This window comes from Mucilaginibacter sp., assembly GCF_028288185.1.
Taxonomy (GTDB): domain Bacteria; phylum Bacteroidota; class Bacteroidia; order Sphingobacteriales; family Sphingobacteriaceae; genus Mucilaginibacter.
On sequence record NZ_JAQBOF010000029.1, the window covers coordinates 1 to 57,671 of the forward strand.

A 57,671-nucleotide genomic window follows, 5' to 3' on the forward strand; every position below is an offset into this window, starting at 1 on the left:
CGGTTATAACCAGCCCGGTGGGTGCTTATCAAATCTCTGTCAATGGGGCGGCTTCTGCTAATTATATCATTGCCTATACTAACGGTACGTTGACAATTAGCAAAGCGGCACTGGTGGTGACGGCCAACAATCAATTGCGGACTTATGGCGCGGCGAGTCCCACACTGACTTTCACACTTTCAGGGTTTGTGAATGACGAATCAATCGCTAACCTGATATCTCCGCCATTGATCAGCAGTTTAGTGAACGAAAGTACCCCAGTTGGTACTTACCCAATCGTTGTAAATGGCGCTTCTTCAACTAATTATAATGTTAGCTATATAAACGGGACAATGACCATTACTCCTGCTACATTAAATGTAAAAGCTGAAGATAAGAGTCGTAATTATGGTTCATCAAATCCTGATTTGACTTTAAAATACACCAACTTTATGAATGGTGATACTCCTGCCAAACTAACCAGTCAGGGAGTTGCAAAAACTGTAGCCACTACCACAAGCTTACCAGGAACATATCCTATCACTGTTAGCAGCGTGGCATCCCCCAATTACAACATCAACTATACTGATGGTACGTTAACGGTGCTTGGGCTGACCAATGCATCACTTAATAATCTGACGATCAGCACAGGTCCATTGAATCCGGTTTTTGTATCATCAACAACAAATTACACTGTGAATGTGGGCTACTCCATTACGACTGAAAAGGTAACACCAGCGGCCGGCGATCCAAATGCAGCAATTACCGTTAATGGACAATCAGTAGTAAGTGGCAATACTTCACAAAATATCCCATTGATAGTTGGCTCGAACGTTATCACAGTGGTTGTCATCGCACAGGATGGTATTACTAAAATGACTTATATAGTTACAGTGATCAGAGCGCCGGAACCAGTTATAACCGCACTGGGAATTCTGCCTCCATTCAGCGCTTTATATGGTACAGCATCAACTTCAGCTGTATTTACTGTATCTGGTATAAACATGAGTACCGAAATAATAATAAGCGCACCAACAGGATTTGAGATAAGCACTAACAATAGCACATTTGGTAAAGCGCTCACTATCCCCGGAACAGGTACAATAGCTGCAACTAAAATATATGTACGATTGGCAAAGGGTTCACTGGTGTGCAGCTATACTGGCGATATCAAATTAAGCAGCCGGGATGCAATAACGGTGAACATGACCGCTAACGGTACAGTAACACCTGCCCCATTGATTATAATTGCCGATGATAAAACCAAAGGTATGAACTTGCCAAATCCAACGTTAACTATTACTTACACCGGTTTTGTAAACAGCGATAGCGACAATAATCTAACAGCACGGCCCCAGGTATCGACCACAGCTACTATTAACTCTGCACCGGGAGAATATCCGATAACTGTAACCAGTGCCGCATCAACAAATTATAGTATTACCTATCAGTCGGGCACCTTGAATGTAAACAGTGTCGCTATAGTTAATACGTTTACCCCTAATGGCGATGGAGTTAACGATACTTGGCAGATCAAAAACATTCATGATTATCCAAACAGTACTGTTGAAATTTTCAATCGCACTGGCTCACGTGTGTTCTATTCCATCAACTATCCAATTGCCTGGGATGGCAAATACAACAGCAGTGAGTTACCGGCAGGAACTTATTACTATGTGATAAGGCTAGACAAAACCAGTAAACCATTATCAGGTTGGGTATCGATTTTACGATAAATGCCTTTATCTAATGGGCTGAGTGTATTTAATTCAGACTGTATGAGTTCCTCAAGTTTTGAAATAATTCAGTTTCGCCACTAATATAGGGGGTAGGTTGGTGTTGCTTTTCGATGGCTATTTTTTTTCGACTTCATTGACAGGGCACAGAGTCCAGACTTCGCCAGGTTTGAACCAGTGTATTATATCGGACATACTTCAAACTACTAACCGGGACATGTCCCAATTTAAATCGGGATTCCAGTTAAAGGAGTGCGAGTTCGATTCTCGTTTTGAGTACTATTAAAGAATCGGCACAAAGCCTTGATATGAAAGCATCAAGGCTTTGTTGTTTAAATAACGGTTCGCAGGGATCGTACGTATCGATAAGTATTCATGAGCACACCCGTTGGCGTGGTCTTCGTGCTGACGAGAGCGAGTTCGCGCGCATCAACGCTGTCCGAAAAGAAGCGTTTGCCCCGGCCCAGTAATATAGGGTACACGAACAACACAACCTCATCCACCAGTCCCTCCCCAAGCAACACAGATGTAAGCGTTGAACTTCCCCAGAGTATCAAGTCAGGACCGTCCGTTGACTTGAGGCCGCGAATACCCTCTATTACATCCGTACCCAGATCTCCGACCGGTCCCCATTTAAGGCTGTCAGGCCTGTGAGTCGCAACGTATTTCGTTGCTAAGTTCAGACTATCCGCCATCGGACTGTTCCCGGCCTTCGGCCAGTAGTCGGCCCAGATATCGTAGGTGCGGCGGCCAAGCAGCAGATCAAAGCCCGTGCCCTGTGACTCAATGACGGCCTCCAGGCCAGCCGGGCTTCGATAAGGTGCCGTCCATGCGCCATAGGCATAGTCTTGATCGTGGTCGATCACGCCGTCCAGCGAGATATGTTCGAAGATCCTGATTTCTCTCATTTTGTTTTTTTATTAGTTTAATGGTTGTATAAAGTTAAAACGACCGAGGTATCCGCACAAGGGGTAATCGTGACAATATGAGGGCATTTTGTGACCATTTGCGTTCGTCAAAAATGAAAGTAATAATTAAAAAATCAGGCTGTCATAAATTTTTATTCATCGGGTCCGCTTAAAATATCATTTGCTCGCGCCAACGCTCGTTCAAACGTATCTTTGATATTACCTTTTCCGATCTGAAAGAGCAAACGCGCCTTTTTTAATTCAACGGTAACCTGCGAACTATTTATCTCGGCAAGGATCAATTTTGTTCCTTGTTTCTTTGTTGCGGTATACACCTCGCGCAGTACCTGGATACCGGTAGCATCAATCACAGGCATATTTCGCATCCGTACGATGAGTACCCGGGCAGGGCTTTCGATGACTTTCATCGCATCTTTAAATTTATAGGCTGCGCCAAAAAACAGGGGGCCGTTGATCTCAAAAACATCCACCCCTTCGGGAAGTTCTGCAAGGTTAAACATTTCGTCTGTCTGGTTTATCTGTGAAACGCCATGTACCGAACTCGCCTGCATCATTTTCCGCATAAACAAAAAAGCGGCCAGGATCATTCCAATCTCAATAGCTACCGTTAGGTCGACTAATACGGTGAGTCCAAAAGTGGTAAGCAAAACCGCCGCGTCGCTTTTTGAACCTTTAAACACGGAAATAAAATTATCCATTTCGCTCATATTCCAGGCAACTACAATCAGGATGCCACCAAGTGTTGCCATTGGGATTAGCGCGGCCCATTTGCCCACAAAAAGCATAATAAGTAGCAAGGTTAGCGCGTGAACTATGCCCGCAATCGGTGTCCGTCCCCCGTTTTTGATATTGGTGGCCGTCCGGGCAATGGCTCCGGTTGCGGGAATGCCGCCGAAGATCGATGAACAAATATTGGCCAGTCCCTGGGCAATAAGTTCGGTATTGGAACGGTGATTGCCACCGATCATCCCATCAGCCACTACGGCGGATAGTAAGGATTCGATACTGCCCAGCAGGGCAATGGTAATGGCCGGCCGGATGAGTTGTTGTAAAGTAGTAAAGCTCACCGCGGGAATAACGGGCATTGGCAATGATGAAGGGATGGCCCCAAAACGGCTGCCAATGGTTTCCACGGGCAAATGGAAAAAGCTAACGGCAAAAGTGGTAACGATAATAGCTATCAATGATCCGGGAACTTTATGGGTTATTTTAGGCCATACGAAAACGACCAGTAAAGTGAATACCCCGATGCCTGCCGCATAAAGATTGACTGAAGGCAGGTGCTGGCCATATACCAGCCATTTGCTTATAAAGTCGGCCGGTATATTACCTATTTTCAACCCTAAGAAATCCTTGACTTCTGATGAGAAGATTATGAGCGCGATCCCGGTGGTAAAACCAATAATTAATGGGTATGGAATATACTTAATAGCGCTGCCTAATTTGGTCAGGCCCATAATGACCAACAGTACTCCCGCGATAAACGTAGCGATGATCAAACCATTGATCCCGAATTGCTGAACTATGCCATAGACGATCACGATAAAGGCACCGGTCGGGCCGCCGATCTGTACCCGGCTACCGCCTAAAGCGGAAATGACCAAGCCAGCGATGATGGCGGTAAAAATCCCTTTTTCGGGAGATACGCCCGAAGCAATGGCAAAAGCAATGGCCAATGGCAGGGCCACGATGCCTACAATTATGCCGGCAACCAAGTCTTTAAAAAACTGCTCCTTTTTGTAATTCTTTAACGTATCAATGAGTTTTGGTTTAAACATGGTCTTATTGCTTTATCCACATTTTCAATACCCGGTTATAGGAATTATTAACCAATTGGTATCCCGGCGGAATTTGAGCGTCCGGGGCATGAAAAGTTACCAGCCTCGTTTCTGGGGGCTTCTCTTCCAACATTTGGTAAACAAACCGACTATACCGGTCATATAGTTCAAAAGAAGTCCTTATACTATAGTCTATCCGGCTATCGGGCTCAATATTCTCGTAGAACGAATTATAGAAATAAAAATGATCATAATCTTTAAATTCCAATTCTGTCAGGTTGCCGTGAATAAAACGCACATTGGGTAATTCCATTTCCGCTTTGGTTATTTCGGCGAAAGTATATAACTCTTCTCGCTGTTCAATTCCGCAGAATGTTGTTTCAGGGTGAAAAAATCCCGCTGTAATACAGAATTTCCCTACACCGCTGCCGATATCCAAAACCCTGGCATGAGGAATGGCCAGAAAATCACCTGCCTTTTTGGCAATGCCCACCGGTGTCCAGTGCATTTGCGACATTTCCTGGATATGTTCGGGATATAAGTCGTCAAAAGTAGTATCATGCCTGAACAGCGCGGGGTTGAGTAACTCGTTAAGCATTTTTTTGCTTTTTCTTAAAGTTTTAAAATTCCTAATGCGGGAACGTAAAAATTCCAGGGTTTCCATTTGGTCAGGCTTTGATCCACATTTTCATCAGGCCATTACAGGCCATATCGGCCAGTTTAAAACTCGGCGGTATTTCCTGCTCGAAACTATGAAAGGTAACCAGCCGGGTCCCGGCTGGTTTTTCATCCAGGGCTTTAAATAAATATAGCGTATAATAAGCGTAGAGGCTTTCCGATAACTCTATCGTATCATCGATTTGATTATCCGGGTCGATATTCTCGTAAAAGGAATTATAAAAATAGAAATGATCAAACTCCTTGAAATTGATCTGAGTAATATTTGCATAAATGAAATTGACATTAAACAGCGCGGTATAGCATTTTGCTTCCTCGGCCTGGCAAATCAACTCGTGCCTTTGCTCGGCCCCGAAGAAATGTGTTTCGGGAAAATGATAGCCTCCGGCCAAACAAAATTTACCTACACCGCTACCGATGTCCAATACCCTGGCATCCGGCTCTGCAAGGAACTCGGCCGCTTTCCGGGCAATGGCCAAGGGTGTCCAGTGTTTGAGCGATAACAGCTGAAAATGTTCTGGGTACAGCCAATCAAACGCCACATCATTATTGAATAGGCTCGCATTCAAATGAACTTTTTTTAATTTTAGGGCCATAACCTGATTGAGGTCATCCGGGAGCGGTGGAAAATGGAAAAAGGGGTAAGCTTTCATAGCCTGCAATTTAATCCCAACGGGTAGTCTATTTACCGTAACAAATCAATGCAGAAGCTGATATTTATCAGTTTTTTAAATTCGTATCTTTACCGTATGAGCCTCTCCGGAATTTTCCCGATCGATCGCTGGAATTTCACCACGCAATCAACGCTGAATGTCCTTTCCGAGGCAGATCTGGCGGGTTTGCTAGCGCATCAGACCGAACTGAAATACAGGAAAGGCGATATGATCTTCAGGGAGGGTACGATACCCTCCGGTATTTTTCTGATCCGCAGCGGCAAGGTCAAAAAATACAAAGTAGATAATAGCGCCAAAGAGCAGATATTTTATGTGGCCAATCAGGGCGAACTAATCGGCTATCATGCGGTGCTGTCAGAAGAACGCTATCCGGATTCGGCCGCAGTCATCGAGGATAGCCTGATTAGCTTCATACCCAAAGAGGATTTTATAAGTATTTTACACCGTTCGCCCGCCTTTACAGGTCGGTTGCTAAAAGCGTTGAGTCATGAATTTACGGTGTTGACCAACAGCATTTCCGTGATTGCGCAACGTACTGCTCCGGAACGGCTCGCCATCGCGCTAATCGTGCTCCGGGAAAAATACAAGGAAGAGGGATCAGCCGAACATGAAATTGTTTTAAACATTTCCCGGATGGACCTGGCGAATATGGCCGGAATCGCACAGGAAAACGTGATCCGGTTATTAAAAGAGTTAAAAGCGGAAGGTATAGTGGAAACGGATGGCCGGAAGATATGGATCAAAGACATCAAGCAGCTGGTCAAAAAATCGAATTATCATTAAGCGCGGATGCTTAATTGATTTTCTTAAACGGTGTTCACCTCCCCACGGAATGTTTGTAAGACGTTGCCACCCTCTATAAAAAATCAACTGATTAGTTCATTAAGGCCGATTAAACTTGTAAGTCTCTATAAAATGTTCTGATACTGTGTATCATCGCATACATCTAAAGAATCGAACAAAAAGCCTGATACGAAAAGTGTCAGGCTTTTTTGTTGCATGATCAGCGTCAGGGTTTCTACCGAGACCTTAGACCGAAAAAATTATAAAGGCTTCTTTTAAGCTTAAACCGTTATAGCTTTTGACCGTTATTTATTTTATAATATAAGTGTCATTCCAATTGCCGCTGACACCGGAATAAGTGTATATCAAAGCTTTTTTCGCATCAAAAATATCGGCCTTAATTATTTTAACACTCCCCGGACAAACAGCTATATGAATTAACAGGTCGGATGCCGGTGTATATTTAAGCTGTCCTACTCCTTGCTCGTTAAATAAAAATGGCGTGGTAACATTGCCTATGGTCGCTATTGCGTTGCAGTCGTTACAGATAACCTGTATCAATGCAGTGCCTTTTGTTCCATTATACCAATCGTAAGTATTTAATGTATCTGCTTTGGTAAGGTTGGTATTGTTATTTTTGATATTGCTATTTAATGTATCAGCCTTGATAGTGCTGATATTGCTTTTTGAGGATATAGGTGCTATGTTAGTCTTTAAACAGCCCGTTAATAACAAGAGTGATAAAATTAAATATATCGGTTTCAAAATTCGGTCCGTTGGTTGGTTGATCATAGCTTATCGGCGTCAGTAAATAATACCAAGCGCCACTTCCACTAAACAAAAAGCAATCCAACCCAAATCCCAGTAAGTAAGCCAATAAAGAGAGGTAGTAGCCGAGCGACTTTTCCGCATAATGTGAAAAAAAATCCCCACTTATTTTAAAGACAGAATTTTATATTATATCCATATAAAATCCTAAAAGAATAGAACTGATGTTATGAATTTATAGATTAGACATGGCAAGACTTATGGTGGCTACATTAGTCTCATAATTGCATAGCAAATGATAAGCCCGGTACACCGTCCTGGTAGGTGGGTATAACCATCGTGCTTCTACCATGTTTATCCTTGTGTGTTAGCGCGTTGCGGATGATGGGATAAACCAGGTATGCTACCTTGGTAGAAAGTATTCCAAAACCTGCTCCGGCAACACAATCGCTAAACCAATGGGCCCTTCCGTATACCCGCATAATGCCTGTAGTGGTTGCAAGTGTATAACCGAGCACACCATATAAAGGCGATTTGTCGGAATATTCCTGTGCCAGGAATTCGGCGCAGAGGAATGCGGCTCCGGTATGTCCGGACGGAAAAGAAAGCGGGTCGGTTCCATAGGGACGCGTGCGGTGTGCTAGATATTTTAATCCGTCCGTAACGGTTAAAATTCCGGCCGAAAGGGTAATTAATGCAGTGCGGTCGACAAATCTATTTTTACCTTCATATCCCGCCAGGTTCAGGCCGTATACCAAAACCGCGGGCGCAATCTGCAAATAATCATCTATTTTTGAGCTATAGTTTGGATCGCTCCGTTCTACACGCATCTTCAAGTAATAATCGATGTTGCGTACTGGAGCCACAAATGACAAGGCACCGTAGCCCACTAAAATCGCCGGTACAATGAATGTCCCCGGCTTACTATATAAACGTTTTGCCGTATCCGGCGTAGCCGCAACATTATCCTCAGGCTTACGCTTAACTGTATCTGTAACCTGGGCATTTGCCTCAAGCGCCAACGCATACAACAATGCAAATATGATCTTTTTCAAGAGCTTAATTTATCATATTTAACAATGTATGGTCATGTTTGTTTAAGTCTATATGAAATAATCAATTATTTCCTGGTATTGTACAAAGCCTCTCTACACGACATAGGGAGGCTTTGCTATTATAGGTATAGTGTTCGATACCAGTTATTTAGCAGCCGGATACCACTCTCTCAACCTAACATCAATACTTTTATCCCCTGCATTAACCAGGATTTTAAACTGATTAATATCCTGCCCACGGTAATGATAAGGGTAAACTACCTTCGGTTTAAATGCTAAAACACCACTAGCCGCGGTTTTAACATCCATCGTATAGGGCAGGTTCATGCATACAAAAGCAATATCAATATTTTTAAGCGAGCGCATTTCGGGGATATCAGCTGTATCGCCGGATATGTAAACGTTTTTACCGCCAATAGTTAAAACATAGCCGTTACCTCTACCCTTTGTATGGAACGCGGTTGGCGACTCGGGCAGGTTATACATTGGTATAGCTTTAATAGAGATATTAAGTTGACTGGTTGTTTCGCCATTTTTAAGTATCACCAATTTTGTTTTATCTGTAGTTGATGGTAGCTTATCCGCTACTGCTTGCGGAACCAAAAGCACGGCATGAGTTGTGTTAATGGCATCAATGGTTTTTGGGTCAAAATGATCTCCATGAATATCAGTTATTACGATCATGTCCGGGGCTGCAATACCTTTAAATGCATCTATCCCGCCTGTTGGGTCAACATAAATATTTTTATGCTGATAACTAAGCACCAATGTGGCGTGGTTAATTGGCTGTATGGTTAATTCGCCGCCTTTGGTGTTTACATGATCGGGTTCTGGGCGCTGCGCATAGCTTGATAAAACACCAAGTGTTATTAAAAGCGTAAGGATGATTTTAATTTTCATAATTTGTATTTTGATGTAGTTACTAAACTATAGATTATCTTTTAATATTTGAAGACGATTTTGTTTTATCTGATTTTTTAAACACTTGCTTAAAATACGCAACAACCTATTTTCAAGTTGCCTTTAGTTTGTAACAAACAAGGTTATTATTCCCAAATTTAGATTATAATATCTATTTTTCGATCATAGACCGGCGTTACTTATGCCTTATTCCAATTTAACCAAAAAAACAGCCCCAAAATGGCAAACAATCTAAAAAATACAAAAGCGGGTAACGGGCTTTCAAGGAAAAATTTTATACAAAACTGTGCTATAGGCACCATAGCACTAAGCTCGGGTTCATTATTGGGCTGTTTAGTTACTCATAAAGCATTAGGCCAAAGTGGCGCGGCCGCGGTAAAAGTATCTTTAGATCAGGACTGGCTTTTTGGCGGGAAGTTTATTACCGGCAGCGGACTACCCGGTTTTGATGATAATGCTTTTAAACAAATTACCCTACCCCATGCAGTCAACACTCTTTCATGGCAAGATTGGGATGTTAAAAACTGGCAGGACGTTTGGATCTATCGCCGTCATTTTACTATTCCTGAAAAACTAAAAGGTATGCGTATATTTTTAAAGTTTGATGGGGTAATGACTAATGCTTCGCCTTACATTAATGGTCATGAGTTACCGCAACACTTGGGCGGGTACCTGCCATTTCAATATGAAATTACTGATTTTATAAAAGATGGGGATAATGTATTGGCATTGTCTGTAGATTCCCGTTGGAGCAATGTTCCGCCGGATGGCTCACCAAAGGGTGCGCCAAGTGTTGATTATTTGGAAGTTGGCGGCATACATCGATCTGTTAGTTTACAGGCTGTTCCTAAGATCTTCATTAATGACGTTTTTGCCAAGCCCGTAGATGTTTTAACTATTAACCGCCGAATTGAAGTTAGCTACACCGTAGATGCAGCCTTGTTACCCAATAAATCGGTTCGAATACGGGTTGAAATGAAAGATGGTAATCATACAATTGCCAAAGCAGAAAAAGCTATTACAATTAACAAGATAGGCGAATCAACTACATCAGTAACCCTATCTGCACTCAATAACATAACCTTATGGGACATAGACAACCCTAAGTTATATGATATTGTTACTACAATATTGGTAGATGGGCAACCACTGCATAACTATACTAAACGCATTGGCGTAAGGGATGCTAAATTTAAATTAGAGGGCTTTTTTTTGAACGGACGCCGGTTACAGCTCTTCGGGTTAAACCGGCATGAGGTGTACCCTTATGTAGGTTTTGCAATGCCTGCAAGAGTTATGCGCAAAGATGCCGAGATACTTAAAAATGATTTCCATTGTAACATCGTACGTTGTTCGCATTACCCGCAAAATGATGCTTTTTTAGATGCTTGCGATGAGTTAGGCCTGATGGTATGGGAAGAAGTACCCGGATGGCAGTATATAGGGAATGATGCCTGGAAAGAGGTCTTGCTTCAAAACGTAAAGGACATGGTTATTCGTGATCGTAACCGGCCCTCAATTATTATTTGGGGTACAAGGGTAAATGAGTCGGCCAGTAATGAAGCTCTCTATCATAAAACACGAGAAATTGCTAAATCACTGGATGATTCGCGCCCTACATCGGGTTCGCTGACACCTGATACAAGAAAAAACTGGGAAAAAGATTGGCACGAAGAAGTTTTTGCTTACGATGATTACCACGCAGACTCTGATGCTAGTGTTGGTATACTTGATCCCATTGAGGACTACCCTTACATGCTTGCCGAAGCCGTGGGTCAATTTAATTACCCTAACCGCAAATACTTCAATAGCTTTTATCGCCGTACGGCAGAAGTCAATATACAGGCTAACCAGGCACTTGCACATGCGCAGGCTCATAGCAAATCCGGCAGCAATCCACGCAATAGCGGGGTGATAGCCTGGTGCGCTTTTGAGTATTCGAGTTTGCTTAATCAATATCGTAATGTAAAATATCCTGGAGTATCTGATGTTTTCAGGATACCAAAATTGGGAGCCTCGTTTTATCTATCGCAAGGTGATCCAAAATCAGGTGCGGTAATTCATCCTAACTTTTACTGGGACTTTGGCCCTAAATCACCCAATGGCCCGGGGAAACATGTAGCTATTTTCTCCAACTGCGAGCGGTTAGAGTTGTTTATTGATAACCAAAGCCATACCAGTATTAAGCCGGATGTTAAAAACTATCCTAATTTAAAACACGCGCCATTTTTTACTGATCTTGAATTTACCACCAAACCTATTGAACTACGAATACATGGTTATGTAGGCGATGTTAAAGTTTGCTCCCGTTCGTACTCTGCTAATACAAGCCAGGATCAGTTTTCGTTGCTTGCTGATGATAAAGAAATACTTGGCGATGGTACAGACGCAACACGAGTTGTATTTAGAGTTCTTGATAAATTTGGAGCTCCAAGGCCTTTCGCGGGGGGTAATGTTACGTTCAATATAGATGGCCCAGGTATTATTGTAGGCGATAACCCGTTCGATCTTAATGATAGTGGCGGCGCGGCAGCAATATGGGTAAAAGCAAGACCAAAAAGTTCAGGCATTATCAGTTTACACGCTAACCATGCTACATTAGGAGCAAGTATAGTAAGCATTAAAGTTGTATAAAAAGAGAGCTGTATATAATACTTATTTCCTCCAGATACATCTGTAATTAAACCTGCGGTTAGGGGCGCTGTCGCCACTGGTACTTAATGAGATAGGATCAATTAAGTTATCGGGGTTATCACTCCAGTGGTAGTCGAAGGTCAAGCTATTCCCTTTAAATTTAAGCAAGCTACGGGGAATAGCAACTTCCAATTTATTGCCTTTATAGCGGTAATTAACTTTGGCTACTTCAACCCAATGATCGCCGGGTGCTTTTGCATCGTAGCGCAGTAGCGTGGTTGTTTTACTGTCGATCACTTTTTTGTTGACCATAAAATCATAACCATACCAACCCGTGTTCGAGTTTTGATCTGCATCAATCAATAGCAACATCCAGTTGTTACCTGTTGATGGCGATAGCTTTTGATCTGTTTCGGCGTAGAAGTACACATTGCTATTATCCACTCCTACTTTACAAGTTACAATATCATTACGCCCCGATGTGTCTTTATAATGCAAACCACCGTAGCCGTTATGATCCCGATGGGCTACATCTCCCCTGGTATCACGATATTCTGTTGCTATGGCTTTCCAATCGGCAAAATTGCCGTCTATTTTAATGAGTGTAATTCCTTTTAATTGTGGTATCGCGCGTACGCCTTTATACTTCCGTATATTTTCTGCCATCTGCATATAATAGTTATCAGTATAGCCCCCTTTCATGGGTTGTATGGCTCTGTTAAATTCAGCGTTGTATTGATCCACAAAAAAGTAGGAATTTTTACGGCGCATAAAATCAAACGTTTTACCGGCATCGGGTTGGTATTTCCCGGCTGTCCATTCGTTCCAGTCGTTTATATATAAAAAGGACGGCTCGGCTTTTAAGGCTTCATCCCAACGTTGCTGGAAATATATACCATACCCCTCCGGGTGCGCCACTTTCTTTTTTAACCAGGGCACATAGGTTTCCAAAGGCATATCATGCGCATCCAGTTTCGGTTCACCATCAGCTCGCGACCATGATTTACCCACCAAACTTGATGGATGCTGCGCTGGCGTTACCGCCATCTCTTCGTGCTCGCCCTTATGTGTTGCCATCAGGCTATCGGGGTTTAGCGCACGTACTTTTTTATCGCCCAAATCATAGCCAAAACTCCAGTTGTCTTCGGTACCAACATAGCGTTTACCTGCCCATTTATAATAGCCCCACCACATACTGCGTGAAGTAAATGTGTTTTTTACTTCCTGAGTGTAATCTGTATAGAATTTATCGGTATAGTCTTTATTGCCATAGTGGGGATTATTTTTATCCGTCAGCGCCGCTTCATCGTAATGCGGATTAGGATTTTCCTGAACATTCCCCGTAGCATCTTTAGCTTGTGGTGTGCCGTTATAAAGCAAAAGCGGTTTGCCATTCCAATAAAACCATAGATCCTGGTATTTATTTATCTTGTAGATCTTATCATAAAGATCCTGCACTACGGTGATAACCGGGCCATTGTAGGCCCAAAAGCAGAATTGTGGAACCTTGTTGCCTTCGGCTTTCATTTTCTCCATTACGCTGAAGATGGTTTCCCATTCACTCCAATACCTAACCGCGTTGGTCACATCAAATATCAATACATCTACCCCAGCATCAGCAAGCATTGACATATCCTTGCGGATAACATACTCATCCCTGCTTAAAAAATAGCCCATTTCAGGTTCGCCCCAATGGTAAGAGCCTTCTTTCCATTGCGGATTTTTTGCGTCAAGGCGCGCGTTCGAGTCGGCAGCCAAAACCTTGCTTACATCCGCCGAATACGGGCTTTTCATGTTAGCCAGGTTATCGCTATGCCAGGTAATATAAAATATACCTACTACTCTTTTATGATCTGTCTTAACCGGTCCAACCGCATTCATGTCGGGCATTGTTCTGCCAAGCGCGTCTGTGGCAACCCATGTGTCTGAATATAAGTCGCGGTATTTATTTTGCTTGATAGCGTCTTGTGCTTTTGCAAATATCACACACAATAGAAAACACACCAGGAGTAGACTCTTTTTCATAGTTGCAGGTTATTAACAATCAAACATAAAAGAATAGCCTTGTATATACAAGGCTATATTAAATCAACAGAAACAAAAAAGCCTTCCTGATATGGGGAAGGCTCAGTCATATTATAACTTAACCGTTTCCGGCAAATATTTAGCTATCAAATCTTCATAATAAGGTTTCAGTTCAGAAACAACAGGCACCTTAGGGCTTTTTGAATAGAGATCATACGGGTTAAACTTATCCACCCATTTAAACATGTCTTTATCATGCGGGGTTAATAAATGCTTATAAGCGTTCTCGCGATGTTGTGAATAGAACGAGTGATAACGGATCATATACAAAGCAGGCTCAGGCAAATAATCTTTGGTGAGGTGATACAAATACTCATCATGGCCCCATGACATGTGTACGTTGTCTAAGCCGCACTCGTGCGAATAAACACCGTATTTGGTATTAAACCTTTCGTCATGGATATCCGGATTCGCAGCAAAGAACTCCGGGTAAACAATTTTATCTGAGAACGCGCAGCCAACCGGAAAGGTATCTCCTACTACGTTCCACTGCGGCTCGCCAAATAAGCAAAGCACTTTACCAAGGTCATGTATAAAACCGGTTAACACAAACCAATCCGGGTAGCCGTCTGCACGGATAGCTTCAGCTGTTTGTAGTAAGTGTTGTAACTGATCTAATGATATATCCGGATCAGAATCATCAACCAACGTATTCAAGTATTCCATGGCTTTCCACCAGGGCATTTCCATTTTATCAAACTTCAGGAAGTTGGCTTTTTTTGCCAGCACATTATCATAGGTTTGATATTTGTGGTTAAGGCGATAAAACTCCCTAACCCCATCAATTTCCGGAGCATCATAATTTCTAAACTCCTCTTTAGTTTTGGTGGGTCCGGTTTCCGGATATCTTTTTAAAACATCATCCTCCCAAACGTCTAAACTAGCTAAAGGAGATAATTCACTTTCATTTAGATTTTCCATATCTGTTTTAATTTAATTAAAGTTACCAAAAAACTGTATAAAGTGCAGTCAATATGCCACAAATTAATACCGAAGCAACAATAAAAGAAGGCGTTACCTTAAACATACTACTATCAACCTCAAGGCCTTTTTTATTGTCTTTGCTTTCAGGATCTGTTAAAGTTACCAATACCATTAATATAATAATAATGACAAAAACCCAACTCATTCGGTTTAAAAATGGTATGGCCTCTATAGCGCCACCAGATATTTGTGGCAGGTATTTAAACAATAATGATAACGGGATAACTATTACCGCTGATACCAGGGCCGCTCTTGATGTGGTTTTTTTCCAGAAAAAGCCTAATAAAAATATAGCGAATATACCCGGCGAAATAAATCCTACCCATTCTTGTATAAACTGGTAAACCTGGTCGAACGTACGCAGCGTTGGCGCAACACACATGGCAATTACCGATGCTACTACAACCGTAATACGCCCTATATTAACCAATAGCTTTTCTGAGGCTTTTTTGTTGATATATTTCTTATAAATATCTAACGTAAAAATGGTAGCAATACTATTGCTTTTACCAGCTAAAGAAGCTACAATTGCCGCTGTAAGGGCTGCAAATGCCAAACCCTTCAACCCGGTAGGCAAAAGGTTCATTAATGTTGGGTAAGCATGATCTGGTTTAACTACGCCGCCATCCATCATTTCTGTATGAAAATAACCATGCTGATATAATACAAATGCGGCAATACCCGGAATTACCACAATAACCGGTATTAACAATTTTAAAAACGCGGCAAATATTAACCCGCTGCGGCCGGTTTTTAAATCGGCGCCTAAGGCACGTTGCACAATGTATTGGTTACAGCCCCAGTAGTTTAAATTGTTTATCCAAAGGCCGCCCGCCAGTACAGCAATGCCCGGCAGGTCATTGTAATATTTATCTCCTTTATGAAATATCATGTGGAAGTGATCTGAAGCCTGATCTCTTAATAACGGCAATGCATCAAAAACTGTTTTGGCACCCAACTTATCAGATACTAAATGCAGTGCCATATAACAGGTTATTAAACCTCCCATCACCAAAACAAATACCTGTATAACATCCGTATAGCCAATAACTTTCATGCCACCCAGTGTAATTATAGCCGAAAATATAGCTAATGCGATGATACAGACCTTAAAATCTATACCGGTAATGGTTTCGATAGCTAATGCGCCTAAAAAGAAAATCGAGGTTAAATTAACAAATACATAAATTAACAACCACAACACGGCCATAACACCACTCACGGTATCATTGTAACGCATGGCCAGAAACTGAGGCATGGTATATATTTTATTTTTGAGATAGATGGGCAAAATAAATATAGCCACAATAATTAGCGTAGCCGCGGCCATCCACTCATAGCTGGCAATGGCCAGGCCCATGGCGAAACCGGAGCCAGACATGGCGATAAAATGCTCGGATGATATATTAGATGCAATAATAGATGCACCGATTGCCCACCAGGTTAATGAGCCTTGCGCCAGGAAATAATCTTTGGTATCGGCATTAAGGTTCTTTTTGCTTTTATAAATCCAATAGCCATAGCTTGATACTACAATAAAATAAATAAGAAATACAATATAATCACAAGTAGACAAATGGTTCATTTATATCAGGATATTAGAGTTATGAATTGGTACTATCGAAGTACTGCAAAATAATTGTTATAAACAAATTACAGCAACTATTAAAGTATAACCTAAATCCCTATATATTTATTAAGCGAGCATGTGAATTATTCTGCGCTAAAGATAGAACAAGAGCGAGAAAGGGATAATATTTATCAGATATTACAGGACTACCAACGTAAATGTTTTAATGTAACTGATTCACAGTTTATCATAAAAGATGTGAAACAGGTATCATCCAATAAAACAGCCGATCAAAAATATTAGTTCTCTACCTGAGGTTTCGATTGGCTCAAATTAATGCGTTGGTATCTTTCTAACAGCCCGTCTTCGTTTATAGCGTAGTTGGCGTCATCAGTATTGGTGTCGATTTTATATTGGGCTTTAGATTTGCGTATTTTAGCATATAAGGGTATTAATATGGCACCTAATATTAACACTATTTGTAAAGTTATGAGTAGCATGATGTATCTATTTAAATTTCATGCTTTTTATAAACCAAAAAGAGTGCCGAAAAATTTCACACCATGCTAAAATTAATTTTACAGTACATTCTACAATAAAAAAGTACATATAACCTATTGCAAGATTATATTATTTTATATAATTTTCTCAAATTATTGAAAAACAACCACTTAAATCACCTTTAACACTTAATTAATCGCAACAAGATGAGAAAACTCTACAAAAATATTTTAGCTGTATTAGCGTGCCTGCTTGTAGCCGCATTTATAATAAGCTGTTCAAAAAAAGATACAACTGACACAACAGTCACAACCGGGAGCGGTTGCCCAACATGTTCAAACGTACCAATTGCAGCGGCTGCTAATAATACCATCAGCAAGGGTATTTACATAGGAGTAGTTATAGGCTCAACCGGTACTATTAAATTCGACATTGCAAATGGCGGCACAAGTGCAACAGGCACTTTAGTTCTTGATGGCGTTACTATTATTCTTATCAGTACAAGCACTCCAACGGCTGGTTCTGCGTTCTCTGCTATTTTTACCGGTAAATTAAACGGGGCAGACGTTAGTATTAAGTTTAATGTTGATGCTGATGGTAAAAACCCTATAATTACCTTACCTATTATACCCGGTCATCCATCCGCGCAATTCTGTATAACTAAAGAGCTATTAACATCACTTATTGAGGCTTATGTTGGCACATACAGCTCTACCAAGCCCGAAACCGGTACATTTAACATGTTAGTTAACCGTACAGATAAGGTTTGGAGCGTTATTCACAGTGCAAGCGGATCAACAGACGTTAAAGGGGAATCAGGAACAATAGTTGGACTTAACCTCCTTGATTCAAACGGAAAGACAATAGCTACCTTAAGTAGAAATTCTAGTGGCTTAGATGTAGTTAACGGCACATTTGCCGGTGGTGGAAGCGGCACCGAAATTACTACTGTTACAGGCACAAGAGCGCTATAAATTATATTACTTATTACCAAAAAACCGGGCTTTTTGGTAATAAGTAATTATATAGCATTTACTTTTAACCATCCGGTTATGCTCATTCGTGGTTTATTGGTGCATAAAACTTCATGTTCCAGTTCGTTGCTTTTAAAAAACACGCTTTTGCCATTTTCTGGTGATATAATTTGTAAGTCATCAATATGATGTATGCATAACTCTCCTCCATCTGCCTCAAGCCATCCTGTGTTTAAATAAATAATCATAGAGTATTTGCGGCTATCATTACTTTTAAACTGATCCAGGTGCTTTTTATAAAAACTGCCTATTGGATATAAAGTATAATGAAATTCATAACCGGTAATGCCCGTATAGCAGGTATTATTTAAATGGAGTATAAAACTATCCATTACATCAAAAAATGCATTTTCATGGCTATTATTATGCTTTCTGTCAAGCCAATAAATCATATCCCCTCTTATCTTGCTGTCGTGCTTTACATCCTTATCGTTTCCGGTACCGGCATGTTTAAAAAGCTTTTCGGAATAAATATTTATAAGATTTTGCTTGAGCTGCAACGAAAGTTGCGCGCTGATGAAGTTTTGTGTTATACCTACTTTATTGTCAATAAAACTGTCAATAAGGGCATTAAATATTTTTTTCAATAAATGCTGGGTGATACGATGAGTGGTATGGCGTCAAGGTACTCTTAATTTATTGGTTTCAAGCGATATACTTATAGATTTGCAGAAACCCCACCCCATTCTTCAGGCGTTACATCGGCTATAGTTTGCGAGAAAGTCCATACGTGGCCGCCAATATCTCTTACAGAATACTGCCGCTCACCATAAGGAAAATTAGATGGTGGCCTTAATATCTCGGCACCTCGGGTTTGTGCATGTTCACAATGTGCCGATACATTTTTAATACGTACCAATATCGTACTTCGTGGGATAGGCTTATCAGGGTTTGCTTCGCTGATAGCTATTGCTCCATCCTCAAAAGAAAGTTGAGCCCGATGCTTTCCTGCCCGCCAGCGTTCAGAAAATCCGAATGTGTTAGTGAGCCAGCTTATGGCTGCAACAATATCCGCGTATTCTAACACTGGGATTATTGTACAGGCTGGCATTGACAGGTTATCATGTAATTTATTGGGGTTCATAATGTAAAGCTAAATAAAAAAATAAATTTATAAATGCTTGATGCACATTCGTTTTATTTATAAAAAAAGCCATTTACGTGAGTAAATGGCTTTTTAGAATTGTGTTTAATAATATCTAGTTTTTAAATCTTGGTTCCATAAATGGGTAGTTGTAAACATCAGCCACTGCTTTGTAAGTTACAGAACCATCAAACGTGTTTAATCCTTTTAATAATGCAGGATTATCAGAGAACGCTTTGCTGTATCCTTTGTTAGCAATTTGCAACGCATAACCTAAAGTGGCATTAGTAAGTGCTATAGTTGAAGTATTTGGTACTGCGCCAGGCATATTGCCTACTGAGTAATGCAATACATTGTGTTTTATATAAACCGGGTTATCATGCGTAGTTGCATGGTCGGCAGTTTCAAACATACCGCCCTGGTCAATTGCAATATCTACAATTACAGAACCCGGCTCCATCGTAGTGATCATGGCTTCTGTAACCAACTTAGGTGATTTTGCTCCCGGTATTAAAACTGCGCCAATAACCAGGTCTGAGTTTTTAACCGCTTTGGCAATATTGCTTGAATTTGAAGCAAGAGTTGATATCTGATAACCAAATATATCATCCAGTTGACGCAGCCTGTCTAAATTATTATCAATAATAGTAACATCGGCACCTAAACCAATGGCAATTTTAGCAGCATTTGTACCAGCTACACCACCACCAATAATAGTAACCTTACCCCTGCGTACACCTGGTACCCCACTTAACAACACGCCTTTACCACCGTTAGGTTTCTCTAAAAAACTCGCGCCAACCTGTACAGCCATACGGCCGGCAACTTCGCTCATTGGTGTAAGTAATGGTAATGTACCATTTGGTAACTGTATAGTTTCGTAAGCTACGGCGGTAACTTTGCTTTCTAATAATGCGGTTGTTAGTTTGGGCTCGGCAGCTAAGTGCAGGTAAGTAAACAATACCAGATCATTACGGAAATATTGAAATTCGCTTTCAATAGGTTCTTTAACCTTCATCACCATCTCGGCACCCCATGCTTCGGCAGCAGTGTCAACTAGCGTTGCACCTGCTTTTTCATAGCTTGTATTGGTAAAACCAGAGCCTTCGCCTGCAGTTTTTTGGATTGATACCTTATGACCTGCTGCAACTAATGCTTCTACACCTGCCGGTGTAAGGGCCACCCTGTTTTCGTTGTTTTTAATTTCTTTTGGAACGCCAATTGTCATTTTTATAGTATTACTTTATGAGATAAATAAATTATCAATAATCGAACTCATTTTACAAGTCCGATCACCGCAAAAGCGGATTGATATAAGTTTAGCGGTATAATCCTGAGACAGTTAATTTCAGACTCCAAAAATAATCAAATAATCTGCCTTTGAAGATTTTGTAACCAAATAAAATTTGGTGGAGTTAATTGTTTAACTTGCTATGACAAAACAAAGCCCGTATATGGAGGTTAATGTAAAATACTATGAAAAAAATCCTCACTTTATTTCTTTTGTTCATTAGTATTAACTGCCTGGCCCAAGATAGTTTGCAAACATTAAACTTTGAGCGTAATTATATTAAAAATACTGGCATGCAGGTTTTGGGCAGTTGGGCAATAGCCAATATAGCTGTTGACGGTATTTGCTGGGCAAGCACCAATGGTAAAACCAAATACTTCCATCAAATGAATGCCATTTGGAACGTAGCTAACCTTGGGGCAGCTATATTGGGATACACAGACACTATAAATGACAAGAACAAAACCTACCCCCCGGAAGAAAGCTTAAAAGAGCAAAATAAACTGGAAAAGATATTCCTGGTAAATGGCGGATTAGATGTGATCTATATTGGCGCGGGTATATATTTAAACCATCGTGGTAATATGAATAATTCCGACCAGTGCCGTGGATATGGGTCAGCAGTGATTTTGCAGGGCGCTTTTTTGTTATTGTTTGATGCTACCATGTACACTTCGGAGAGGCGTATCGGCAATAAACTGCGCAAGTTCCTGATAAAAAATCCTATTACTTTTGATGGGCAAAAGGTGGGAATGGTGATAAATTTTTAATTTTATAACAGGCTCTATTCTAATTAAATACGAATAAAAAAACTTAACATACAAACAGTTGTTAACATAAACATAATATTAAATACATATTACATTAACCTAACTTTGCAAAAATTCAATTCACAACTTAATTGATTAGCCACATACCACAAAATGAAAAAAGCGAAAAACAACTCAATAGCAAAAAAAGCCAAGAAAGCTTTAAAGAAAGACTTAGGCGATAAAATTGCTGCACAAATAAAGATTACGGTAGGTCAGTTTTTACCGGGTGTGAAAAAAGCTGAGAAATCTATAGAAAAAGCGGCGAAGAATTTGGCCAAGAAGTTAGCCAAATTAACAAGCGTAAAAGTTAAAAACATTGTAATTAAAAAAACTATAACTCCGCCGCCTGTTAGCGTTGCAAAAACTCCTGCTGTTGCAGTAGAGACCGCGCCTATTAAAGCTACCCCTGCAAAACCGGTAGCTAAACCCGCCGCTGCAAAAGCACCAGCAAAGCCTGCAATTAAGAAATAAAAAAAAATCATGTAGCGATGCACCGATATATCGGCGCATTGCTACATAAATACTCTATCCTATATTATAGTAAAATTGTTCTGCAACTATTTTACCGTCTTTCACTTCATAAACATCTAAATTAAATTTGAGTTACTTCTTTCGGCCTATTACGTGTAAAGAAATAGCACTATTGTGAGGGATGCCTAATGTAGTACCCGGAATTACCTTGAAATAAGATTTTAAGTAACCATCTACAATTGCTTTTATAGTATGATCTGTTGATTTTACAAACTCGGGGAATACATACGTTAATGATTTTTGGTAACGTATCTGTCCCTGCGTATCAACCGTTGCCCAAAACGAATAAGAGAAATTTTCATAGGCCTTTTTAATGTGAATGGTATATTCCGGAAACATATATTCATCAGATGCATCCCACTTATTCATAACATCTGCTTCCACCCCTTTTTTAACCACTGTCGCCAGCGGAGTTTTACTTATAAATTGTACGGGGTTACGGGCGGCAAAGAAACTATCAACCCTGGCGCCCAGATCTGCTATCCGTTTTATAACATATAAACTATCTCGTCTTAGTGGTTTCTTTAAATCATTCGCGGTTTTGTGCAATACATTCTTAATGTAATTATCGGCGTACATGGTCATGTACACGTTTGATTTTACGTAGTAAACCGTTTTGCCTTCCACCTTTAATACCTGGAACTTTAAGCTGTCTTTACTTATATGCATTGCCTTTAGCCACGTACCCGAAATATTGAAAATAGAATCGTGATCTAATGTAACCGGAAAATTGAGGAACTTATCTTTATCCGGACTGTAGACACTCGCCCATTTGTCTGAATAGAACATTAGTTTCCATACAGGCGCTAGTTGATAACCGTCTTTATTAAATATTAAACCGTTATCAAAACTGCGGCGTACTTCGATATAAGTAATACGTTTTACCGGTTCGAAAGATATTTTGTTTTTTATAGGATCATCAAATTTGCAGGAGAAGCAAACAACGGCGATTACGATAATTAATGTGTACTGGCGAATAAAAGCAGATAGCATATCGTAAAAATGCAGATTTAATTTTTATTTCGGAATTTGAAATGAATATGATACATAACGGTCATGATGCGCGAAAGATATGGGAATATCTATTTGTTGATTATTATGCAATAAAATGGGATAGCCTATCGGGTGTTTATTGATCCAGAGGTCATCTTCTATAATTAAACTGTTTAGCTTGTCTAATACAAATAACCGTACCGCTTTTGATTGGCTTGCATGATCAGGCTTATCAATCAACTTTACTACCCAGTATATTTGCTCAAAACCGGCATCATCATTCACAACAGTAGCTATAAAGTTTTTATTTATTGACGATTGGAAATAAAGTTGATCACTACTAAATAAAGTTTGCCCGGAATATAAAAGATCTATTGATTCGTCTGTTTGCAGCGGACAATTACTAAACCCATCAGCAACATCAATCTGCTGTATTTTTATTCTAGATGGAGAAAAAACCAAATCACCATCTCCCCTTTTTAAATATTTATAGACAGACTCTTTAACTGACCATAACAGCCAAACAAAATTCTGAAAAGAAATATCGGATTCGTTATAAAGCGTTAACTCTGACGGGGTAATAAATTTCGAATAAAATGCGGGCAGATTAGTACGCCGTTTATCAATAGCATTTAGCGCGACAATATCATTGCCGGCGCTTATCACGCAAGCTTGTTTATTTTTTCGGAAATTACATCGATGCAATTTCCAACGTTGTACATTTTTTCGGCAGCGTCAAAATCAATTTCGATGTTGTATTGCGCTTCGGCATCTATAATAATATCAACCAGGTTAGCCGAGTTGATCTTTAAATCTTTTATCAGGTCTGTATCTTCATTAATCCCATCCAACATCTCCTTGCTTTCGGTATATGGGGCCAGTACTTTTTTTAATTCAGTTAAAATTTCTTTTCTATCCATCAGTCGTTTTATATTTTGAGATAATTAAACAGCTGTTAACATCACCAAAACCAAAATTAGCCTTTGCTACAGTGTTAATCTCCTTGTCTACCTTAATAACAGGTAAATTGTTTGCCCCAATTATATCTAAAATTTCTGGGATTGGGTCTTCTAAATTTAAATTAGCATGTACAAAGTTATGTTTTAGTTGTAAAACAGCCGCGACAGTCTCTATAGAACCCGCCGCGCTCAGCGAATGCCCCACCATAGATTTTAATGAATTAACCATCGGGAAGTCATCGCCATTGCGCCCTAAAGCCTGCACCCAGTTTTTAATTTCCATCTTATCGGCAATAGTTGCGGTTAAATGGCCGCTCACCAGGTCAATATCATTTGCGTTAATATTTGAGTTAGCAATTGCTTCTCTAATACATTTAATTACACCTTCGGGTCCCGGCGCGGTCATACTTCCACCATTGCGTTGTCCGCCAGAGTTGGTTGATCCGCCTAACAGTTCTCCGTAAATTTTCGCGCCACGTGCCAAGGCAAAATCCAGGTCCTCTAATACCAATGCCCCGGCACCCGATCCCGGTACAAAACCACCTGCGGACGCACTCATGGGCCTCGATGCTCTTTCCGGCTCGTCATTAAATTTGCGTGATAATACGCGCATAGAATCAAATCCGCCAAAAACATATCTGTCTACATACTCGCAACTACCTACCACCATGCGTTTGGCCATGCCAAACTTAATATACTCATAACCCATTAAAATAGATTGCGTACCTGTAGCACAAGCGGCAGAGTTATTAATTATCTTATTACCTAAACCTAACCTGCCGGATATATAAGCCGTTACCCCACTATTCATAATCTGCTCTACCACGCGCGAGCCTAGTTTTTTTGATTCGCGGGCATCAACTCGCGTTATGGCATTTTTTATAACATCAGTATCGGCAACACTGCTGCCAAAAACACAGCCCGTTTCCCAAAGCGTGTCCTCGGCTACAATTTCATTACCGGCATCCATCCAGGCATCTAATGCGGCTTTTATGCCATAAGCTATGCCTTTACCTTTTAAACCGTATAAGCTGGTTTCGGTAATATAATTACGTAGATCGTCCCACTCAAACTCAGGCACGCCGCTTACCTGGCAATTAAATTTCAGGTCCTCATACTCTGGAATAAACCTGATACCCGATACACCGTTTTGTATGGCATGCAAAAAATCCGGAATATTTAATCCGTTTGGCGATACTACGCCCAGGCCAGTAATTACAACGCGGTTACCCATTCTTTATACTTAATATTATTTAATCGCATTTTTAATTATGCCTGAAAATACACCTTTTGCAACTAATTGGCCATCTGCGTTCCGCATCTCGACCAAACATTTTAGTTTACCAAACCTAAAATATTGTTTTTTAGAAGTTACCGTAACTTTTTCTTCGGGCAATACCATTTTAAAAAACTCTACATTGGTTGAAGTTAATAATGGGAATGATCCCTCATCCATTACCACACCTTCCTGAACACCGCTAACCATTAAATGTATACCCAATACTACCAACCCTATTTGCGCCATGATCTCGGTAATAATAACGCCGGGCGTTACCGGATTACCGGGGAAATGATCTTCATAAAAAAAAGCATCACTGCGTAAAGTATAATCACCGATTACGCCATCATCGCTTAATGCTGATATATTATCAACAAAAAGGAAAGATGATTTGTAGGGTAAATATTTTAATATATCGTTCATTTAATTTCCTTAGTGTCATTTCGAACGATAGTGAGAAATCTATACACGCGCAAATGGCTGTGTATAGATTCCTCCTCGTTCCTCATCGAAATGACATTTTTATAACTACCTACAATGCTCCCCACCATCTACATGAATCACCGTTCCGTTTATCCATGCCGCCTCATCTGTACAAAGCAGGTATATAACGTTCGCAACGTCTTCTGGTTTTGTAATTCTTCCGGATGGGTTCCTGGCCATTGCATGTTCGATCAACCTTTCGCTATCGGGTATTCTTTTTAATGATGGCGTGGCAGTGATACCTGCCAAAATCAGGTTAGTTTTTAAACCATATTTTGCTAATTCAACAGCCATATAAGTTGTTAAACTCTCTAATGATGCCTTGGCGATTGATACGGCGGCATACCCTTCCCAATACTTTGTAGAGCCTTCACTGGTTAGGCCAATAATTCGGCCGTCTGTATGAAACAGATCAGCAGCTAACAGGTCTTTTGTCCAGTCCAGCATACTGGTGGCCATGGCATAAGTAGTTAGCTGGATATCTTCTTGTGTTAGCGCTTCTTTATCGCCGTCTTTAACCAATGGCTTTAAATTGCCTCGTGCTATAGAGTGCAATAGTAATTTAACTTTCTGTTTTTTACCTGTAGCAAATTGCTCAATAAAAGCGGTACGGGCGACTGCATCAAGCGCATTAATATTATATGGATCAATGGTAACCTGGTTTACTGCCGCAATTTCTGCAAGCCTTGCTTTTAGTTCGCGCTCTGCTGCTGCCGTTTCGCGATAAAGAACAGTAATGTTCATTCCATGCCGTGCCAGTTTTTCAACCGCGGCAAATCCAAAACCGCTTGATCCGCCTAAAATCACAGCCCAGTTACCAGAAAATTGTTTGTTATTATTTTGCACTTAACTTTTGTAAATATTAAAGTCTAAAAGTAACGCAAATCTTGCTAATTTACAGCTTATGCCGCCTACTTAATTAGGCAAAGTATTATTATTGGCTATATTTGTGACAACTGACATCGAAAAAACCAACTATGAAAAAAAGAATAATATTTGCCTTGCTTTTGTTGTTGCCGGGCACGATTGTTCTTAGTAAAACTATTCAGCAAAAGCTGGATAAAGCTGCCTTTTACACCGTTATGGACCGCGGTAATTTAGATGAGGTTAATAATGAAATAGATTTGGTTGCCGCATCTTCATCGCCAGAAAAAGACGGTTATACTGGTGCATTGCTAATGCGTAAAGCGGGATTAGTAAAACGCCCTGCCGAAAAATTAAAATTCTTTAAAGCGGGCCGTATAAAATTTGACACAGCAATTGCTGCTGATAAAGATAATGTTGAATTTCATTTCCTGCGTTTTGCAATACAGGAGCATGCACCTAAAATAGTTAAATACCGTGCTGATTTGGAGGCTGATAAACAGATCATCCTTAAAGCCTATAAGAACTTATCACCTGTTGTACAGCATGCTATTATGGATTACACCAAAAATTCAAAACTATTGCACGCGCAGGATCTTAACTAGTTTATCAGGATGAGTAAAAAAGTATTAGCTATCTATTATTCGCAGTCGGGCCAATTAGGCGATATCATTGATAATTTCACCCAGCCGTTGATTAATGCCGGTATCTCGGTTGAAAAAGTACGTGTAAGATTAGTTGATGAACCAGCCTTCCCGTGGACCGCAGATACTTTTTTTAGTGTAATGCCTGATTGCCAGTTGGACATTCCGGCAGAGCTGCAGCCTTTCGAATTAAAAGAAACTAAATATGATTTGGTGGTTTTAGGTTACCAAGCCTGGTTCTTGTCGCCAAGTATTCCTTTTAACTCATTAATGCAAAACCCCGAATTGAGGGCCGTACTAAAACACACACCCGTTATTACCGCGACTGGTGCGCGTAATATGTGGTTAAGTGCTTTTGTAAGGGTAAAGAAATTATTGCGTGCTACCGAGGCTAACCTGGTGGGTAATATAGCGTTAGTTGATACCCATCTTAACCCTGTTAGCTTTATTACTATCTTCCATTGGATGTTACACGGAAAAAAAGACAGTTATCTAAACATTTTCCCCCCTCCCGGTGTTTCAGATGCGGATATAAAGCATACCAAAGTATTTGGTGAAAGCGTAATACCGCATTTAGTCAATAATAATTGGGACGGATTGCAGGATGAGCTTGACAAGGATAAAGCTGTGGTATTAAATTATAACCTGATGGTTATTGAAAGTACAGCCAGCAAAATATTTAAAGTTTGGGCTAATATTATAGCTAAAAAGAAAAATAAATTACCCTGGATAAGGGCTTATAAATATTACTTGTTAATTGCTTTTTTTGTAGGCGCACCCATATTAATTACTTTGGATGCCATTTTATTCAGGTTTACATCGCCTAAACGCATTAAGGCGAAAAAACAATATTATTTAAATTTAAATTAACCGGTATGCCCGTTTATATTACTAATACATCTAAATTTCTACCTAACCAACCCGTTCCAAATGACGATATGGAATTATACCTGGGTTATATTAATGATAAACCGTCAAAATCAAAAAGCATTGTACTACGCAATAACGGTATTATAAACCGTTATTATGCCTTAACTAAAGGCGGCAAACCAACACATACCAATGCCGAAATGACGGCCCTGGCGGTTAAGGAATTATTTAAAGACGACCCCGAAAAAATAAAAGATATAGAATTACTATCATGCGGCACTTCATCGCCCGATCAAATGATGCCATCGCATGGTGTGATGACGCATGGCTGGTTACCGGAAATGGGGCCTGTTGAAGTAGTATCACCATCGGGTGTTTGCTGTGCGGGTATGCATTCGCTTAAATTTGCTTATTTGGCTATCAAAGCAGGCGAAATAAAGTCTGCTATAGCAACCGGATCTGAACGTTTTTCGGGCTTACTGGTATCTGATGTATTTGAAGAAGAAGCGCAGAAATTAAAAGAGCTGACAGATAACCCATTCATCGCTTTCCAAAAAGACTTTTTACGTTGGATGTTATCAGACGGCGCATCGGCGTTTCAGTTAAGCGATGAACCTAATAAAGAAGGATTAAGTCTGGAGATCAATTGGATAGAAGGTGTATCGTTCGCTAATGAAATGGAAACCTGTATGTATATGGGCGCTGATAAGCAGGCTGATGGAACCTTAAAAGGTTTTATGGATTACACGCCCGAAGAGATCATGACTAAATCTATATTCAGCGTTAAACAGGATATTAATTTATTGAGCGATAACATCGTCCCGCTTGGCGGCAAAAAAATAAAAGAGATCTTTGATAAAAAAGGATTGACCGCAAGCGATATCGATCACTTTTTGCCGCATATATCCAGTAACTTTTTCAGGAGTAAAATATATGACCTGGTAGAGATCTACGGCGGCGGTATCCCTTACGAGAAATGGTTCATTAACCTTTACACTGTTGGTAACGTTGGCGCGGCATCTGTCTATTTAATGATAGATGAATTGTTCCACAATGGCAGCTTAAAGAAAGGCGAAAAGATATTATTGCTGGTTCCGGAAAGCTCGCGTTTCTCATACATGTATGCTATGCTGACGGTTTGTTAAATGCAAATCTTGTTGGCAATTAAGATATAAACATGAAAAAAGAGGACGTTCCGCAAGATCTTGGCGCTTTGGGTAAAATAACCAAAGAAGTTTGTTATGCTACGGACGATTCCGGCAAATACACAACGCAATTAAGCAATGGCTGGGAAGTAAAGTCGACCGCTTTAGACACGGCCTGGCAGCAGGTTGAAGAACGCATCGCGGCAGCAAAACAAAAAGTATTAAATAACGGAGCAAGCCCTATCCTATTCTTTATGGAAAAAGGCTTAATGGATATACAAATACTAGCGGGCTATACCGGCTTTTGGCAATGGCAGGTTAAACGTCATTTAAAACCGGATGTGTTTAATAACCTATCCTACAAAAAACTGGAAAAATATGCCGAAGTGTTTAACGTAAGCGTAGCCGATCTAAAAACAATGACTGTTAATGAAGCTTGATTTTGAACACATACAGGCAGCACACTGCGAAAACGGTGTAACCATGAGCCTGTTAAAAAATGCAGGCGTACAGCAAATAACCGAGCCATTGGCATTTGGCATTGGCGCGGGCTTGTTCTTTGTATATATACCATTGCTAAAAATCAATAACGGGCCTATAATTGCCTTCCGCACTTTGCCGGGTTTAATATTTAAACGTACCTGTAAGGCTTTGGATATTCCGGTTGTTCGTAAAAAGTTCAAATCAAAAGAAGCGGCAGAAGCGTTTTTAAACGAGTGCCTTGCTACCGGCCATCCGGTTGGTTGCCAGGTTGGTGTTTATTATCTGCCTTATTTTCCCAAAGAATATCGTTTCCACTTCAATGCACATAACTTAATAGTTTATGGCACCGAAGATGGCAACTATATGGTAAGCGACCCCGTAATGGAAAGCACAAACACCATGACAGCTTACGAGTTAGAACGTGTTCGATTTGCAAAAGGCGCTTTAGCACCTAACGGTCAGTTATATTATCCAAAAGAAACAAAGGCTATTACTGACGATCAAATTAAAAAAGCCATCATAAAAGGCATCGAGAAAAATGTGTGGAACATGGTGTCACCATTTACCGGGCCCTTTGTCGGGATTAATGGCATTAGGTACACCGGCAAAAAAATTAAAGGTTGGCGCGATAAACTGGGCTTGAAAGATGCAGGTTTGTATTTAGCGCAATTGGTACGGATGCAGGAAGAAATAGGTACAGGCGGCGGCGGATTTAGGTATATTTACGGTGCATTCTTGCAGGAAGCATACGGGTATATACCTAATGATGAGTTGTTGGAAATATCGCAATCTTTTACTGTATCGGGCGACCTATGGCGAACCGCAGCAGTGCAAGCGGCCGGTATTTACAAAGGTCGTTTAGGCAACCAGGAAGATTTTAATGTAATGGGCGATTACCTTTTGGAGATTGCGGAAATAGAAAAAAAAGCTTTTACAGCGTTAAAAAATATAAAATGGAAGTAACCCCACCCCTTGCAGTAAGTATTGAGCACATGGGGTTCCGTTATCCCGATAATACTGACGTATCATTTGCTGATTTGAACTTACAAATTATAAAAGGTACCCGCTTTGGCTTATTCGGGCCAAACGGAGCGGGTAAGACTACATTAATGAATTTAATGACTGGGGTACTGTCTGTCAACGAGGGAAGTATTAAGTTATTAGGACAAGAGGCCGGCACCCAAAACAAAGAAGTAAACAAGCTATTTGGTTTTGTACCGCAGGATTTCTCTTTTTACAAGGAGTTATCCCCTGCAGAAAACCTGGAGTTTTTTGGCGCATGGGCCGGGTTAAATAAAGCAGAAATTATAAAGCGTACCGATGAGTTGCTGCATATTTTAGGCTTGGAAGATGTACGTAATAAGCCTGTCGAAAAATTTTCTGGCGGGATGAAACGCCGGGTAAACCTGGCTATCGGCGTTATACATAACCCGCAGGTATTATTTTTAGATGAGCCTACCGTTGGGGTTGACGTGCAGACACGGCAAGCAATTATTAGCTACCTACACACGCTTAATGATAATGGTACAACCTTAATTTATACCTCGCACCAGCTTAGCGAAGCCGAGGATCTTTGTGAACAAATAGCCATGATAGACGAAGGTAAAATAATTACCCAGGGCCATATTGACGATCTTTTAAAAGAACACAAACATGATAGTTTGGAAGAACTTTTTATTAACCTAACCGGAAAGGCGTACCGAAACTAATGTTTAAGCTCTGGATCTCCATAAAGAAAGACATTCGTATCCTGCTTCGTGATAAAGTAGGTATATCGCTGATGTTTGTTATGCCGATAATTTTGGTTGTGGTGGTAACTGGTATCCAAAACAGTACTTTCCAACTCGTCAACAAAAACAAATTGTCTATTATTATCTGTAATACCGATACGGGTAAAGCCAGCAAGCAGTTAATTGAAGCGATTGATAAAATAGGCATGTTTAAGGTATCGCAAATTGCGAAGGAAAATGCGAAGGCTGTATCAGATAATATGCATACCACCGATGCTTTGTTAGGTGTGGTCATTCCATCAAACTTCTCGGCAGAAGTAAATACCAAAGCAAAAAACGCGTCTGATAAAGCCATGACTGCTTTTAGCGGCCAGGCCGATAGTGGGGCAGCGATAGTTAAGAGACAACCGGTTAGTATTGATCAATTGACTTTGTTTTATAATCCGGTATTGCAAGAATCGTTACGGTTCTCCATACAAGGTGCTATCCAAAGCGCATTACAATTGGTGCAAACACGTCAAACTTTAAGGACGCTTTACTATTCATCCAACGAAAAAGAACTACCTAAAAGCTTGGAAGATGAAATGCTTAACAGCAATACCACCATCAACATGCTCCCTACGTCAAAAGATGGCACACGTATTACACCTAATGCATCACAGCATAATGTACCCGCATGGACCATCTTTGCTATGTTCTTCGTTATTATGTCGCTTGGTGGCAGTGTGGTGAGGGAAAAAGTGAGCGGTAGTTTTATCCGCTTAAAAACTTTACCGACAAATTATTTGGTAGGCTTGTTATCCAAACAGATCACCTATTTAGTCGTAACGCTTTTGCAGGCCGCTGTAATATTTTCTATGGGGATCTGGCTGTTCCCTTATTTAGGGTTGCCGGCTTTAAATTTACCATCAGACTTATTTGCGCTATTTGTAGTGACCTTAGTTTGCGGCTGGTGCGCGGTTAGTTATTCTATTTGCGTGGGCGTATTTGCTAATACGCAAGAGCAGGCCAACGGTTTTGGCGCTATATCTATTGTGATACTAGCCTGTATAGGCGGTTTAATGGTGCCAAGCTTTGCTATGCAGGGTTTGGCTAAAACAATGGCTAACTTTTCGCCAATGCACTGGTGTTTGCAGGCTTATTATAGTTTGTTTTTAGAGGGCGCTAAATTAAAAGACGTGCTAAACAATATTGGCTCATTATTTATTATAACCGTTATAATTCAATTCGTAACTTATTTAGGATTGAAAAGAAAAAATTTGATATAATTACCTTATGGAAAAAGAAGCGCTGAAAGAACAACTAAAAGTACAGATCATACAATTTTTAAACTTAACAGACCTTACCCCTGCTGATATAAAAGATGAAGAGCCATTATTTGGTGATGGGTTGGGATTAGATTCAATAGATTCGTTAGAGTTAATCGTTTTATTGAAAAAAGAATACGGAATTGATATCCGCGACCCAAAAGAGGGCCGCAAAGCATTGGTTGATATTAATACTATGGCTGATTATATTGAAGAGCATAGGAAGAAATAATACGACTGTAGAGACGCGATGATTCGCGTCTTTAACATGCATTGGAGACGCAAAGCATTGCGTCTCTACCTTTTCACCAACACCGTTTGCCACTTTCCTGGCGCCGTCATGATCCCATTTTTTGTTATCAGTTGGATAATTAACCACGCCATTTTCGGTTTGATGGTCTATCCACATGGTGGTCGAGCCGCCACCGTCAAGGTTTATACCATCTTTAGCGTTTAGCCATTTTACTATTTTGGCCATTTCAACTATGGTTACCCCTGCGGCATTATCATTCCGTCCGTCAATAGTTATCAATAAAATACGGTTGCAGGTGACGGCAACACCTGTACGTGGGTTACGTGTTTTAATAAATGCAGATGAAGTGTCTAACTTTTCCATTACGCCATGATATATCAGCATTGGGCCGGCAACCATAACATCGGCGTTAAATTTGCTTTCCCAATCGGTACTGCCGTCCCATCTGCCTATACTTAAAACCCCGTTGGTAAAAATCAGAGCTCCCTTTTGATGATCTACCCTTTGGCCTGACTTGGCTAGTTGGGTTGGTGCCAGTCCTATTCCATCAACTTTTATCAAATCAACAGAGCCACCATTTTTAACATCGAAAAAACCGCCGTTTATAGCTGCGATGGCGTTGTCTTCTTTAGCAAAATCAACAACGGGCTTTAATTTCTTTACCTCGTAACCCAGCGCCAATTTTACTTTTCTATGTAGATTTATCTCGAGAATATTAATGTTTTGGTTAGAGTGAAACAAATTGTTTTTAAACCAATAATGTTTCCACTTTACGCCGCCGGTTATGGTTTTGGTTTCCCATGGTGCTTTTACAAAGGTCAATGAATCAGTTTGAGCAATAGCATTAAGCGCGAATAACAAACAAATTAAAACAAGCAGCAGGCTCTTTTTCATAATGTTTTAGTTGCTATATTCTTGAAATGTCCCGCTTAATTTCATACACACAACTTCTCCGGCCATTAGGTTGGCGATTATCTTAATATCACTGTCTATCAATTGATAAGCTATGCTTAATTGAACTGTTTGGGTTGATGGTTCTACTAACGAAAGGAACTTAATGTTATCCGCCTTCACTAATCGCAAGGGCATATTTAATGCTGATGCCAAAACTTCTTTTACTATCTGTAACATACATGCGCCAGGCACAACGGGGTGATCCGGGAAGTGACCTGCAAAGATCTCGTTATGCTCATCAATTTCTAAAACAGCATTAATTGCGCTTCCTTCATTGTTAAGCGATAGTATCTTAAATAGCGGTTCTTTAAGCATAATATTAGCAGGCAGCTACCAGCATTAATGAATGATATATGTTTTGATAATGATTATAGATCAATACTTTTTTAGGCGACTGATTTTTTATTTCACCATCTGCAACAATAGCCGGCACCTCGCCTTTTTTAATACTGTTCGATGCAATCCATAAAGCAAATGACACTGATGTAGGGTACTCGCCGCATAAATGTTTATAGTTGGCTAATGTAGCATTTGCAAATAACGAATCACTTAGCGCATCATAAACCGTATCGTTTTTAGTATCGCCGTTTTTACCGGTAATAACCAAATCGATATCTTCTGCTTTTAGTGAGTTAGCGGCTAAAAATTGGTTGATATTCAATTGGATATCCTGATTATCTTTTGGCCTGTAAAATGTTTTTATAGCGACTAATTCGGCCAGGTTATCTGCGGATGGTTTATCTGTAAGCAGGAAAAATGCCGCGCCTTCGCCACCAATTGTACCTTTTGATAGGGTTTTAAATAGATTGAGGTTAGATAACGGCCAACGTTTATATAATCCCAAACGGGTTAATACCGTAAAACTTACATCCACCATTTCCTCGGTACCGCCTACTAAAATATTATCAGCCTCTCCCTCCTTTAACAACATTATTCCATCCAACAAAGCACTCTCGAAAGAAATCCCCTTATGTACAAAAGTGTTGTTATACGCATGGCATTTTAACATCAAGGCTATTTGGGCCGCAACCGTGTTGTGGGTTGATTGGATGAAAGCCGTAGGCGGCAGCATTTCTTCGTCCAGCTCAACAATTCGGGTTAAAAACGTAACCGTATCTTCCAGGCACCCAAATGTGGTACCGGTAATTATTGCACCGGGCATTTCGACATTGACCTGGTTTAAGCATTCCTGCGCGGCGGCTACTCCCATCTTGATAACATGGCTCATGCGCCTGATGAGCTTGGGGTCTATATAATTCTTATAATCAGGCTCAATTGCTATTAGACGTATGCCTTCGTATTCAACCGGATCGGTTAAAAACGGCACATCGCCAAAAGTTTTTTGGGCCGATATGGTGGCTGATGATCGTATAAATATTTTCATATCAGATGGCCGAAAATATTAATGATGTACAATTTCCTCCAAAACCAAACGAGTTTGACATAACATGCTTAACTGGCTGGTCTTTCAGGAAGTGTTTCGCCGGTACAAAAGGCAACTCATGCATGGGCGTATTAAAACGCAGGTTAGGATAGATCAAACCATGTTTAATTGCCAGGGCAGAAAAAACCGCCTCAATCCCGCCACTTGCCCCCAAGGTATGCCCGGTAAATGACTTGGTTGAGCTCATGGCAGGATAATTCTCCCCAAATAAACGCATTATGGCCGTACCTTCAGCACTATCGTTGTTAGGTGTACCCGTACCATGTAAATTAATGTAATCAATATCATCCGGGACTAAACCGCTCTTAGCTAATGCCCGGCTCATGGCCAAATAACAACCTGTACCTTCCGGCGATGATGCTGTTTGGTGATAGGCATCATTGCTATTATTGTAGCCGCTTAATTTGCAGTACATCTTCTTATTTAATGTTTTAGCTACCTTGTCCGAAACCAATACTACATATCCGGCACCCTCACCTAAATTCAAGCCTTCGCGATTCTCATCAAATGGTTTACAGAACTCTTTATCCAATATCATCAGCGTATTAAAGCCGTTTAAAGTAAATTTAGTTAACGAATCTGTTCCCCCGGCGACAACAACATCCAGAATATCGTTCTTTATCAACCTGGCCCCATAAAATATGGCATTAGCCGATGATGAGCAAGCTGTGCTGATGGTGGTCATGTAATCAGTAATTCCCAGCTTATCCGCAACAGCTTCTGTCATGCTGCCACATTCATGATCAAACACGTTGCGTAATTTACCTTTTGAGTTGTCTTTTGTAAACTCCACAAAGAAATCCTCGCTCTTATCCATGCCGCCTACCGTATTTGCAGAAACAAAGCCGGTACGTAAGTCAGACAGATTTCCTATTTGAGCATCATTTAAGGCCTCCTTAGCGGCTATCAGGCTTAAAAGTGTAGTACGACTCTGTTGCGAGGAAAAGTTCGTTAAAGCGGCTAATTCTTCGTTGGTCATCTTCACTTCCGCCACCGGCACTACTCCATGCAGTTTGGTGTTTATCAAAGTTATTTCGGCCATGCCCGCCTGCTCGCGCTCAAACGAAGCCAAATTCTCGGCCACATTATTGCCGATAGCTGTAATAACCCCCACACCCGCAACATAAACCGATGTACTCATTTATACTTTATCAATTATTAAATTTTCAAATATGCTATCCAGGTTCTTTTTAGAGAGAGGTATTGAATTTTCTTCTTTCCCTTTCTCCACTAAAAACAAAACCGCTTTATAGTCATCACCCAAAACATCAACCCATCCGCAAATGCAAGCGCTTAAAATATTGTTGTTTAAAAGGTTATTTACATAACTCTCTATAAAGCCTGGATCAAATTTTTCAAAGATAAAAAATGCATCCTCCCCTTTAAAATTATTGCGGATGCATATTTCGCCGGTCATGATATTAGGTAGAGTATAAACGAATAATGCCGGGCTAGGGATGTCACTTACAGTTTTGATATACTTTTGGTCGCTATCTAAACTAGCGTTGGCATTGGATAAGATCAATCCTACTTCTTCAGGCTGATAATCTTTGATCGCGTTATTTTTTAATAACACTTCGGATGCCAGCCAACCCAATTTACTCAGGTTATCCATTTTATAAAATTTGGGATAACTTAATTCAAAGTGCTGGTATACGGATAACAAAAACGCAGGCAGATCTGCATCCCGATTCTCGAAAACCGGCACCTCATTTTTATAAACAACATTTTTTACAATGGTGCAATACAATGTTATGTTATTGTTTAGATGCAAGTTTTTAAATATTTGATTATAAATTATTTATATTCTAAAAATGTCAGTTTGTCAGTATCAGACTTACGAAGCTTTAGAACTTCGTAAGTCTTTTTTAGCTATTTACTAAACACTATCGCCGCATTACATCCTCCAAAACCAGATGCTGTTTTTAAACAAGTTTTCAATCTCTTTGATGTTAGGGTTGTGCAAACATTTATTGGGTTACTTACCCCCATTTTTTCAAAACCTAAAGTAGGCAATATCAGGTTTTGTTTTAATGACTGTATAGATATAATTGATTCTATCAAACCTGCTGCCCCCAGCGTATGCCCATAATAACCTTTCAAACTATTAGTCGGTACTTTATCTAATCCAGCTAAAGCAATAGCCTTTGCCTCCATTTCGTCATTATAGCTTGTTGCCGTACCGTGTGCAGAGACCAGGTCAATATCATCCGGAAGCAAACCAGCTATACTTAACGTACGCTCAATGGCCTGTGCAAGCTCCACTCCCGTCCGTGATGGTGCCGAAATATGATTAGCGTCATTACTTACCGCTCCACCTAAAACTTTGATACTGTCGGTATATTTAGGGTTTGATGATAAAATCATAGTCGCGGCAGCTTCTCCTAAAGTTATACCTGTCCGGTTTTCATCAAACGGCTTACATGGCTCTGCACTTATAGCCTGGAAGGATTGAAAGCCTGACAATACGAATTTGCTTATTACATCAGCCCCCACCACAACAACGTTTTCATATTGTCCCGATTGAATTAACCTTGCCCCGGTTAGTATCGCCATGATGCCGGATATACAAGCATTTGATACCACCAGAGGTTTATTAACAAAACCAAAATGCTCTGCAACCAACCTGGCAGATGTATGCAGCGCAATGCGATCTTTCAGGTCGGGATCATCAGCATTTGTTTCCAACATACTTATATTTCCTTTGGTAGATGATACTATAAGCAACGTCTTTGTATCTGTCGCACTTATTCTACTCTCGCCTAAAACAGCTTCAATAGATGCTATAAGTAAACTCTCGAATAAACTGTATTTTAATTGATTATGATTTGATATTTCGTTTGAGTTAAATAGAGAAGCATATACCGGCTCGTCCGCTAAAGTCAAATTATGGTGTTTTTTAATGCCGGATATGCCTTGTTTAACTTGCTCAAAGTTTTGGGCGGTTGTAGCTCCTAGCGGAGAGTAAATATTATCGGCAACTACATAAACCGCCAGCATTATTGATTGATGAATATCTTCATTTCGCATTGTGCCACCTCCATTTCGTTACACCATATTTTACCAGATACTATGCCAGCATCAAATATCTGGACCTCTATTTTTACTTCGGTAAAGAGTATATCCCCCACTTTTGGCAAACTGTATATCTCGAAATTTTTTACCTGGCCTATGTAGCCATTAGCAACCGGCCTATTCTCAATACGGGCCATATTGCCTGATCCGGCAGCCGCGGTTTGTGCCATATTTTCCATGAGGCCGGCTTCGCTAAACTCGCCGTTTATAACAAATACGTTATCGGCAGCGATAATAAAGCTTGTTTTGGTAATGTTATCGTCAGAGAATAACAATTCGTCTATCATTACAAATGGCGGCTGTTGGGGTATTAAGGATAATATGCTTTCGCCTTCTATCATGAATATAAACCACCGTTAATTGATAATACTTCTGCTGTTATATAGGATGCATCTTTTGATGCTAAAAAGCCTACCGCATGCGCTACTTCTTCAGGCAGGCCGAAACGATTAACGGGGATGGTACGCTTTAATTCTTTCTCATCCAGCCCTTCCGTCATATCTGTTTTAATAAAGCCGGGAGCAACCGCGTTTACGGTTATACCGCTACGGCCAACTTCCTGCGCTAATGCCTTGGTTGCACCTATTACACCCGCTTTAGCAGCCGAATAATTGGTTTGCCCCGCCACCCCTTTAAGGCCAGATAGCGAAACCACATTAATTATGCGGCCGTAACGGTTAAGCATCATCCTATCCAAAACCAAACGGGTAACATAAAAGAAACTGTTCAGGCTGGTGTTAATTACACTGTCCCACTGCTCATCTTTTAACCAAACCATCAGGCTATCATCGCGGATACCGGCGTTGTTTACCAGTACCTCAATGTCTTTATCTTCGTTAGCGTTTATCCAGGTATCTAAAACTTCTTTTATCTGTTCTTTATCCGCTACATCAAATGGCAGTAATTCGCCATCACCACCATTTGCTCTTACCTGTTCAAGCGTGTTGTTGGCTTCTTCGGTATTGCTTTTATAGTTGATGAGTACATAGTAACCCATCGTAGCCATCTTAACACAGATCGCCCTGCCTATTCCTCTTGATCCGCCGGTAACTAACGCGCACTTCATGTTATTAATCTATTGCCGGATTAGTATTTGCTAAAAAGTTCTTAACCCGCTCCATATCCTTGTATTTTGGTGAGTCTTCCACAAAAACAGGAAAGATCGCCCTAACCTTGTTATACAAATCTAAAGTATGTGGTGCTAATTTATCCTGGCAGGCCAAATAATCAATAGCTTGTAAGATAGTCATTAACTGGATTGACAGTACTGTAAACGCGTTATCAATAACCTTGCCCGTCATTAAAGCCGCATTACAGCCCATGCTCACAATATCCTGGTTATCATTATTGTTAGGGATGCTATGTACATACATCGGGAAGGATAATGTCTGGTTCTCTGCAACGGTTGATGTCGCGGTAAACTGTACGCCCTGCATGCCGAAGTTTAATCCTAAAACCCCCAGGTTTACAAACGGCGGGAACTTTAGGTTTAGCTTATCATTCAGCAAGTAATTTAACTGGCGTTCTGATAGCATAGACAGTTTGGTAATAGCGATCTTCAACTTATCCATCTCTAACGATACATAATCGCCATGGAAATTACCACCGTGGAAGACGTTTTGGTTAACATGGTCAATTACCGGGTTATCGTTTACCGAGTTTAGCTCGTTCACCAATACCTCTTCTGCTTGCGCGATAGTATCATATATAGGACCTAACACTTGAGTTACGCAACGTAATGAGTAGTATTCCTGTACCTTATCTTCAAATATTTCCTGGTCAATATTATCCGGGTGGTATAAATGATCTGTACGGCTGCGGATCATTTTGCTATCCTTTAGAATATCGCGCAGCATAGCGGCTATTTTATTTTGGCCTTTGTGATGCTTAACAATATTCAACTCGTGCGAATAATGATCATCATAAGCCTCAACAATCTCATTGGTCATTGCCGAAAACATAGCCGACCAACCCAACAGTTTCTGCGCCTGGATGATATTTACCATACCAATCCCTGTCATTGCTGATGTACCATTAATAGTAGCTAATCCCTCGCGTATATGAATGGTTAATGGTTTTATATGGAGTTTATTAAATACTTCTATAGTTGGTTTTGTTTCGCCTTGATATATAACCTCACCCTCACCTATCAATACCAAACCCAGGTGGGCCAGCTGCACCAGGTCACCACTTGCGCCAACGCCGCCATGCTCATAGATACATGGGGTTACATCATTGTTTATCAGATCTTTAAGCAACTCAACTATATCGGCATGTATGCCGGAGTAGGCTTGTATCAAACTGTTTAAACGGGCCACCATTAGGGCTTTTGCCAATGTAGGTGTAAGCAACGCACCACTACCAGAGCTATGGCTGCGAATCAAATTATATTGTAAAGCCAGCAGGTTCTCTTCGCTTACCTTGTATTGGGCCATGGGGCCAAAACCGGTATTTATACCATAAATTAATTTATTGGATGAGAAGTTTTGCAGGAACTTAAAGTTGGTCTCAATTTTTGTTAAAGCTGAGGGGGATAGGGAAACCGACTTCTTATTAAACACAATATCGTTAAAGTCAGCTAAAGTAAGGACGCTCTGTCCAACAGTTATCATAGGCAAATATTAATAATCAATCTTTTAAACCCAAATACAGCCTAATAGTTTGCTGTGCCGGATGACAAATATATAAAATAGTGATTAGTAATCAGAGATTGGTGATTAGTTGCCTGCAACTCTTTTATCAATAAACTTAACGGCTTTACGCACAGCTTCGGGGAACTGCATTTTTTGCAACTGTTCTACAGATATATAGTTTACATGCGGGCTTACACGTAAACGTGCCTGTAGGTAGGCCCTGATACGGTTATCACAGGCTTTGCTGTCGTCTAAAGGCAATAAATGAAGTAGTACTTCATCCATACCTATTTCGTTTGAATACACTTCTACTACATAATCCAGCACTTCTTCCATTTCATTCAGAAGGTCAAACATGGCAGGCGGATACAACGTGGTACCTTTAAACTTGATCATCTGCTTTTTACGGCCAATTATTGGCGATAAACGTAAACTGGTACGACCGCAAACGCAGGGCTTATCATCATACATACAGATATCGCCCGTTTTATAGCGCAGTAACGGCATACCTTCTACTCCCAGGGTAGTTATGGTTAGCTCGCCGGGAGTGTTTGCGGGTACGGGTTTGTTGTCTTCGTCTAATAGCTCTGCTATTACCAATTCGGGTTGCAAGTGGCCGCCACGGCCTTCACTACATTCGGTAAACGCTGTTTGCATTTCGGTTGAAGCATAGGTAGAATATAGTTGTAAATCCCAGGCTTCGGTGATTTTCTTGCCGAGTATATTAAAGGAGAAATCGGTATTGCGGATGTTCTCGCCTATACAAATGGCCTTCTTTACAGATGTTTTATTAAGGTCGATGTTGGCATCTTTTGCAAACTGTATCAGCTTTAAAATAAAAGATGGCACCGCAACTATGGCCGTTGGGTTTAAACGCTGTATGGTTTCTATCTGCAAAGAAGGCACTCCCGGACCTAAACGGATGATCCCTGCACCTAACTTGCGCAAGCCTGAGTAATAAGCTATGCCCGCCATAAACTGCCTGTCGAGCGTTAGCATAAGTTGGTAGATATCCTGATCTGTACCATCGGCACAAATAAAAGAGTTATATTCGTTAAGGGTTAAGCGGTTAAGATCATTATCGGTAAGCGCGATGGTAACCGGGCTGCCTAAAGTGCCTGATGTTGAAGCGTATTCAATAACCTTGTCCCTGCTTACGCAAAGGAAATCATCATTACGTTTTTGCAGATCTTCTTTACTGGTGGTTGGAATAGTGGCCAGATCTTCAATTGTTTTTATTGAATTGATATTGATCTGATGCTTCGCAAACAGTTCTTTATAAAACGGCGAATGGCTATTTAAATGAACTAATAACTGTCGCAGTTTTTGCTCCTGGTCTGCTTTCACTTGATCTGCTGTAACGGTTATGCTCATGTAACAAAGAAACAAAATCTACAGGTTATTTTACGCAATTACGGTACTATCTCTTTTCTTTTTATAGGTCAAAGTGATTCACAAAATAGTGAATCACTTTGAATCACCTGAATCACTTTTTGCCTATAACTATTTATAAATCAATCATTTGTTAAAATGGAGTGAATCACCGTGAATCAGTACTAAAACTTTAAGCTGATATATTTAACCATTTGTAAATAAGATAATTATGTTATTTTAGTAAAATTTTAGAAATTTGAATGAATCACTTTTGTGAATCACCAAAATTTCCTTTTTGTCATCTTGACCCGTCCTAAAGAATGTTTACACTTTTGATTGTTAATACTGGATTGAATTTACAACTTTTTATTTATCGCTCAACTTTTAAAACTCAACTTATAACCTTTAAAAAAATTCCATATCTCCTCACAAGCATTTAAATTACGTGTTGTTTTACCTATAATAAACTTTGGCAAATACTGCCAGCCACCAGGCCAGGTATGGCCGCCATTAATTATAGTATAACCAACAACCTTTATCCCGGTTTTAGGGTTGAGGTATTCTTCTTTAACTATACTGGTACCATCATTTGCCTTGTCAGGTATAGTGGTAATTAAGGCGGTTTTATTGCAATTATTTAAGGCCACCCATTTATCAATCACCTCATCCTGTGAATAAGCGCTTCTGCCGAATAATTTGCCGCCCTTGTAAGGAACTATTGGGTCTGTGGTTCCATGCATATAGAGCGCCGGCATAGGCCTGTCGAGGTCATAGCCCTCGCCTATATCTAATGTTGCTGCAACCATTGCTACTGCTGCTATACGCCGGTTTAACTGGCAGGCTAGTCTCGCCGTCATAAAACCACCGTTAGATATACCGGTGACATATACCCTTTCCGGGTCGGCATTATATATTTTTATGATATAATTTATTAGTTGGTCTATAAACTTAACATCATCAATACCATGCAAATCTGCGCCATCATGCCAAATACGTTTGGATGCCGGGCATACCACAATAAATTTCTCTCTATCGGCAACAGGCCTGAAATCAGCCAGATGGAACATTCCTTTCGGACTGGCCAAACCGCCATGAAGCGAAATAACCAATGGCATTTTATGCCCTTTTTCTGTAGCCGGTATATAAGTTAAAAAAAAACGTTTATTACCATCCACTATCATATCGCCGCTAATTAGCGGCGATTGGGCAAGGGCAGATATGGAAGCAGATAGTATCATCATTAGAGTGACGTAGCGCATATAGGTGTTTTGTTTGACTATTAACCAATTACTATTAAAAACGTTTATTTTAATAGTGCAGTTTTATTTAAAACCGTTTGTGTTAATTAGGGTTATACTTTTAGTTGATATATCGACTTAAAAATATTATAAATAAACGCATCATGAAAATTATTAAAGTATTAGTAGTAGCTGTAATTACGGCGTGTACATTTACCATAGCAGAGGCCCAGATCAGGCTTCCACCACCACCTCCCCACCCGCCATTACCACGTATTCATTTAGGGACACCGCCTCCACCGCCCGCGCCACGTGTTCATTTAGGAACACCACCTCCACCGCCGGGAGGAAGGGTTGAACTAAGAGGACCCGAAGGAAGATCAAGGGTAGTAGTTAGGCGTCATTATTATTATCGCCGCGGCATACGTCATTATCGCAGATACTAAAAATGAAAAGAGCCGCTCATCGGGAAGGATGAAGCGGCTTTCTTTTCAACTGTAAACCAAACCAATAGTATTTTTATGCAGATTTTTTGTGATTAGTGGTAAGCGCAGCGTTGTAAACTGCTGCGATTATATCATCAGCTATAAATGTGTTTGACAGATCGCGGTTAATATGATCGTAAACGATATGCCTGTCAGTATCAATTACATAAATAGCCAATAAAGGAATATTAACATCTATCCCCGAGAACCTATTCCAGGTTGGGTCATTTTCTGAATATACCCTAAATTTACTTGCTATCTCGTTATTTATGTCGTGATAAAAGTTAAGTGACAAACTATGCTCCCAGGTAAGTTTTGCCAATTGGTCATTTCCTGCCTCATTAGTAAGCACTAATAAATTACCGCCATTGGCTTTTATTTCGCTTTGTATAGTATTTAATTGTTTTAACTGTTCAACCCCGTACTCGCCCCAGTGTTTAGAATAAAAGGCAATGGTTAAAGGTTTGCCATATAAATGCTTTAATGATATAGGGCCGTGAGTTGGCGCACCGTTATAAAAGTTTTTCCAGCGTTTATAGTCGGTTACCAGGTTAATATCAGGTATTAAATTACCGGTTTTAACGGGCTTTAATGCTTTGTATGATTTGTAAGTAATATCATTATCAGGTATAATTTCTGAAAGATCAAAAAATGGGTATTTGTTTATGGTAGTTAACATGTTTTAATAAATTAAAAATTGATAATAGGTGTGGATAGATGCAGGGCGGTTGTATGCAATTAGCAACAACAATGGCACATTCGCGTACCTAAGTCAAAACGTCCTGAAAGGACCTGGATAAAGATGATGGTTTTACTGTGTAGCATGTTTGTATTTCAATTACAATTCAAATATACTACTTAATCTATATACTTTATATACTTTTATAAAATATATAGTATATTGCTGATAATCAAAGCAAAAAAAATCATAATAAATATTAATTTATTTGAGCGAGATGCTTTTTTATCTTGATAAAGACTAATTTAGAAGTTGGCGTATTGCTTTTTTTGGCGACACTATCAATGGGTACCAAAACATTAGTTTCGGGGTAATAGGTAGCTGTATTGCGTTCGGGGATATTATAAGGTACTATAACAAATAATCGGGCCACACGCTCTTTGCCACCGTGATAGTTATAAAGATCAACCAAATCCCCTTCTTTGAAGCCGCCCAGCCTGATATCTTTAAGATTCATAAATATTACCCGGCGCCCGTTATGGATACCACGGTACCTATCATCTAAACCATAAATAGTAGTATTAAACTGGTCATGACTACGTATAGTGGTCATCATATATTCATCATCAGCCAATTTATGATCAGGTAATTCATTAATCGTAAATGACACTTTATCGCCAAACTTCTCGGTTTTAAATTGCCCTATGCGGGGAGCATTTGGCAGGTAAAACCCGCCCGGCTCGCGTATACGCTTGTTATAATCATCAAAACCGGGGATCACTTTTTCTATATCATCTCTAACCGCGTCATAACTTTTCTCGTACTTATCCCAGTCAATAACAGTTCTGTGGCCAATTGTCGCTTTTGCTAACCGGCATATAATCTGGTTTTCGCTTAACAAGTTATCAGCTATCGGGCTTAATACACCTTTTGACATTTGGATAACTCCCATTGAGTTTTCGCAGCTTATAAACTGTGTTTCGCCCCTTACAACGTCTTTATCACTGCGTGAAAGTGTAGGTAATATGATAGATTCTTCGCCGTGTACCAAATGGCCGCGGTTTAACTTGGTAGATATATTAACCGTTAATTTCATTTTCCTTAAACCTTCGGCCGTATAAGTAGTATCCGGCGTAGCCGAAAGGAAATTACCACCCATAGCGAAGAACACTTTAAGTTTACCCTCATTCATAGCGGTTATGCTTTCAACCGCATCATATCCATGCGCTCGGGGTGGCTCAAAGCCAAATACAGCTTTTAATTTATCCAACTGCTCTGGTTTAGGTTTATCCCAGATCATCATAGTACGATTTCCCTGTACATTACTATGGCCGCGTACAGGGCATAAACCGGCACCGGGTTTACCTATGCTGCCTTTTAATAAGGTAAGATTTAATATCTCTTTTATAGTAGCTACTCCATTTTCATGCTGTGTTATGCCCATAGCCCAGCAAATAATTATTCGCTTTTTATGTTTAAGCATATCAGCAGCCTCTTGCAATTGTTTTAAAGGCACACCTGCGGCATTGGCAAGGTCTTCGACATTAAATTCTTTTAGCCGATGTAAAAACTCGGTATATCCAACCGTATTATACTTAATAAACTCATGGTCGAAAACTTTTCCGGGATCGGCAACTTCTGCTTCATAAAGTAGTTTCTCAATACCTTGCAACACAGCCATGTCGCCATTTATTTTAACCTGCAGATACAGGTCGGCCAATTGTGTTGTGATACCTAATATACCTTTAACCGTTTGCGGATTTTTAAAACCCATTAGCCCGGCTTCCATTAACGGATTTATAGCAATGATCTTTGAGCCTTTCTCTTTGGCCTTCTGCAACGCGGTAAGCATCCGTGGGTGATTAGTACCCGGGTTTTGCCCCATGATGATAATTACATCCGTCTCGTAAAAATCATTAAGCGTTACTGTGCCCTTGCCTATACCGATTGCTTCGGCTAACGCGACACTGGTAGACTCGTGACACATATTGGAGCAATCGGGCATGTTGTTAGTGCCGAACTCGCGCACAAATAGCTGGTAGGTAAATGATGCTTCATTACTGGTACGCCCTGATGTATAAAATGCGGCTTCATTAGGTGAGGTCAAACCATTTAAATGCCAGGCTATCTTTTTAAAAGCATTATCCCAACTTATAGGCTGATAATGCGTGCCACCTTTTGGCAGATAAACAGGCTCGGCTATCCTACCCTTTTTGCCAATTTCAAAATCGTTTAGTTTAGCCAGATCAGCCACTGAATTTTGTGCAAAGAACTCGCCGGTCAGTTTTTTTGTGGTTGCTTCCTCTGCCAATGCCTTAGCGCCATTCTCGCAATACTCGGCAATGGGCGACCGATCATCATCAGGATCGGGCCAGGCACAGCCTGAACAATCAAAACCGCCCTTTTTGTTCATGTGGAACAAAGCTTCCATGCCCCGTACGGGGCCAGCTTCATGTAAAACATCATCCATCGCGGCAACTACAGCAGGTATGCCTGCAGCCCAGGTCTTTGGGTCGGTTACCTTCAGATCCAGTAGTTCTTCCGGGTTTTCTGCCGATGAATAATCCTTTATTTTACTCATGCATTATTTTTCGGCTAATGGATTTGGGTAGTTATCACTTTGATCTTCGGCTACGTTATCCAGGCAAGTAAAATCTTTTTCAATCAGCAACTGTACTTCGCCGTTGTTATTTTCAAAGCCAACTTTATCTGTATTTGCTAATTTGCCAATCATTATTTTGGGTATATACATGGTCATAATATTATTTTTAAAGTCTACAGAAATCTTATCGTCATCCGTATCCTGCAAAACATATACCAGTTCGGTATCGCCAAAGTTTACTTTTTCTTTAACAAAACCGTATTGAGCCAGATTGGCTACATCTGTTTTAGTTAATCTATATCGTATTCCGTTATTTTTAATACGTAGTTTCATGTACAGGTAGTGCTATGCGATGCGCCGCAGTATAAATATTAAAGCGCTGATTGCGTAAAAAACCAACCAGGGTAATGTTAAACTCTTCGGCTAACTGAACCGCCAGGCTTGACGGCGCGCCAACCGCGGCAATAATTGTTATGCCGGCCATAGCTGCTTTTTGCACCAACTCAAAGCTTGCCCTGCCGCTTAATAATAAAACGGACTGATTTAAGGGCAACCATCCGTTATTAAGGGCGGCGCCTATTAATTTATCTAAAGCATTATGGCGACCCACATCTTCGCGCACTAACATCAGTTCGCCCTCTAAATTAAATAGCGCGCAAGCGTGTAAACCGCCCGTAGTGATAAATACTTCCTGATGATTTGAGAGTATTTGTGGCAATTGGTGTAATAATTCAGAACTGATTATATTATCATCAGTTTGCTGCGAAAATGAACTTACCGTACGTATAGCATCTATTGAGCCTTTACCGCAAACACCACAACTTGAGGTGGTATAAAAATTACGCTCCGTGTTTTTCAGTTCGGGGATAATATTTTCATTTAGGCTTACCTGTATTACGTTCTCTTTATTTTCGGCACAGGCTATAAAGCAATGATCGGTATTGATAACGTTATCTGCTTGCTTAATAATTCCCTCGGTAAACAAAAAACCTACGGCTAATTCGGCATCGTTGCCCGGCGTACGCATGGTAACAGAAACGTTTTGTACCTGGCGTTGACCCATAGCGCCATATTCCAGCCTGATCTCCAATGGCTCTTCAATAGCTACCGAATCATCCATCTCCGAAATGGTATCAGCGTAAACCTTAGTGACCGGTAATTTCAATATTGATTTTGCAGGCATTTTTATTTAACAATTGCTATAAATGATTGTTTACTTTTTAATGGATCTTTCTTGCATATTTGCATTAGGATAATCTTATGAAAGTTAACATTTTAGCATTCGGTATTGCAAAAGATATTTTTGGCGGCTCATTGGTTACTGCCGAATTAACTAATGACGCAACCATATCTAATTTAAAATACCTGTTAGAAAAAGAATACCCACAGTTGAAAAAACTGGCTACTTATATGGTAGCCGTAAATAATGAATATGCTTTAGATGGTGACACCATACATGAGCGTGATGAAATTGCCATAATACCGCCGGTGAGCGGGGGGTAACAACATAACTGTCATTGAACACACAAATAAAACTATCCGTATCCACCTTAAACGTACAAGAATGCGTTGATTGGGTTATGTCGCCGGAAACCGGGGGTATTGATGTTTTTATTGGCACTGTACGCAATGCCACCAAAGGCAAAGCCGTAGTTAGATTAGAGTTTGAGGCTTACGATAAGATGGCTATTGCCGAAATGGAGAAAATTACCCAACAGGCTTTAACCAACTGGCCTATACAAAGAATATTGATCCATCATCGTACAGGCGTATTACAAATTGGAGAGGTACCCGTAGTTATAGCCGTTGCAGCCGCGCACCGCGATGCCGCTTTTGAAGCTTGTCGTTATATAATAGACACCCTAAAACAAACCGTACCTATCTGGAAAAAAGAGATTTTTGAAGATGGGGAAGTCTGGGTAGCCGCACACCCGTGATCTTTAATGAGTGAATTATTGAATGAGTGATTGAGTGAATGGATAATGATAGATTGAGTGAATAGTCTAATCCTGCTAATCAAAAAAATCTTACAAATCGTGTTCGAACCAGGCTTGCAATCCACCTTCCAAAGAAAACACTTTAGCCTGCGGCGATCTTTTTTTGATGACTTTCACAGCCTCTCCGCTCCTCTTCCCTGTTGAACAGTATAGCACCTTTACTTTACCATTAAGCAAGTAATCCATGTTATCATCTATCTCATCAACTTCAAAATGGATGCCGCCTATGTTAATTTCGTCACGCTCCTGGTCGGTGCGGATGTCTACTAATTCCAGTGTGTTATCAGCTAGTCCTTGTTTTACTTCTTTAACTGATAAAGTTGGTGTATCAACTGTACTTGCAAATCCGGTTATATTAGTCTTAGTTGTTTTACCAATTTTAATGATGCGGCTTTGTAGGGTCAGCGCATCAAACACCATTACTTTACCTGCCAATAACTCGCCTGTTTTAGTGATGTATTTAATTACCTCGTTAGCTTGTATGCAGCCAATAATACCGGCCAGGGTTGGTATTACGCCACCATCGGCACAATTTGGGATTTGAGTGGCATCAACTTGAGAGAAAAGATCACGGTAATTAGGAGATTTGCTGCCATCGGCGTTAGTTATATTCCAAACGGCAGCCTGTCCTTCAAATTGATAGATAGCACCGTAAACAATGGGTTTATTGGTAATTACACAGGCATCATTTAGCAAGTAGCGTGTCTCGAAATTATCTGTACCGTCAACCACTATATCATATTGATTGATAATATCCAGCACATTGTCAGATGTTATCCTGAGATCATGTGGTACCAGTTTAATTCCGGGGTTTTGTTGCTGTAGTTTTTTGCAGGCGATGGCAACCTTTTTTTGCCCGACATCATCAGGCGTGTACAATATTTGACGGTGCAGATTGCTAATAGATACTATGTCAAAGTCGGCTATGCCTATTGTCCCTACTCCACTGGCGGTTAAATATTGCGCAATAGGGCACCCTAATCCGCCTGCGCCAACTATCAAAACTTTTGCCTGTTGCAGCAATTGTTGCGATGCTTTGCTAAAACCGGGTAAGGCAATCTGGCAGCTATATCTTAAAAAATCGGGTTCCATATTAAGCAGAAGCTATTTTTTGATGGATCTGGCGTTTTATCATTTCAAAATCTTCGGGCGTATTAACATTAGTAAGTGTATCTGCATCCAACGGTTTCAACAAAGTAGTATCACTATTTATTAAAACTTTACGCGGGCACGAGTAACCTTGCGCTAAAAACGCCAGCATTACCGGGTAACTTTTAGGTTCCCAAATAGTTATTAAAGGTTCGGGGAAGCCATCGAAAGCATTTTGGTATGCGGTAGCGATAGATGAAGTGTTACGATTTTTCAATAAGTGATCAAACGTAGCAGCATCCAGCAAAGGCATATCACAAGCAACAACCAGCCAGGCGCTATCCGGTTTTTCGCGGAACGCGGATAGTATAGCACCATAAGGCCCTAGTCCGGTAAAAGTATCCGGCAAGGTATTATAACCTGCATCAACATCTTGTTTTTGCTCGACACGGCATGATATAAATACATCATCACAATAATCCTGTAGCATATCGGCCATATAATAGCGTTGCTCTTTGCCGTACCAATTAATCGCGCCTTTATCTACGCCCATCCGCAGGCTTTGCCCGCCTGCCAAAACCAATCCGTTTAATATAGGTTTTGCCGCCTGTAGTTTTTCTTCAAAAAAGGCAATTATTTTGTCTGTTTCATCCAGTCGATATGTGGGTAGTTGCTGCCAGTTAGGTATAGCTTCTTTTATAAAGTCAAAAACATCATCTACATTATCAGCCAATAAAATCAACTCTACATTAGTTAACTCATCTATTCGTTTTTGCAGAGATGCCATTTTATTATTGTAGATAATAACTACCTGGTTTTTAGCTGGCTGATGATTACCATTTACCAATACCAAATCAGCATGGGCAAACTGTTGTTTAAAATGAATGGAGGTTAAACCTGTATTATAATTGAATTGATGATTATTCAACTGATCTGTATATTCTAAAATTGCGCCACTTGCCAGGCGGCCTGGTGGTAAGGTTACTTCATCATTATGCGAGGTATCTGCGTATGCGCATTTGTATTTTGGCGATAGGGCAGCTATAATATCGCTTGCCAAAAGTTTGATATTGATACAGGGCGCACCTAATATGGCCCACTCATTGCGCCCGAAGTTGCCTGTAATAGGCCGAGTCAGCGAGGAATGTTTTCTGTGCCCGCCAACAGGCTGGTTATGTTCTTTTGAAGTCACGTTTACCTCCTGTTTTTTCTATCAGCTTAGTATCTTTTATAACAATATCATGGCTCAGTGCCTTGCACATATCATAAATAGTTAATGCCGCTATACTTGCCCCTACTAAGGCTTCCATTTCGATACCCGTTTTAGCGGTAATACTTGCGGTGCAATCTATTATAACTTCCTGCTCATCATTTAACTGAATGTTTATCTTACAATTATCCAAACCAAGGGGATGGCAAAGTGGTATCAAATCACCGGTTTTTTTGGCAGCCATGATACCGGCAATTATAGCGGTTTGAAATACCGAACCTTTTTTAGTTTGCAAATCACCATTGGTTAATTGCGCTAACACCTCGGCAGGCAGGTAAACTATACTACGCGCGGTAGCAGTACGGTGTGTAACCTGCTTTGCAGATACATCAACCATAGTAGCATTACCAGCTTTGTTTAAATGAGTAAACTCAATCACAGATTTTTTTGATTAATTTGATTTCACAGATCTAATTTTTTCTTTCTGACAAGATAAGTCTCTTGAAATTAAGACTTTTTTCACCAAAATTAATTAACAAGCCAATTTCTATTTTGTAAGCTCTTAAATAATTCAATATTTGCGCAAGATGATATCTTCAATTAAAACTCGAGCCTTCAATTCTACTACCACTATCCCTTCAACTAAAAAATCCACCCGTCTTGTACCGATAGGTTCCAGATGGTCTTTATAATATATAGGCACTTCTAATTCTCGCTGAAAGTTTAGTCCGGCCTTGACAAATTCAAGAGACAAGGCTCTTTGATAAATAAACTCCTGAAAATCCATTACCTAAAAAAGAATGAACCTGCATAGCACAACCAATTATTTTATGAGTAAGATCACTATGCTTATATTCTTCCATTTAATTAAATATATAAAATCAAAATAATCCAATACATCAGCTTAATCTGTGATGCCAGACTTGATAAGCCTCGCCTTTTTTAAACTCGTTTTTTTCTAAAGGAAGTTCCATAAAAGCGTCTGTATCTGCTAAGTTAGCAAAATCGCCCGAACCATTTCCCTCTATCGGGGTAGCTAATAGCTGGCCTTGTTCACTATAACTTAATTTTACCTGCAAAAAGTATTGTAACTGTGGCAGAAATGCAAAGTCCTGATCTAAAACTGCATAAACAATTTGTTTAACTGATAAACCCATTGAAACATGTAACCACGGAATAAAATACCGCTGCATACACATAAAAGTAGCCACCGGATTACCAGGGAAAGCAAATATCATTACCCCATTACTATGCTTACCAAACCAAAACGGCTTGCCGGGACGCTGCTGTACCTTATGGAAGATTTGTTCAACCTCTAATTCTTTTAATGCCTGCGGGATATAGTCAAACTTACCCATAGATATGCCACCGCTTAGCAGTATAACATCATAGTTTTTAAGGCAAATTTGTATTTGCTGTTTAATAACTTCAGGATTATCCGGAATATGCAGCATGGCCGCTTCCAATCCCTGTTGGGCTAAAATGGCTTTTACCATATAGTTGTTCGACCACCTGATCTGGTATGGCGATGGTGTGGCCGAAACTTCAACCAACTCATCGCCTGATGATAGTATGACAATTTTCGGTTTACGTTTAACCCGCAGTTCAGTCTCACCAACGGATGCAACCAAACTAATAACTGCCGGGGTTATTAACTGACCGGGAGTTAATATGATCTCCCCTTGTTTTTTATCAGCGCCTTGTTTGTGGATATTCTGATCTTTCTTAACATTGCTAATTAGCAATGTTGCCTTGTCGTCATTTATCTCAATATCTTCATAACGAATCACAGTATCAATAGATGCGGCTAATGCCGCGCCTGTCATAATCTCAATGCACTCGTCATCTGCGCTAATATCTATTGGATTATCCCCAGCGGCCTGGGTCGCTTTTATTTTAAATTGGATAGTACCTTTTTCAATTGCCGAGTAATTTATCCCAACTCCATCCATAGTCACCCTGTTAAATGGCGGCAAATCGCGGTCGGTTTTAATATTTTCGGCCAATACCCTATCTAACGATTGGTCGAACAGAACAATCTCTGCACCAAAATCGCACGCGTTTTCCAGTATTAATTTTTCGGCTTGTTGGACCGTTATCATAGATTGTTTGTTATGTCATGTAGAGACGCAATGCATTACGTCTCTACGGTTTGTATTATCCGCCAATTGTAGCCATAGATTCATGTACACCTGTTTTTTCAACACGCAGACGCTCGGCTTCCCAGCCATCTGCTGCTCTATGGCTAAAGGCTTTTAATAAGTATTGCTCTAATTCGGTATCGTTAATGCCGGATCGCATCAGGTCCTTAATATTTAACACGCCGTCATCATATAAACAATTCTTTAACGTTCCCTGCGGTGTTATGCGTATGCGGTTGCATGTGCCACAAAACGTACGCGAGTAAGCGGCGATAATGCCTACCGTCCCCTTGTGCCCCGGTATTTGGTAATTGTAAGCAGTAGAATAAGCGGGGTCAACCAGTTTTTTTATTTTGGGATAGTAGCCTTCTATCTCATTCAAAATCCGCACATAATCCCATTTTACACCCTGGCAAGAATGTTCATCGCCATTAAAAGGCATTTCCTCTATAAAACGTACGCTAACGCGCAGGTTTTTGGTGAGCTCAACCAGGGGTAATATATCCTGGATGTTTTTGCCATCCATTACTACCGCGTTTATTTTTACTTCGATATCATGTTTTAACAATTCATCCAACGTATGCATTACGTTTGTAAATTCATCACGGCGGGTGATTGTAAAAAAGCGATTAGCATCTAAAGTATCTAAACTGAGGTTTACAGACCTAATACCCAGCGCTTTCATTTCAGCAACATAAGGCGCTGTTAAAACCCCATTGGTGGTCATGCTTAACTCTTTTAATCCATCCAGTTTTGACAGATTGGTTAGCAGTTTCATAATATCCTTTCGCACAAAAGGTTCACCGCCGGTGATGCGTATTTTTTCGATACCCATTTTTACCAGCAAGGTGCTGGCGCGCAGCATTTCCTCATAGCTCATTAGTTCTGTGCGCGATAGCCAGTTCAGGCCATCCTCGGGCATACAATAAAAGCAACGCAGGTTGCACCTGTCAGTCACTGCCAGGCGCATATAATTAATTTCTCTACCGTGATTATCTATCAGCAATTATCCCCCTCTATTAAACGATATAAAGTTAACACATCAATAGGACAATTGATTGCAATAAGATGAAACCTATACAGAAAATTTATAGATAGTTTGTGTTTTATAAATTTCGCCGGCTTTAAGCACGGTGGATGGGAAATTAGGGTTATTGGGCGAGTCTGGAAAATGTTGGGTTTCCAACGCGAAAGAGGTACGCATAGTATCAGGCACATTGCCCCTTGTTAAATTAGTACCCGGCGTAAAATTACCTGTATAAAACTGTATCCCCGGCTGATCTGTATAAACCTCCATCTTAATGCCGGTTTTATCGCCGGTTACTACTGCCACAGGGAAATGGGCACCACGCCTATTTAAAACAAAATTATGATCATACCCATTACCAAACTTTAGCTGGGTATTATTGATATTAATTCTTTTACCTATTCTTTCGGGATTTATAAAATCAAATGGAGTGCCCTTAACCGGTGCTATCTCCCCTGTTGGTATCATGGTTTTATCAATCGGCGTGTACTTATCAGCAGCTATTTGCACTACGTGATATAATATATCACCGTTGCCCTCGCCATTTAAATTAAAATAGGCGTGGTTGGTTAAATTAACTACGGTGGTTCTGTCTGTTGTGGCTTCGTAGGTTATAACTATCTCATTGTTATCAGTAAGTGCATAGGTTACCTTTACCTTTAAATTACCCGGATAACCTTCATCCAAATGTTCCGAAAGCAGCTCAAGTACCAATGTCCTGTCGTCAATTTTATTAGCATCCCAAATCCTATAGCTAAAATTATCCTTGCCGCCGTGCAGGCTATTAGGTCCGTTGTTTATAAACAGATTATATTTTTTTCCGTCTAAAGTAAATTTACCCTTCGCTATGCGATTTGCATATCGGCCAACAATAGCACCATAATAACTTTTTTGCTTGCCTAATGCTTCAATATTATCAAACCCTACTATCACGCTGGTTTGGTGTCCTTTTCTATCGGGCAGCCATGCCCCTACTAAGTGCGCGCCAAAATCGGTGATAGCTATTTGCATACCCGTATTATTTTTAAGCACATATAAATGCGTTTGCCTTCCGGCAACTTTTCTTTCGTATGCCGAAGCATCGGGTACTTTTATAGCGGTTGGGTTATAAACCATGGCTGTAACTTAAAACATATCTTTTTCTACAACCGCGGTTTCGCAGATGTAAGTTGGTACTATACCGGTTGATGTTATCCTGGTGTCAACATCCTGCGGAAGTGTATTACCAGATAGCACTAAAACGGTATCTAGTCCAAATTTGTTGCCTCCTAAAATATCGGTGTGTAAGGTATCGCCTACCATTACAATTTCTTTTTTGCTGATAGGCCGGTACTCGCGTATAAGGTCATAAGCAAACATAAACATTTGCGAATCTGGCTTACCAAACCTGATAAACTTTTTACCTACAATGGTTTCTATCATAGTTGACAAACCACCTATAGCTATTGATACATCATGTATAGTAACCGGGTAGGCATGGTCTGTATTGGCTACAATAGCGGGTATGGTGCGCTTGCGCAGTAAATTTACGGCTATATTTAAGTCGTTGCGCCAGTCAAATCCCTCATCATCTAAAAATATAAGGGCATTAACTTTATCAATATTACTACTATTAATCTCGCTAACCGGCATTGGGTGTAAACCCAAACTCTCAATATAGTGTGCCGAGTCTTCTGTCCCCAGGTAAGCTATAATACCATCTTCAACTTTAAGATACAGGTATTCTTTGGTTAACATACCCGATGATATGATCCTATCAGGCGTAATAGCATGCAATCCCATTTTATGGTAAGATGCTGCTAATTGTACAGGGCTGCGCGATGCATCATTGGTAACTATGTAATATTCCTTCTTTTGTTCAGCAAGATATTCGAAGGTTTTTTCGATACCCGGCACCAATCCGTGGTAGTTTTTTAATACACCAAACGCATCAAAAAAGATAACATTATACTTATCTATTATAGTTTTAAAGTTATCAATACGTTTCATGAGAATTTTGAGTGATGGGTTATGAGTTTTGAATTTTGTCTATATCTCTTAATATTGTACTTATGGTTTTATTCATTATATGCGTTAATTTAAAAACAATTACTCATAACTCACTACTTCAAACCAAGCGCTTTAATAATTTTTTCCGCATCAAAATCCCGGTCTACCGATGGTAGGTAAAGGTCAAAAGCTTCTGCCTGTAGTTTTTTTGCATATTGCTCACTAAAAAAGTACTTACCATCTTTGATGACATAATTTAAGATAAAAAACCGATATGCCTCTTTTAAAAATCTAATTTCGTTAGCGGTTAATGGATTGATCTGGTGATATTCTTCCAAAAACATAATAAACCTGTCTTCCATTAACGTTTTAATACCATAGCTAAATACAGTTCGATCGCCCACATCCGACACTACCCTACTTAAAAAATAAAAATCAAGCACCCGGTAACTCATCCTGAACCAATCATAATCCCAACGCGAGTAAAGGTTTAAGTTACTATCAACCGAAAAATTACCAATATTCCAGTCAATAAAAACAGGAATGATCTCGAACGAACTCATATTGTATTTAGACCGATTGCGCAGAAAAGTTTCGCAATGATACTTTAAAAAGTCAACCTGCATTGCTGTACCAAACTGTTTCTCGTTTATTTCCAGCTGATGCATTAACGAGTAAATATCAGTACGTAAAGTTTTGGATGATTTAGGCAGCACATTTTTAATACGAAAGCAAGCTTTATGAAACTTACCGACCTGTTGGCCCAGTTTGCGTATATGGCTTTCGTCTAACCGGCGTGGCATACGGTCAAAAATGCGTGTTGGGTTATAAAACACCACCCATGCATCCGTTTGCCTGAATTTATAATGATAAATGTAGACGCGGTTATTTTTTAAT

Annotated in this window: 62 protein-coding genes (1 of these 62 running past the window's edge); 17 read left to right on the forward strand and 45 right to left on the reverse strand. The window is 40.2% G+C overall.

The genetic code is table 11. The features are described 5' to 3' along the window. Positions 1–1,715 (forward strand): MBG domain-containing protein (locus tag JWQ34_RS12325; RefSeq protein ID WP_299357579.1); only part of this gene is annotated, 1,715 nt, incomplete at its 5' end. 332 nt (positions 1,716–2,047) lie between these two features. Here the strand turns inward: JWQ34_RS12325 and JWQ34_RS12330 are convergent. From JWQ34_RS12330 to JWQ34_RS12345, 4 genes are all read right to left on the reverse strand, one after another. Next, positions 2,048–2,623, reverse strand: a complete 576-nt coding sequence (locus JWQ34_RS12330; protein ID WP_299357580.1) for a dihydrofolate reductase family protein — start codon at positions 2,621–2,623, stop codon at positions 2,048–2,050. 152 nt (positions 2,624–2,775) lie between these two features. Continuing rightward, positions 2,776–4,422, reverse strand: coding sequence for a SulP family inorganic anion transporter (locus JWQ34_RS12335; RefSeq protein ID WP_299357581.1), 1,647 nt, complete (start codon positions 4,420–4,422; stop codon positions 2,776–2,778). A gap of 4 nt (positions 4,423–4,426) precedes the next feature. Further along, positions 4,427–5,086 carry a methyltransferase domain-containing protein gene (locus JWQ34_RS12340; RefSeq protein ID WP_299357582.1) on the reverse strand — a complete coding sequence of 220 codons (660 nt, stop codon included), beginning with the start codon at positions 5,084–5,086 and terminating at the stop codon, positions 4,427–4,429. 4 nt (positions 5,087–5,090) lie between these two features. Continuing rightward, complete coding sequence (locus tag JWQ34_RS12345; RefSeq protein ID WP_299357583.1) at positions 5,091–5,753, reverse strand: class I SAM-dependent methyltransferase; 663 nt, start codon at positions 5,751–5,753, stop codon at positions 5,091–5,093. Between the two features lie 48 nt (positions 5,754–5,801). On the opposite strand from JWQ34_RS12345, the gene JWQ34_RS12350 reads away from it, so the two are divergent. Then, the gene (locus tag JWQ34_RS12350) at positions 5,802–6,557 is read left to right on the forward strand and encodes a Crp/Fnr family transcriptional regulator (protein WP_299357584.1); all 756 of its coding nucleotides are present in this window, start codon (positions 5,802–5,804) and stop codon (positions 6,555–6,557) included. Positions 6,558–6,866: 309 nt separating this feature from the next. On the opposite strand, the gene JWQ34_RS12355 is transcribed toward JWQ34_RS12350, so the two are convergent. From JWQ34_RS12355 to JWQ34_RS12365, 3 genes are all read right to left on the reverse strand, one after another. Beyond that, on the reverse strand, positions 6,867–7,322 hold the full coding sequence (locus JWQ34_RS12355; protein WP_299357585.1) for a hypothetical protein: 456 nt from the start codon (positions 7,320–7,322) through the stop codon (positions 6,867–6,869). A gap of 281 nt (positions 7,323–7,603) precedes the next feature. Further along, positions 7,604–8,380 carry a phosphatase PAP2 family protein gene (locus JWQ34_RS12360; protein ID WP_299357586.1) on the reverse strand — a complete coding sequence of 259 codons (777 nt, stop codon included), beginning with the start codon at positions 8,378–8,380 and terminating at the stop codon, positions 7,604–7,606. 144 nt (positions 8,381–8,524) lie between these two features. Next, positions 8,525–9,280, reverse strand: coding sequence for an MBL fold metallo-hydrolase (locus JWQ34_RS12365; RefSeq protein ID WP_299357587.1), 756 nt, complete (start codon positions 9,278–9,280; stop codon positions 8,525–8,527). A gap of 240 nt (positions 9,281–9,520) precedes the next feature. On the opposite strand from JWQ34_RS12365, the gene JWQ34_RS12370 reads away from it, so the two are divergent. Beyond that, a complete protein-coding gene (locus JWQ34_RS12370; RefSeq protein WP_299357588.1) occupies positions 9,521–11,935 on the forward strand; it encodes a glycoside hydrolase family 2 TIM barrel-domain containing protein in 2,415 nt (804 codons plus the stop codon). 21 nt (positions 11,936–11,956) lie between these two features. Here JWQ34_RS12370 and JWQ34_RS12375 read toward each other — a convergent pair whose 3' ends face one another. From JWQ34_RS12375 to JWQ34_RS12390, 4 genes are all read right to left on the reverse strand, one after another. After that, positions 11,957–13,960, reverse strand: a complete 2,004-nt coding sequence (locus JWQ34_RS12375; protein ID WP_299357589.1) for a hypothetical protein — start codon at positions 13,958–13,960, stop codon at positions 11,957–11,959. A 111-nt stretch (positions 13,961–14,071) separates the two neighbouring features. Beyond that, positions 14,072–14,941 carry an inositol oxygenase family protein gene (locus JWQ34_RS12380; RefSeq protein WP_299357590.1) on the reverse strand — a complete coding sequence of 290 codons (870 nt, stop codon included), beginning with the start codon at positions 14,939–14,941 and terminating at the stop codon, positions 14,072–14,074. 22 nt (positions 14,942–14,963) lie between these two features. Beyond that, a complete protein-coding gene (locus tag JWQ34_RS12385) occupies positions 14,964–16,589 on the reverse strand; it encodes a sodium/sugar symporter (RefSeq protein WP_299357591.1) in 1,626 nt (541 codons plus the stop codon). A 284-nt stretch (positions 16,590–16,873) separates the two neighbouring features. Further along, positions 16,874–17,074 (reverse strand): hypothetical protein, encoded by a 201-nt coding sequence (locus JWQ34_RS12390; protein ID WP_299357593.1) that lies wholly within the window; start codon positions 17,072–17,074, stop codon positions 16,874–16,876. A 207-nt stretch (positions 17,075–17,281) separates the two neighbouring features. Here JWQ34_RS12390 and JWQ34_RS12395 point away from each other — a divergent pair, with 207 nt between their 5' ends. Next, positions 17,282–18,049, forward strand: a complete 768-nt coding sequence (locus JWQ34_RS12395) for a hypothetical protein (protein ID WP_299357594.1) — start codon at positions 17,282–17,284, stop codon at positions 18,047–18,049. A 47-nt stretch (positions 18,050–18,096) separates the two neighbouring features. Here JWQ34_RS12395 and JWQ34_RS12400 read toward each other — a convergent pair whose 3' ends face one another. The 3 genes from JWQ34_RS12400 to ald form a co-directional block, all read right to left on the reverse strand. Then, the gene (locus tag JWQ34_RS12400; RefSeq protein WP_299357595.1) at positions 18,097–18,696 is read right to left on the reverse strand and encodes a 2OG-Fe(II) oxygenase; all 600 of its coding nucleotides are present in this window, start codon (positions 18,694–18,696) and stop codon (positions 18,097–18,099) included. A gap of 71 nt (positions 18,697–18,767) precedes the next feature. Further along, a complete protein-coding gene (locus JWQ34_RS12405; protein ID WP_299357596.1) occupies positions 18,768–19,193 on the reverse strand; it encodes a VOC family protein in 426 nt (141 codons plus the stop codon). Between the two features lie 115 nt (positions 19,194–19,308). After that, entirely contained in the window at positions 19,309–20,421 is a 1,113-nt protein-coding gene (gene ald, locus JWQ34_RS12410) for an alanine dehydrogenase (RefSeq protein ID WP_299357597.1), read from the reverse strand. Positions 20,422–20,669: 248 nt separating this feature from the next. Between ald and JWQ34_RS12415 the strand changes: the two genes are divergently transcribed. Together JWQ34_RS12415 and JWQ34_RS12420 are read left to right on the forward strand one after the other, a co-directional pair. After that, complete coding sequence (locus JWQ34_RS12415) at positions 20,670–21,254, forward strand: hypothetical protein (RefSeq protein ID WP_299357598.1); 585 nt, start codon at positions 20,670–20,672, stop codon at positions 21,252–21,254. A gap of 153 nt (positions 21,255–21,407) precedes the next feature. Beyond that, positions 21,408–21,767 carry a hypothetical protein gene (locus tag JWQ34_RS12420; RefSeq protein WP_299357599.1) on the forward strand — a complete coding sequence of 120 codons (360 nt, stop codon included), beginning with the start codon at positions 21,408–21,410 and terminating at the stop codon, positions 21,765–21,767. A 132-nt stretch (positions 21,768–21,899) separates the two neighbouring features. On the opposite strand, the gene JWQ34_RS12425 is transcribed toward JWQ34_RS12420, so the two are convergent. From JWQ34_RS12425 to JWQ34_RS12450, 6 genes are all read right to left on the reverse strand, one after another. Continuing rightward, positions 21,900–22,820 carry a hypothetical protein gene (locus tag JWQ34_RS12425; protein WP_299357600.1) on the reverse strand — a complete coding sequence of 307 codons (921 nt, stop codon included), beginning with the start codon at positions 22,818–22,820 and terminating at the stop codon, positions 21,900–21,902. 24 nt (positions 22,821–22,844) lie between these two features. Continuing rightward, positions 22,845–23,486: a 4'-phosphopantetheinyl transferase superfamily protein gene (locus tag JWQ34_RS12430; RefSeq protein WP_299357601.1), complete on the reverse strand. Its 642-nt coding sequence runs from the start codon at positions 23,484–23,486 to the stop codon at positions 22,845–22,847. After that, a complete protein-coding gene (locus JWQ34_RS12435) occupies positions 23,483–23,740 on the reverse strand; it encodes an acyl carrier protein (RefSeq protein WP_299357602.1) in 258 nt (85 codons plus the stop codon). The genes JWQ34_RS12430 and JWQ34_RS12435 overlap by 4 nt, the downstream gene beginning before the upstream one ends. After that, positions 23,733–25,013, reverse strand: coding sequence for a beta-ketoacyl-[acyl-carrier-protein] synthase family protein (locus JWQ34_RS12440; RefSeq protein ID WP_299357603.1), 1,281 nt, complete (start codon positions 25,011–25,013; stop codon positions 23,733–23,735). The genes JWQ34_RS12435 and JWQ34_RS12440 overlap by 8 nt, the downstream gene beginning before the upstream one ends. Before the next feature lie 15 nt (positions 25,014–25,028). Beyond that, on the reverse strand, positions 25,029–25,481 hold the full coding sequence (locus JWQ34_RS12445; protein ID WP_299357604.1) for a hydroxymyristoyl-ACP dehydratase: 453 nt from the start codon (positions 25,479–25,481) through the stop codon (positions 25,029–25,031). A 105-nt stretch (positions 25,482–25,586) separates the two neighbouring features. Then, positions 25,587–26,387, reverse strand: coding sequence for an SDR family oxidoreductase (locus tag JWQ34_RS12450; protein ID WP_299357605.1), 801 nt, complete (start codon positions 26,385–26,387; stop codon positions 25,587–25,589). Between the two features lie 131 nt (positions 26,388–26,518). On the opposite strand from JWQ34_RS12450, the gene JWQ34_RS12455 reads away from it, so the two are divergent. The 8 genes from JWQ34_RS12455 to JWQ34_RS12490 are packed head-to-tail and all read left to right on the forward strand — an operon-like array spanning position 26,519 to position 32,816. Then, entirely contained in the window at positions 26,519–27,010 is a 492-nt protein-coding gene (locus JWQ34_RS12455; RefSeq protein WP_299357607.1) for a hypothetical protein, read from the forward strand. Positions 27,011–27,019: 9 nt separating this feature from the next. Beyond that, a complete protein-coding gene (locus tag JWQ34_RS12460; protein WP_299357609.1) occupies positions 27,020–27,919 on the forward strand; it encodes a hypothetical protein in 900 nt (299 codons plus the stop codon). Positions 27,920–27,924: 5 nt separating this feature from the next. Next, entirely contained in the window at positions 27,925–29,064 is a 1,140-nt protein-coding gene (locus JWQ34_RS12465; RefSeq protein ID WP_299357611.1) for a beta-ketoacyl-ACP synthase III, read from the forward strand. Between the two features lie 32 nt (positions 29,065–29,096). Continuing rightward, positions 29,097–29,504 (forward strand): hypothetical protein, encoded by a 408-nt coding sequence (locus tag JWQ34_RS12470; protein ID WP_299357613.1) that lies wholly within the window; start codon positions 29,097–29,099, stop codon positions 29,502–29,504. Then, the gene (locus JWQ34_RS12475) at positions 29,494–30,510 is read left to right on the forward strand and encodes a BtrH N-terminal domain-containing protein (RefSeq protein ID WP_299357615.1); all 1,017 of its coding nucleotides are present in this window, start codon (positions 29,494–29,496) and stop codon (positions 30,508–30,510) included. The genes JWQ34_RS12470 and JWQ34_RS12475 overlap by 11 nt, the downstream gene beginning before the upstream one ends. Continuing rightward, positions 30,501–31,256, forward strand: coding sequence for an ABC transporter ATP-binding protein (locus tag JWQ34_RS12480; RefSeq protein WP_299357617.1), 756 nt, complete (start codon positions 30,501–30,503; stop codon positions 31,254–31,256). Before JWQ34_RS12475 ends, JWQ34_RS12480 begins: the two co-directional genes overlap by 10 nt. Next, positions 31,256–32,545, forward strand: coding sequence for an ABC transporter permease (locus JWQ34_RS12485; protein WP_299357618.1), 1,290 nt, complete (start codon positions 31,256–31,258; stop codon positions 32,543–32,545). The genes JWQ34_RS12480 and JWQ34_RS12485 overlap by 1 nt, the downstream gene beginning before the upstream one ends. A gap of 7 nt (positions 32,546–32,552) precedes the next feature. Then, positions 32,553–32,816 carry a phosphopantetheine-binding protein gene (locus JWQ34_RS12490; protein WP_230546954.1) on the forward strand — a complete coding sequence of 88 codons (264 nt, stop codon included), beginning with the start codon at positions 32,553–32,555 and terminating at the stop codon, positions 32,814–32,816. Here JWQ34_RS12490 and JWQ34_RS12495 read toward each other — a convergent pair. The 11 genes from JWQ34_RS12495 to JWQ34_RS12545 form a co-directional block, all read right to left on the reverse strand. Further along, complete coding sequence (locus JWQ34_RS12495; protein WP_299357619.1) at positions 32,706–33,731, reverse strand: phosphodiester glycosidase family protein; 1,026 nt, start codon at positions 33,729–33,731, stop codon at positions 32,706–32,708. The genes JWQ34_RS12490 and JWQ34_RS12495 overlap by 111 nt on opposite strands. 6 nt (positions 33,732–33,737) lie before the next feature. Beyond that, on the reverse strand, positions 33,738–34,106 hold the full coding sequence (locus tag JWQ34_RS12500) for a hypothetical protein (RefSeq protein WP_299357620.1): 369 nt from the start codon (positions 34,104–34,106) through the stop codon (positions 33,738–33,740). A 4-nt stretch (positions 34,107–34,110) separates the two neighbouring features. Continuing rightward, the gene (locus tag JWQ34_RS12505; RefSeq protein ID WP_299357621.1) at positions 34,111–35,175 is read right to left on the reverse strand and encodes a beta-ketoacyl synthase chain length factor; all 1,065 of its coding nucleotides are present in this window, start codon (positions 35,173–35,175) and stop codon (positions 34,111–34,113) included. Position 35,176: 1 nt separating this feature from the next. Continuing rightward, entirely contained in the window at positions 35,177–36,376 is a 1,200-nt protein-coding gene (locus JWQ34_RS12510) for a beta-ketoacyl-[acyl-carrier-protein] synthase family protein (RefSeq protein WP_299357622.1), read from the reverse strand. Next, positions 36,377–36,985 carry a hypothetical protein gene (locus JWQ34_RS12515; protein ID WP_299357623.1) on the reverse strand — a complete coding sequence of 203 codons (609 nt, stop codon included), beginning with the start codon at positions 36,983–36,985 and terminating at the stop codon, positions 36,377–36,379. It lies immediately after the preceding gene. Positions 36,986–37,107: 122 nt separating this feature from the next. Beyond that, positions 37,108–38,265: a beta-ketoacyl synthase N-terminal-like domain-containing protein gene (locus JWQ34_RS12520; protein ID WP_299357624.1), complete on the reverse strand. Its 1,158-nt coding sequence runs from the start codon at positions 38,263–38,265 to the stop codon at positions 37,108–37,110. Beyond that, complete coding sequence (locus JWQ34_RS12525; RefSeq protein WP_299357625.1) at positions 38,235–38,651, reverse strand: 3-hydroxyacyl-ACP dehydratase; 417 nt, start codon at positions 38,649–38,651, stop codon at positions 38,235–38,237. The genes JWQ34_RS12520 and JWQ34_RS12525 overlap by 31 nt, the downstream gene beginning before the upstream one ends. Next, the gene (gene fabG / locus JWQ34_RS12530; protein ID WP_299357626.1) at positions 38,648–39,376 is read right to left on the reverse strand and encodes a 3-oxoacyl-ACP reductase FabG; all 729 of its coding nucleotides are present in this window, start codon (positions 39,374–39,376) and stop codon (positions 38,648–38,650) included. Before fabG ends, JWQ34_RS12525 begins: the two co-directional genes overlap by 4 nt. Positions 39,377–39,380: 4 nt before the next feature. After that, on the reverse strand, positions 39,381–40,922 hold the full coding sequence (locus tag JWQ34_RS12535; protein WP_299357627.1) for an aromatic amino acid ammonia-lyase: 1,542 nt from the start codon (positions 40,920–40,922) through the stop codon (positions 39,381–39,383). A gap of 105 nt (positions 40,923–41,027) precedes the next feature. Then, entirely contained in the window at positions 41,028–42,317 is a 1,290-nt protein-coding gene (locus JWQ34_RS12540) for a phenylacetate--CoA ligase family protein (RefSeq protein WP_299357628.1), read from the reverse strand. Positions 42,318–42,694: 377 nt separating this feature from the next. Further along, a complete protein-coding gene (locus JWQ34_RS12545) occupies positions 42,695–43,558 on the reverse strand; it encodes a PHB depolymerase family esterase (protein WP_299357629.1) in 864 nt (287 codons plus the stop codon). Between the two features lie 161 nt (positions 43,559–43,719). Here JWQ34_RS12545 and JWQ34_RS12550 point away from each other — a divergent pair, with 161 nt between their 5' ends. Continuing rightward, on the forward strand, positions 43,720–44,001 hold the full coding sequence (locus JWQ34_RS12550) for a hypothetical protein (protein ID WP_299357630.1): 282 nt from the start codon (positions 43,720–43,722) through the stop codon (positions 43,999–44,001). 73 nt (positions 44,002–44,074) lie between these two features. On the opposite strand, the gene JWQ34_RS12555 is transcribed toward JWQ34_RS12550, so the two are convergent. The 4 genes from JWQ34_RS12555 to fdhD form a co-directional block, all read right to left on the reverse strand. After that, the gene (locus tag JWQ34_RS12555) at positions 44,075–44,719 is read right to left on the reverse strand and encodes a peroxiredoxin (RefSeq protein WP_299357631.1); all 645 of its coding nucleotides are present in this window, start codon (positions 44,717–44,719) and stop codon (positions 44,075–44,077) included. 259 nt (positions 44,720–44,978) lie between these two features. Next, the gene (locus JWQ34_RS12560) at positions 44,979–47,300 is read right to left on the reverse strand and encodes an FdhF/YdeP family oxidoreductase (protein WP_299357632.1); all 2,322 of its coding nucleotides are present in this window, start codon (positions 47,298–47,300) and stop codon (positions 44,979–44,981) included. A gap of 3 nt (positions 47,301–47,303) precedes the next feature. Then, positions 47,304–47,654 carry a hypothetical protein gene (locus JWQ34_RS12565; RefSeq protein ID WP_299357633.1) on the reverse strand — a complete coding sequence of 117 codons (351 nt, stop codon included), beginning with the start codon at positions 47,652–47,654 and terminating at the stop codon, positions 47,304–47,306. After that, on the reverse strand, positions 47,638–48,504 hold the full coding sequence (fdhD, locus tag JWQ34_RS12570) for a formate dehydrogenase accessory sulfurtransferase FdhD (RefSeq protein ID WP_299357634.1): 867 nt from the start codon (positions 48,502–48,504) through the stop codon (positions 47,638–47,640). Before fdhD ends, JWQ34_RS12565 begins: the two co-directional genes overlap by 17 nt. A 77-nt stretch (positions 48,505–48,581) precedes the next feature. On the opposite strand from fdhD, the gene JWQ34_RS12575 reads away from it, so the two are divergent. Further along, positions 48,582–48,824, forward strand: a complete 243-nt coding sequence (locus JWQ34_RS12575; protein WP_299357635.1) for a MoaD/ThiS family protein — start codon at positions 48,582–48,584, stop codon at positions 48,822–48,824. A gap of 14 nt (positions 48,825–48,838) precedes the next feature. After that, positions 48,839–49,258 carry a molybdenum cofactor biosynthesis protein MoaE gene (locus tag JWQ34_RS12580; RefSeq protein WP_299357636.1) on the forward strand — a complete coding sequence of 140 codons (420 nt, stop codon included), beginning with the start codon at positions 48,839–48,841 and terminating at the stop codon, positions 49,256–49,258. Between the two features lie 90 nt (positions 49,259–49,348). Here the strand turns inward: JWQ34_RS12580 and JWQ34_RS12585 are convergent, their stop codons facing one another. The 10 genes from JWQ34_RS12585 to JWQ34_RS12630 all read right to left on the reverse strand — a co-directional run. Further along, a complete protein-coding gene (locus JWQ34_RS12585) occupies positions 49,349–50,410 on the reverse strand; it encodes a HesA/MoeB/ThiF family protein (protein WP_299357638.1) in 1,062 nt (353 codons plus the stop codon). 1 nt (position 50,411) lies between these two features. Beyond that, positions 50,412–51,599 carry an NTP transferase domain-containing protein gene (locus JWQ34_RS12590; protein WP_299357640.1) on the reverse strand — a complete coding sequence of 396 codons (1,188 nt, stop codon included), beginning with the start codon at positions 51,597–51,599 and terminating at the stop codon, positions 50,412–50,414. Then, on the reverse strand, positions 51,580–52,056 hold the full coding sequence (gene moaC / locus JWQ34_RS12595) for a cyclic pyranopterin monophosphate synthase MoaC (RefSeq protein ID WP_299357642.1): 477 nt from the start codon (positions 52,054–52,056) through the stop codon (positions 51,580–51,582). The genes JWQ34_RS12590 and moaC overlap by 20 nt, the downstream gene beginning before the upstream one ends. Positions 52,057–52,087: 31 nt before the next feature. Then, complete coding sequence (locus tag JWQ34_RS12600; protein WP_299357643.1) at positions 52,088–52,192, reverse strand: GxxExxY protein; 105 nt, start codon at positions 52,190–52,192, stop codon at positions 52,088–52,090. Then, on the reverse strand, positions 52,189–52,404 hold the full coding sequence (locus JWQ34_RS12605) for a GxxExxY protein (RefSeq protein WP_299357644.1): 216 nt from the start codon (positions 52,402–52,404) through the stop codon (positions 52,189–52,191). Before JWQ34_RS12605 ends, JWQ34_RS12600 begins: the two co-directional genes overlap by 4 nt. Before the next feature lie 112 nt (positions 52,405–52,516). After that, complete coding sequence (locus tag JWQ34_RS12610; RefSeq protein ID WP_299357645.1) at positions 52,517–53,719, reverse strand: molybdopterin molybdotransferase MoeA; 1,203 nt, start codon at positions 53,717–53,719, stop codon at positions 52,517–52,519. Positions 53,720–53,774: 55 nt separating this feature from the next. After that, complete coding sequence (moaA, locus tag JWQ34_RS12615; RefSeq protein WP_299357646.1) at positions 53,775–54,764, reverse strand: GTP 3',8-cyclase MoaA; 990 nt, start codon at positions 54,762–54,764, stop codon at positions 53,775–53,777. Positions 54,765–54,833: 69 nt separating this feature from the next. Then, entirely contained in the window at positions 54,834–55,901 is a 1,068-nt protein-coding gene (locus tag JWQ34_RS12620) for an aldose epimerase family protein (protein ID WP_299357647.1), read from the reverse strand. Positions 55,902–55,910: 9 nt separating this feature from the next. Continuing rightward, positions 55,911–56,774 carry an HAD-IIA family hydrolase gene (locus JWQ34_RS12625; RefSeq protein WP_299357648.1) on the reverse strand — a complete coding sequence of 288 codons (864 nt, stop codon included), beginning with the start codon at positions 56,772–56,774 and terminating at the stop codon, positions 55,911–55,913. Between the two features lie 113 nt (positions 56,775–56,887). Next, positions 56,888–57,671, reverse strand: partial view of a hypothetical protein gene (locus JWQ34_RS12630; protein ID WP_299357649.1) — the 3' portion only. 254 nt of this gene lie beyond the right edge of the window; only the last 784 of its 1,038 coding nucleotides appear in the window; its start codon lies off the right edge, out of view; its stop codon occupies positions 56,888–56,890.

Coding starts and splice junctions, on each gene's coding strand:
- JWQ34_RS12330 (WP_299357580.1), bottom strand. CDS start 2,623: ATGAGAGAAATCAGGATCTTCGAACATATCTCGCTGGACGGCGTGATC.
- JWQ34_RS12335 (WP_299357581.1), bottom strand. CDS start 4,422: ATGTTTAAACCAAAACTCATTGATACGTTAAAGAATTACAAAAAGGAG.
- JWQ34_RS12340 (WP_299357582.1), bottom strand. CDS start 5,086: ATGGAAACCCTGGAATTTTTACGTTCCCGCATTAGGAATTTTAAAACT.
- JWQ34_RS12345 (WP_299357583.1), bottom strand. CDS start 5,753: ATGAAAGCTTACCCCTTTTTCCATTTTCCACCGCTCCCGGATGACCTC.
- JWQ34_RS12350 (WP_299357584.1), top strand. CDS start 5,802: ATGCAGAAGCTGATATTTATCAGTTTTTTAAATTCGTATCTTTACCGT.
- JWQ34_RS12365 (WP_299357587.1), bottom strand. CDS start 9,280: ATGAAAATTAAAATCATCCTTACGCTTTTAATAACACTTGGTGTTTTA.
- JWQ34_RS12370 (WP_299357588.1), top strand. CDS start 9,521: ATGGCAAACAATCTAAAAAATACAAAAGCGGGTAACGGGCTTTCAAGG.
- JWQ34_RS12375 (WP_299357589.1), bottom strand. CDS start 13,960: ATGAAAAAGAGTCTACTCCTGGTGTGTTTTCTATTGTGTGTGATATTT.
- JWQ34_RS12380 (WP_299357590.1), bottom strand. CDS start 14,941: ATGGAAAATCTAAATGAAAGTGAATTATCTCCTTTAGCTAGTTTAGAC.
- JWQ34_RS12385 (WP_299357591.1), bottom strand. CDS start 16,589: ATGAACCATTTGTCTACTTGTGATTATATTGTATTTCTTATTTATTTT.
- JWQ34_RS12390 (WP_299357593.1), bottom strand. CDS start 17,074: ATGCTACTCATAACTTTACAAATAGTGTTAATATTAGGTGCCATATTA.
- JWQ34_RS12395 (WP_299357594.1), top strand. CDS start 17,282: ATGAGAAAACTCTACAAAAATATTTTAGCTGTATTAGCGTGCCTGCTT.
- JWQ34_RS12405 (WP_299357596.1), bottom strand. CDS start 19,193: ATGAACCCCAATAAATTACATGATAACCTGTCAATGCCAGCCTGTACA.
- ald (WP_299357597.1), bottom strand. CDS start 20,421: ATGACAATTGGCGTTCCAAAAGAAATTAAAAACAACGAAAACAGGGTG.
- JWQ34_RS12415 (WP_299357598.1), top strand. CDS start 20,670: ATGAAAAAAATCCTCACTTTATTTCTTTTGTTCATTAGTATTAACTGC.
- JWQ34_RS12420 (WP_299357599.1), top strand. CDS start 21,408: ATGAAAAAAGCGAAAAACAACTCAATAGCAAAAAAAGCCAAGAAAGCT.
- JWQ34_RS12425 (WP_299357600.1), bottom strand. CDS start 22,820: ATGCTATCTGCTTTTATTCGCCAGTACACATTAATTATCGTAATCGCC.
- JWQ34_RS12435 (WP_299357602.1), bottom strand. CDS start 23,740: ATGGATAGAAAAGAAATTTTAACTGAATTAAAAAAAGTACTGGCCCCA.
- JWQ34_RS12440 (WP_299357603.1), bottom strand. CDS start 25,013: ATGGGTAACCGCGTTGTAATTACTGGCCTGGGCGTAGTATCGCCAAAC.
- JWQ34_RS12445 (WP_299357604.1), bottom strand. CDS start 25,481: ATGAACGATATATTAAAATATTTACCCTACAAATCATCTTTCCTTTTT.
- JWQ34_RS12455 (WP_299357607.1), top strand. CDS start 26,519: ATGAAAAAAAGAATAATATTTGCCTTGCTTTTGTTGTTGCCGGGCACG.
- JWQ34_RS12460 (WP_299357609.1), top strand. CDS start 27,020: ATGAGTAAAAAAGTATTAGCTATCTATTATTCGCAGTCGGGCCAATTA.
- JWQ34_RS12465 (WP_299357611.1), top strand. CDS start 27,925: ATGCCCGTTTATATTACTAATACATCTAAATTTCTACCTAACCAACCC.
- JWQ34_RS12470 (WP_299357613.1), top strand. CDS start 29,097: ATGAAAAAAGAGGACGTTCCGCAAGATCTTGGCGCTTTGGGTAAAATA.
- JWQ34_RS12475 (WP_299357615.1), top strand. CDS start 29,494: ATGAAGCTTGATTTTGAACACATACAGGCAGCACACTGCGAAAACGGT.
- JWQ34_RS12480 (WP_299357617.1), top strand. CDS start 30,501: ATGGAAGTAACCCCACCCCTTGCAGTAAGTATTGAGCACATGGGGTTC.
- JWQ34_RS12485 (WP_299357618.1), top strand. CDS start 31,256: ATGTTTAAGCTCTGGATCTCCATAAAGAAAGACATTCGTATCCTGCTT.
- JWQ34_RS12490 (WP_230546954.1), top strand. CDS start 32,553: ATGGAAAAAGAAGCGCTGAAAGAACAACTAAAAGTACAGATCATACAA.
- JWQ34_RS12495 (WP_299357619.1), bottom strand. CDS start 33,731: ATGAAAAAGAGCCTGCTGCTTGTTTTAATTTGTTTGTTATTCGCGCTT.
- JWQ34_RS12500 (WP_299357620.1), bottom strand. CDS start 34,106: ATGCTTAAAGAACCGCTATTTAAGATACTATCGCTTAACAATGAAGGA.
- JWQ34_RS12505 (WP_299357621.1), bottom strand. CDS start 35,175: ATGAAAATATTTATACGATCATCAGCCACCATATCGGCCCAAAAAACT.
- JWQ34_RS12510 (WP_299357622.1), bottom strand. CDS start 36,376: ATGAGTACATCGGTTTATGTTGCGGGTGTGGGGGTTATTACAGCTATC.
- JWQ34_RS12520 (WP_299357624.1), bottom strand. CDS start 38,265: ATGCGAAATGAAGATATTCATCAATCAATAATGCTGGCGGTTTATGTA.
- JWQ34_RS12525 (WP_299357625.1), bottom strand. CDS start 38,651: ATGATAGAAGGCGAAAGCATATTATCCTTAATACCCCAACAGCCGCCA.
- fabG (WP_299357626.1), bottom strand. CDS start 39,376: ATGAAGTGCGCGTTAGTTACCGGCGGATCAAGAGGAATAGGCAGGGCG.
- JWQ34_RS12535 (WP_299357627.1), bottom strand. CDS start 40,922: ATGATAACTGTTGGACAGAGCGTCCTTACTTTAGCTGACTTTAACGAT.
- JWQ34_RS12540 (WP_299357628.1), bottom strand. CDS start 42,317: ATGAGCATAACCGTTACAGCAGATCAAGTGAAAGCAGACCAGGAGCAA.
- JWQ34_RS12545 (WP_299357629.1), bottom strand. CDS start 43,558: ATGATGATACTATCTGCTTCCATATCTGCCCTTGCCCAATCGCCGCTA.
- JWQ34_RS12550 (WP_299357630.1), top strand. CDS start 43,720: ATGAAAATTATTAAAGTATTAGTAGTAGCTGTAATTACGGCGTGTACA.
- JWQ34_RS12555 (WP_299357631.1), bottom strand. CDS start 44,719: ATGTTAACTACCATAAACAAATACCCATTTTTTGATCTTTCAGAAATT.
- JWQ34_RS12560 (WP_299357632.1), bottom strand. CDS start 47,300: ATGAGTAAAATAAAGGATTATTCATCGGCAGAAAACCCGGAAGAACTA.
- JWQ34_RS12565 (WP_299357633.1), bottom strand. CDS start 47,654: ATGAAACTACGTATTAAAAATAACGGAATACGATATAGATTAACTAAA.
- fdhD (WP_299357634.1), bottom strand. CDS start 48,504: ATGCCTGCAAAATCAATATTGAAATTACCGGTCACTAAGGTTTACGCT.
- JWQ34_RS12575 (WP_299357635.1), top strand. CDS start 48,582: ATGAAAGTTAACATTTTAGCATTCGGTATTGCAAAAGATATTTTTGGC.
- JWQ34_RS12585 (WP_299357638.1), bottom strand. CDS start 50,410: ATGGAACCCGATTTTTTAAGATATAGCTGCCAGATTGCCTTACCCGGT.
- JWQ34_RS12605 (WP_299357644.1), bottom strand. CDS start 52,404: ATGGATTTTCAGGAGTTTATTTATCAAAGAGCCTTGTCTCTTGAATTT.
- JWQ34_RS12610 (WP_299357645.1), bottom strand. CDS start 53,719: ATGATAACGGTCCAACAAGCCGAAAAATTAATACTGGAAAACGCGTGC.
- JWQ34_RS12620 (WP_299357647.1), bottom strand. CDS start 55,901: ATGGTTTATAACCCAACCGCTATAAAAGTACCCGATGCTTCGGCATAC.
- JWQ34_RS12625 (WP_299357648.1), bottom strand. CDS start 56,774: ATGAAACGTATTGATAACTTTAAAACTATAATAGATAAGTATAATGTT.